General features: G+C 58.9%; 48 protein-coding genes and 1 tRNA gene. 30 read left to right on the top strand and 19 right to left on the bottom strand.

From position 1 onward, the window contains the following. Positions 1–353 precede the first annotated feature (353 nt). Positions 354–1,700 (bottom strand): aldehyde dehydrogenase, encoded by a 1,347-nt coding sequence (locus O3A94_12125; GenBank protein ID MDA1356999.1) that lies wholly within the window; start codon positions 1,698–1,700, stop codon positions 354–356. Positions 1,701–2,270: 570 nt separating this feature from the next. Between O3A94_12125 and O3A94_12120 the strand changes: the two genes are divergently transcribed. The 8 genes from O3A94_12120 (at position 2,271) to O3A94_12085 (ending at position 10,056) form a co-directional block, all read left to right on the top strand. Continuing rightward, positions 2,271–3,284 carry an asparaginase gene (locus O3A94_12120; protein ID MDA1356998.1) on the top strand — a complete coding sequence of 338 codons (1,014 nt, stop codon included), beginning with the start codon at positions 2,271–2,273 and terminating at the stop codon, positions 3,282–3,284. A 115-nt stretch (positions 3,285–3,399) separates the two neighbouring features. Then, positions 3,400–4,428, top strand: coding sequence for an LLM class F420-dependent oxidoreductase (locus O3A94_12115; GenBank protein ID MDA1356997.1), 1,029 nt, complete (start codon positions 3,400–3,402; stop codon positions 4,426–4,428). A gap of 74 nt (positions 4,429–4,502) precedes the next feature. Next, positions 4,503–5,324: a glutaredoxin domain-containing protein gene (locus tag O3A94_12110; GenBank protein ID MDA1356996.1), complete on the top strand. Its 822-nt coding sequence runs from the start codon at positions 4,503–4,505 to the stop codon at positions 5,322–5,324. After that, positions 5,321–5,995 carry an MBL fold metallo-hydrolase gene (locus tag O3A94_12105; GenBank protein MDA1356995.1) on the top strand — a complete coding sequence of 225 codons (675 nt, stop codon included), beginning with the start codon at positions 5,321–5,323 and terminating at the stop codon, positions 5,993–5,995. Before O3A94_12110 ends, O3A94_12105 begins: the two co-directional genes overlap by 4 nt. Before the next feature lie 172 nt (positions 5,996–6,167). Then, positions 6,168–7,025, top strand: a complete 858-nt coding sequence (locus O3A94_12100; GenBank protein ID MDA1356994.1) for a xanthine dehydrogenase family protein subunit M — start codon at positions 6,168–6,170, stop codon at positions 7,023–7,025. A 3-nt stretch (positions 7,026–7,028) separates the two neighbouring features. Next, the gene (locus tag O3A94_12095) at positions 7,029–7,511 is read left to right on the top strand and encodes a (2Fe-2S)-binding protein (GenBank protein ID MDA1356993.1); all 483 of its coding nucleotides are present in this window, start codon (positions 7,029–7,031) and stop codon (positions 7,509–7,511) included. Then, complete coding sequence (locus O3A94_12090) at positions 7,508–9,787, top strand: xanthine dehydrogenase family protein molybdopterin-binding subunit (protein ID MDA1356992.1); 2,280 nt, start codon at positions 7,508–7,510, stop codon at positions 9,785–9,787. Before O3A94_12095 ends, O3A94_12090 begins: the two co-directional genes overlap by 4 nt. Positions 9,788–9,807: 20 nt before the next feature. After that, positions 9,808–10,056, top strand: coding sequence for a MoaD/ThiS family protein (locus tag O3A94_12085; GenBank protein MDA1356991.1), 249 nt, complete (start codon positions 9,808–9,810; stop codon positions 10,054–10,056). 151 nt (positions 10,057–10,207) lie between these two features. Here O3A94_12085 and O3A94_12080 read toward each other — a convergent pair whose 3' ends face one another. The 9 genes from O3A94_12080 to selA form a co-directional block, all read right to left on the bottom strand. Then, the gene (locus O3A94_12080; protein ID MDA1356990.1) at positions 10,208–10,780 is read right to left on the bottom strand and encodes a 2OG-Fe(II) oxygenase; all 573 of its coding nucleotides are present in this window, start codon (positions 10,778–10,780) and stop codon (positions 10,208–10,210) included. A 61-nt stretch (positions 10,781–10,841) separates the two neighbouring features. Beyond that, complete coding sequence (locus tag O3A94_12075; GenBank protein MDA1356989.1) at positions 10,842–11,417, bottom strand: hypothetical protein; 576 nt, start codon at positions 11,415–11,417, stop codon at positions 10,842–10,844. Between the two features lie 189 nt (positions 11,418–11,606). Next, positions 11,607–12,068, bottom strand: a complete 462-nt coding sequence (locus tag O3A94_12070; protein MDA1356988.1) for a glycine/sarcosine/betaine reductase selenoprotein B family protein — start codon at positions 12,066–12,068, stop codon at positions 11,607–11,609. Positions 12,069–12,084: 16 nt separating this feature from the next. Next, positions 12,085–13,149 carry a selenide, water dikinase SelD gene (gene selD / locus O3A94_12065; GenBank protein MDA1356987.1) on the bottom strand — a complete coding sequence of 355 codons (1,065 nt, stop codon included), beginning with the start codon at positions 13,147–13,149 and terminating at the stop codon, positions 12,085–12,087. Positions 13,150–13,176: 27 nt separating this feature from the next. Beyond that, on the bottom strand, positions 13,177–13,311 hold the full coding sequence (locus O3A94_12060) for a hypothetical protein (protein MDA1356986.1): 135 nt from the start codon (positions 13,309–13,311) through the stop codon (positions 13,177–13,179). Positions 13,312–13,347: 36 nt separating this feature from the next. After that, on the bottom strand, positions 13,348–13,953 hold the full coding sequence (locus O3A94_12055; GenBank protein MDA1356985.1) for a methyltransferase domain-containing protein: 606 nt from the start codon (positions 13,951–13,953) through the stop codon (positions 13,348–13,350). Between the two features lie 99 nt (positions 13,954–14,052). Continuing rightward, a tRNA-Sec gene (locus O3A94_12050) sits at positions 14,053–14,148 on the bottom strand. 43 nt (positions 14,149–14,191) lie between these two features. After that, positions 14,192–16,123, bottom strand: coding sequence for a selenocysteine-specific translation elongation factor (selB, locus tag O3A94_12045; protein ID MDA1356984.1), 1,932 nt, complete (start codon positions 16,121–16,123; stop codon positions 14,192–14,194). 13 nt (positions 16,124–16,136) lie between these two features. Continuing rightward, on the bottom strand, positions 16,137–17,540 hold the full coding sequence (gene selA / locus O3A94_12040) for an L-seryl-tRNA(Sec) selenium transferase (protein ID MDA1356983.1): 1,404 nt from the start codon (positions 17,538–17,540) through the stop codon (positions 16,137–16,139). A gap of 150 nt (positions 17,541–17,690) precedes the next feature. Here selA and O3A94_12035 point away from each other — a divergent pair, with 150 nt between their 5' ends. Both O3A94_12035 and O3A94_12030 read left to right on the top strand, forming a co-directional pair. Beyond that, complete coding sequence (locus tag O3A94_12035; GenBank protein MDA1356982.1) at positions 17,691–18,479, top strand: PhzF family phenazine biosynthesis protein; 789 nt, start codon at positions 17,691–17,693, stop codon at positions 18,477–18,479. A gap of 121 nt (positions 18,480–18,600) precedes the next feature. Continuing rightward, positions 18,601–19,284 (top strand): aquaporin, encoded by a 684-nt coding sequence (locus O3A94_12030; protein MDA1356981.1) that lies wholly within the window; start codon positions 18,601–18,603, stop codon positions 19,282–19,284. A 35-nt stretch (positions 19,285–19,319) separates the two neighbouring features. On the opposite strand, the gene O3A94_12025 is transcribed toward O3A94_12030, so the two are convergent. The 3 genes from O3A94_12025 to O3A94_12015 form a co-directional block, all read right to left on the bottom strand. Next, positions 19,320–20,561, bottom strand: a complete 1,242-nt coding sequence (locus tag O3A94_12025) for an ATP-binding protein (GenBank protein ID MDA1356980.1) — start codon at positions 20,559–20,561, stop codon at positions 19,320–19,322. 13 nt (positions 20,562–20,574) lie between these two features. Next, positions 20,575–20,835 (bottom strand): hypothetical protein, encoded by a 261-nt coding sequence (locus tag O3A94_12020; protein MDA1356979.1) that lies wholly within the window; start codon positions 20,833–20,835, stop codon positions 20,575–20,577. 80 nt (positions 20,836–20,915) lie between these two features. Further along, positions 20,916–21,932, bottom strand: a complete 1,017-nt coding sequence (locus tag O3A94_12015; GenBank protein ID MDA1356978.1) for an aliphatic amidase — start codon at positions 21,930–21,932, stop codon at positions 20,916–20,918. Between the two features lie 184 nt (positions 21,933–22,116). Here O3A94_12015 and O3A94_12010 point away from each other — a divergent pair, with 184 nt between their 5' ends. Genes O3A94_12010 through O3A94_11995 form a run of 4 tightly spaced genes read left to right on the top strand, consistent with a single transcriptional unit; the run spans position 22,117 to position 26,214 of the window. Continuing rightward, positions 22,117–22,881: an N-formylglutamate amidohydrolase gene (locus tag O3A94_12010; protein MDA1356977.1), complete on the top strand. Its 765-nt coding sequence runs from the start codon at positions 22,117–22,119 to the stop codon at positions 22,879–22,881. Continuing rightward, a complete protein-coding gene (locus O3A94_12005; GenBank protein MDA1356976.1) occupies positions 22,878–23,429 on the top strand; it encodes a protease complex subunit PrcB family protein in 552 nt (183 codons plus the stop codon). Before O3A94_12010 ends, O3A94_12005 begins: the two co-directional genes overlap by 4 nt. Beyond that, positions 23,430–24,959: a 4-hydroxyphenylacetate 3-hydroxylase gene (locus O3A94_12000; GenBank protein MDA1356975.1), complete on the top strand. Its 1,530-nt coding sequence runs from the start codon at positions 23,430–23,432 to the stop codon at positions 24,957–24,959. A 34-nt stretch (positions 24,960–24,993) separates the two neighbouring features. Next, positions 24,994–26,214, top strand: a complete 1,221-nt coding sequence (locus O3A94_11995; GenBank protein ID MDA1356974.1) for an amino acid permease — start codon at positions 24,994–24,996, stop codon at positions 26,212–26,214. A gap of 100 nt (positions 26,215–26,314) precedes the next feature. Here the strand turns inward: O3A94_11995 and O3A94_11990 are convergent, their stop codons facing one another. After that, a complete protein-coding gene (locus tag O3A94_11990) occupies positions 26,315–26,965 on the bottom strand; it encodes a carbonic anhydrase (GenBank protein MDA1356973.1) in 651 nt (216 codons plus the stop codon). A gap of 146 nt (positions 26,966–27,111) precedes the next feature. Beyond that, a complete protein-coding gene (locus O3A94_11985; GenBank protein MDA1356972.1) occupies positions 27,112–27,858 on the bottom strand; it encodes an MBL fold metallo-hydrolase in 747 nt (248 codons plus the stop codon). Between the two features lie 36 nt (positions 27,859–27,894). Here O3A94_11985 and O3A94_11980 point away from each other — a divergent pair, with 36 nt between their 5' ends. Both O3A94_11980 and O3A94_11975 read left to right on the top strand, forming a co-directional pair. After that, positions 27,895–28,671: a glucose 1-dehydrogenase gene (locus O3A94_11980; GenBank protein MDA1356971.1), complete on the top strand. Its 777-nt coding sequence runs from the start codon at positions 27,895–27,897 to the stop codon at positions 28,669–28,671. A gap of 11 nt (positions 28,672–28,682) precedes the next feature. Continuing rightward, complete coding sequence (locus tag O3A94_11975; protein ID MDA1356970.1) at positions 28,683–28,940, top strand: hypothetical protein; 258 nt, start codon at positions 28,683–28,685, stop codon at positions 28,938–28,940. 34 nt (positions 28,941–28,974) lie between these two features. On the opposite strand, the gene O3A94_11970 is transcribed toward O3A94_11975, so the two are convergent. Beyond that, positions 28,975–29,103, bottom strand: coding sequence for a hypothetical protein (locus O3A94_11970; protein MDA1356969.1), 129 nt, complete (start codon positions 29,101–29,103; stop codon positions 28,975–28,977). 216 nt (positions 29,104–29,319) lie between these two features. Here O3A94_11970 and O3A94_11965 point away from each other — a divergent pair, with 216 nt between their 5' ends. Genes O3A94_11965 through O3A94_11955 form a run of 3 tightly spaced genes read left to right on the top strand, consistent with a single transcriptional unit; the run spans position 29,320 to position 35,340 of the window. Further along, positions 29,320–30,231 carry a hypothetical protein gene (locus O3A94_11965; GenBank protein ID MDA1356968.1) on the top strand — a complete coding sequence of 304 codons (912 nt, stop codon included), beginning with the start codon at positions 29,320–29,322 and terminating at the stop codon, positions 30,229–30,231. Continuing rightward, the gene (locus O3A94_11960) at positions 30,152–32,038 is read left to right on the top strand and encodes a DNA polymerase Y family protein (protein ID MDA1356967.1); all 1,887 of its coding nucleotides are present in this window, start codon (positions 30,152–30,154) and stop codon (positions 32,036–32,038) included. Before O3A94_11965 ends, O3A94_11960 begins: the two co-directional genes overlap by 80 nt. A 5-nt stretch (positions 32,039–32,043) precedes the next feature. After that, complete coding sequence (locus O3A94_11955) at positions 32,044–35,340, top strand: error-prone DNA polymerase (GenBank protein MDA1356966.1); 3,297 nt, start codon at positions 32,044–32,046, stop codon at positions 35,338–35,340. A gap of 198 nt (positions 35,341–35,538) precedes the next feature. Here the strand turns inward: O3A94_11955 and O3A94_11950 are convergent, their stop codons facing one another. Next, a complete protein-coding gene (locus tag O3A94_11950; GenBank protein MDA1356965.1) occupies positions 35,539–36,837 on the bottom strand; it encodes an amidohydrolase family protein in 1,299 nt (432 codons plus the stop codon). A gap of 174 nt (positions 36,838–37,011) precedes the next feature. Between O3A94_11950 and O3A94_11945 the strand changes: the two genes are divergently transcribed. Both O3A94_11945 and O3A94_11940 read left to right on the top strand, forming a co-directional pair. Then, on the top strand, positions 37,012–37,977 hold the full coding sequence (locus O3A94_11945) for a C-terminal binding protein (protein ID MDA1356964.1): 966 nt from the start codon (positions 37,012–37,014) through the stop codon (positions 37,975–37,977). 266 nt (positions 37,978–38,243) lie between these two features. Further along, on the top strand, positions 38,244–38,957 hold the full coding sequence (locus O3A94_11940) for a Crp/Fnr family transcriptional regulator (protein ID MDA1356963.1): 714 nt from the start codon (positions 38,244–38,246) through the stop codon (positions 38,955–38,957). Between the two features lie 71 nt (positions 38,958–39,028). Here the strand turns inward: O3A94_11940 and O3A94_11935 are convergent, their stop codons facing one another. Continuing rightward, positions 39,029–39,877 (bottom strand): alpha/beta hydrolase, encoded by an 849-nt coding sequence (locus O3A94_11935; protein ID MDA1356962.1) that lies wholly within the window; start codon positions 39,875–39,877, stop codon positions 39,029–39,031. 277 nt (positions 39,878–40,154) lie between these two features. Here O3A94_11935 and O3A94_11930 point away from each other — a divergent pair, with 277 nt between their 5' ends. From O3A94_11930 to O3A94_11895, 8 genes are all read left to right on the top strand, one after another. Then, the gene (locus O3A94_11930) at positions 40,155–40,793 is read left to right on the top strand and encodes a hypothetical protein (protein ID MDA1356961.1); all 639 of its coding nucleotides are present in this window, start codon (positions 40,155–40,157) and stop codon (positions 40,791–40,793) included. Between the two features lie 10 nt (positions 40,794–40,803). After that, positions 40,804–41,859, top strand: coding sequence for an MtaA/CmuA family methyltransferase (locus O3A94_11925; protein MDA1356960.1), 1,056 nt, complete (start codon positions 40,804–40,806; stop codon positions 41,857–41,859). A 47-nt stretch (positions 41,860–41,906) separates the two neighbouring features. Further along, positions 41,907–42,656, top strand: coding sequence for a corrinoid protein (locus tag O3A94_11920; GenBank protein ID MDA1356959.1), 750 nt, complete (start codon positions 41,907–41,909; stop codon positions 42,654–42,656). 348 nt (positions 42,657–43,004) lie between these two features. Continuing rightward, positions 43,005–44,648, top strand: a complete 1,644-nt coding sequence (locus O3A94_11915; protein ID MDA1356958.1) for an ASKHA domain-containing protein — start codon at positions 43,005–43,007, stop codon at positions 44,646–44,648. Between the two features lie 16 nt (positions 44,649–44,664). Further along, positions 44,665–45,717: a dihydropteroate synthase gene (locus O3A94_11910; GenBank protein ID MDA1356957.1), complete on the top strand. Its 1,053-nt coding sequence runs from the start codon at positions 44,665–44,667 to the stop codon at positions 45,715–45,717. After that, the gene (locus tag O3A94_11905) at positions 45,714–46,595 is read left to right on the top strand and encodes an alpha/beta hydrolase (GenBank protein MDA1356956.1); all 882 of its coding nucleotides are present in this window, start codon (positions 45,714–45,716) and stop codon (positions 46,593–46,595) included. The genes O3A94_11910 and O3A94_11905 overlap by 4 nt, the downstream gene beginning before the upstream one ends. Position 46,596: 1 nt before the next feature. Continuing rightward, positions 46,597–47,553, top strand: coding sequence for a fumarylacetoacetate hydrolase family protein (locus O3A94_11900; protein ID MDA1356955.1), 957 nt, complete (start codon positions 46,597–46,599; stop codon positions 47,551–47,553). Positions 47,554–48,102: 549 nt separating this feature from the next. Beyond that, a complete protein-coding gene (locus tag O3A94_11895) occupies positions 48,103–49,017 on the top strand; it encodes an extracellular solute-binding protein (protein ID MDA1356954.1) in 915 nt (304 codons plus the stop codon). Between the two features lie 9 nt (positions 49,018–49,026). Here O3A94_11895 and O3A94_11890 read toward each other — a convergent pair whose 3' ends face one another. Beyond that, positions 49,027–49,872 (bottom strand): alpha/beta hydrolase, encoded by an 846-nt coding sequence (locus O3A94_11890; GenBank protein ID MDA1356953.1) that lies wholly within the window; start codon positions 49,870–49,872, stop codon positions 49,027–49,029. 122 nt (positions 49,873–49,994) lie between these two features. Between O3A94_11890 and O3A94_11885 the strand changes: the two genes are divergently transcribed. Further along, a complete protein-coding gene (locus O3A94_11885; protein MDA1356952.1) occupies positions 49,995–50,921 on the top strand; it encodes a hypothetical protein in 927 nt (308 codons plus the stop codon). Positions 50,922–50,981: the final 60 nt, after the last annotated feature.

The raw sequence follows: 50,981 nt of genomic DNA, 5'->3' as shown, positions 1-50,981 counted from the left end.
ATACGAATATATGTCAAGTATGATTATGCGTATATGTAATAATTACTCGCGGCACCGCCCCGAAAACCGGCAAAAAAATGTCTGGAAACGTATAACCACGGCCGACCTCAGCAGCGCTTGAGTTATATCAGGGCAAATCATCGCCCGCGCAGACCTTCAGTGGTTTGCCTACGGGCGGGCTAATAAATCGAAAAATTGAATCGGGAGATGGGCATTAAAACGATAGCAATGCCCAGGAGGCATCTCGGCGGCGGCATCAGGAGGCACCACATAAGTCATGTATCCAGCCCCAACCGCCATCAAGACCCTTCTGCTATTTCCCGATGATAACAACCGGGCTTTGGAGTTCGCGCCTACAGAGCCGTGTAGATGGATTTCGACTGCTGATAAAGGCTGAGGCCCTGGCGGCCTTTTTCGCGGCCGATGCCGCTTTCTTTTACCCCGCCGAAGGGCGTTGCGACCGATAGCGATTTATAGCTATTGATCCAGGTGGTGCCACATTCGATCCGCCGGGCCATGCGCCAGGCCCGTTTAAAATCCGCGCTCCAGATTCCGCAAGCGAGTCCATAGGCCGTGTCGTTCGCCTGCGCGACTAAGTCGTCTTCGCCATTGAAAGGCATTGCCACCAGCACGGGGCCGAAAACTTCCTCCTGACAGATTTGCGCATTGTTGCCCAGCCCATCAATCACGGTCGGCCGGTAGTATGCGCCCTCTGAGAAACCCTCGGGCCGCTCGCCGCCGCATAAGATGCGCCCGCCATCGTCCCGCGCGGATTGGACGAGCGCCTCGACCCGGTCGCGATGCGGGAACGAGGCGAGGGGGCCGAGTTCGCTGGCCTCCTTGTCTGGCGCACCGATACGATAGGCATTTGCCCGCGCGACAACCCGCTCGACAAACGCTTCATAAATGCGCTGTTCGACGAAAAGGCGTGAACCCGCGACGCATGATTGGCCCATTGAGCCGAAGATCCCGCCGGCGACAGCCTGCGCCGCGGCCTCGATGTCAGCATCTGCAAACACGATATGGGGGGATTTACCACCAAGCTCGAGCGCCACCGGCATCAGTTTGGCGGCCGCCGCCGCTGCGATCGCGCGCCCGGTTTTCGTGCCGCCGGTGAAGGACACCATGCGCACATCCGGATGCCGGACGATGGCATTGCCGACAAGACTGCCGGTGCCGGAGAGCACGTTGACCACACCGGGCGGCACGCCCGCGTCCTGACAAAGCCGACCAAGCGCGAGGCCGATGCCCGGCGTGATTTCAGACGGTTTCAGCAGCACGGCATTGCCGGCCGCAATCGCCGGCGCCAGTTTTTGCGCATCCATCGTCAGGGGGGAATTCCACGGCGTGATCAAGCCGACGGCCCCATAGGGTTCTTGAACCGTAAGCGAGAGATAGGGGCCGCGCGGTGTGGTGACGTCGCTCTCCTGCGTTTCGCACACAGCGGCGTAGTAGCGGAAGATGCCAGCGCAGGCCGCAGCCTGCCCGCGGCATTCGGAAATCGTTTTGCCGTTCTGACGCATCTGAAGCGTCGCGAGCCTGTCGCGCTTGTCGTCAATCTGTGCCGCAATCGCGTGAAGAATACGCGCGCGGTTATGGGGCAGGAGATCGTGCCATTCGGGCGCGCTGGCAGCGGCATTTGCTACGCGAACGGCATCCGCCACGTCATCTAGCGTGGCAGTGGAGTAGCGCCCGGCCACACTTCCATCAGCCGGATTGATCGCCTCGAGAATGGGCGCCCCCGACCTGGCGCCGCCACGCCGCCGATCAGCAGAGGTTCCGGCTCGCCTTGTGCGGTCATAACGTCTGCCAGATCGCGGGACGTTGGGCCATAAACAAGCCGAGTTGTTTGGCGGTGCCGGCAATAATGAACCGTCCGAAAGTCAATGTTTGGCTCCTCCGACACCGATCCGATCGCCGGTACAAGGTGGCGCAACGAGAGCCAGGATTCAGCCCGGTCTATCCCGATGCTGGACAGATCATTGGGCCCAGGAAAGTTGACGTAGGTCGCGACCAGTTTCGCGTCGAACCGTTCCATTTGAGTGGCCGATGCGCCACCGCGCATGGTGAGCGATTCCGAGTTGGAAACGCTGGCGCCGTTCGGCATCGAGATCCACCTATTGCGGCTGAGCTTCACATTACCTGGCGCTTCCTGCAGCGGTCGAAGGTCAAAGACACTGCCGTTCGAGGCGCGCCAGCGCAATTATGCGCCCGCCAGCGCCGCATTTGCTTTAATCTGAGCGCCATAACAACAATTGGCGAGGTGACTCGTGAGCGCCAAACATCATGATTGCTTGGTGATCGAATGCAGCCGCGGCCCGGCCGTCGAAAGCGTGCATTTGGTCGATGCTGCGATTGTCGATGCGTCGGGCAAGCTGGTCGAGGCGTGGGGCGATGTCGAGCGTTTCGTTTATCCGCGCTCTGCCGTGAAATCGATCCAGGCATTGCCTTTTTTGGAAAGCGGCGCCGCAGATGAAATTGCGGCGACAAACGCTGAAATCGCCCTCGCCTGCGCCTCGCATAATGGCCAAATTACACATGTTGCGGCCGTTCGACAGTGGCTGGCACGGACTGGTCTTGGCGAGGCGCATCTCGAATGCGGCGGCCACTTGCCGTATCACACCGCGAGTGCCGAGGCGTGCATTCGCCAGGGTGAACCGGGCCAGCCGGTTTTCAACATGTGCTCAGGCAAACATTCGGCCTTCCTGGTGACCGCGAAACTGTTGGGTGAGGAGACAAATAATTACATCGCGCGCGATCATCCTGTGCAACAGCGGGTGGCCGCCGCCATCCGCGAAATGACCGGTTGGGATATCGCGCGCTCGCCCTGGGCGATCGACGGCTGCTCCATTCCGACCATCGGCCTGCCGCTTCATGCGCTGGCGCGGGGCGCCGCCAATATCGCCGATGCCAGCGCCCAGCCGGCGGCGCGCCAGGCGGCGATTTCCCGCATCCGCGCCGCCATCACCGCCGAGCCCTTCATGATCGCCGGCGACGGGCGCGCCTGCACGGACATCATCTCCGCCATCGGCGCCAACGCCTACGTCAAATTCGGCGCAGAAGGCGTATTCTTCGCGCCGCTGTTCTCGCTCGGTTTCGGCCTCGCGCTTAAGGTCCGCGACGGCGCCACCCGCGCCGCCGACACGGCGATTGTGTCTCTACTCAACCATCTCGGATTGTTAAGCGGCGCAGCCGAAGAGAAACTGGCCGCCTATATGGAGACTCCGTTGACGAATTGGCGCGGCACTCCCGTTGGCACCGTGCGCGCTAAACTCGACGGTTAGGGCGCGACCAACCTCCGACCCTTTAGAGTCTGCCGCAATTCCAGGTTTTGCGATTTGCCTTTGGCCGATGTCTTGCTAAACATAAGTCTGATTAGAAATTTGAGGGGATCAAAAAATGGAAATCGGTATTTACGCCAATACCCACGGCCAGGGCTACCGCGACGACAGGGACATGTATCTGGGCCACACGCCCTTCGAGGAAATGCGTCCCGTCCGCACCGCACAACTGGCGGAGAAAAACGGCTTCCATTCGGTCTGGTATCCCGACCATGTCTGCATGCCGATTCAGTCCGGCAGCGCGCACACCGCCAACGTGTCGGGCAAGCGCGCCTATCAACCGCACCACAATATGCTCGATATGGCGGTGGTGATGGGCGCTGTGGCTGCGTGCACCAACCGCATCAAGCTCGGCACGTCGGTGTTGATCGCGCCTTACCGCCATCCGCTCTCCGATGCGCGCCAGTTCGCCACCGTCGACCTTCTCTCGCAAGGCCGTCTGATGCTTGGCGTCGGCTCGGGCTGGATGCAGGAAGAATTTGCCGCCGTCGGCCAGGATCACGCCGTGCGCAACGCACAAACAGACGAATGCTTACAAATTTATAAGCGCGCTTGGACCGATGAAAAAGTCGAATTCGACGGCGAATTTTATAAATTCGAAGACGTCTCGATGGACCCCAAACCGATACAAAAGCCGCACCCACCGATCGTTTTCGGCGGCAATACGCCGGTTGGCGCGCGGCGCGCCATCCGTCATTGTGATGGCCTCTATCCGCTCTTTTTGGATACCCATTGCGAGCCAAACCGCTTCGACCCGCTGCAAGAGCTGATCCGCCGCGAAGCTGACACTCTAGGCCGCGACCTCACGCAGTTCCGCATGTTGGCCGCCGCCTCGGCGCGTATTACCAATGCTGATGACCCACAGTCTCTGGAAGTACCGCGCGCCACCTGCACCGGCACCAGCGAACAGATCCTCGAGCATCTGCAAGCTATGGCCGACGCTGGGTTCTCCATGATCGTCTGTATGATGATGTGCCCGTCGGGCAGTCTTGCCGAGCAAGAAGAGCAAATCCAACGCTTCGGTGAAGAGGTCATCCCCCAGGCGAAGGGCATCAAGCCGGCGGGAGAGTGGAAACTAGTGGATTAGCTAAAGTTGGCAATTTGACCGGTTTAGGTCGGTGTCCTAACTTGCGTGCATAGATCAAACAGCGGAGCCACATCATGGCGCACGCCTACAAGGTTTATTGGCAGCCGGGCTGCACTTCTTGTCTGAGGGCCAAGGAATTCCTCAAGCAGCATGGGATTCCGTTTGAATCGATCAATGTGCGCGTGGATAACGCTGCGATGGCGGATTTGGCCCGCCTCGGGGCGATGTCGATTCCGGTCATCACCCGCGGCGATGACTTCGCCTTTGCCCAGGAAATCCGGGACTTGGCCGATTTCGTCGGGGTCAAGCTCACCCGCGCACAATTGCCGCCAGCCAAATTGAACAAGAAAATCGATCTTATCCTGGCGGCGGCGCAGCGTTTCGCGAAACAGATTCCGGCCGATACCTTGCTGGTCAATTTGCCGGGGCGCGATCGCAACTGCCTCGATCTCGCATATCATATATTTGTCATCCCTACGGCATTCCTCGATGCGGTGCGCGGCGGGGCGGTCACCTTTGAACATTTTGAGCGGATGCCGCCGCCTGAGTTGGATACGGTGGCGAAGGTCTCTGCCTTCGGCCAGGAAGTGCGCAAAGATTTCGCCGCCTGGTGGCGCGAAGGCATCGTGCCAGGCACGGTGAACACCTATTACGGCGTGCAACCTACTCAAGGCGTGATGGAGCGCACCGCGTGGCACGCCGCCCAGCATTGTCGCCAACTCATGGCCGTGGTGGCGGATGCCGGGCTGGAGCCTGACGGACCATTGGGGGAAGCCGAGCTTGGAGGCCTGCCACTTCCCGACGAAGTCTATGATGATGAAGTTCCGATGAAGGCCACAAAGGTGGAGCACGCGGCACCGGCGGCACCAGCGGCAACGGCGACTGCGGACGGGTGAGCGCCACGCCCGCCATCCAGGCCGTCATCGTTCCCGTGACGCCGTTTCAGCAGAACTGTTCGGTCCTCTGGTGCTCCGAGACGATGAAGGGCGCGGTAGTTGATCCCGGCGGCGATCTTGACCGGATCCTGGCTGCGGCCGCTGAACGTCATGTCGAGATCGAAAAAATCCTCGTCACCCATGGTCATATTGACCATTCCGGCAACGCTGCGGAATTGGCCGCGCAGTTGGACGTGCCGATCGAGGGACCGCATCCGGACGATTCATTTTGGATCGACATGATGACAGAGCAGGGCGAACAATGGGGTGTTGCGGGCGCCCGTCCGTTTCAACCGACACGCTGGCTCGATCAAGGCGATAGTGTTTCTTTCGGCAAAGTAACGCTCGCTGTGCTGCATTGCCCGGGCCACACCCCGGGCCATGTTGTCTTTCATCATGCGGAAGCCAAGCTCGCCATTGTCGGCGACGTGCTGTTCCAGGGCTCCATCGGACGAACGGATTTTCCGCGCGGCAATCACGCGGCGCTGATCCACTCGATCACGACGCGATTGTGGCCGCTTGGCGGCGATACTGCCTTCGTGCCCGGTCATGGCCAGATGTCCAATTTTGCCGCCGAACGCCAGAGCAACCCGTTCGTTTCCGACGCTGTTTTGGAAGCTTCCGCGCCCTGACAAAAATGTGCGCGTTCCGCGCTTGAGGCGAAGGGGTTATTCAGCGTATGTTGACCGCCGCGCGCACTACCTAGAGTCATTACCCATGCGCGTTTAAGCAATTTTAGCTGGACGTTTCCGTTCAGCTTTGCGACCAAGGATTAGCACAAATTAAAGGATCGAAATGAACGCCCTGACATATGAATCTCCCGGCTCGGTGGATGAGGCAGTGAAGCTTCTGGCCGCGGCTGGCGGCAACGCCAAATTGCTGGCGGGCGGCACCGATCTGCTCGTGCAATTGCGCATGGGAATGATCAAGCCGGCACTGATAATTGATGTGAAGAACATTTCCGAAACTACTGTCATAAAAGAAGAAAGTGGCGGTATTCGAGTTGGTGCCGCGGTTTCGGGCGCTGTAGTGGGCGAGCATGAAGGCATGAAAAGCGCGTGGCCCGGTGTGGTCGAGGCGCTTGAATTGATCGGCTCCACCCAGATTCAAGGGCGCGCGTCGATGGGCGGCAATTTATGCAACGGATCGCCCGCAGCCGATGCCGTTCCCGCGATGATCGCGGCTGAAGCCGTGTGCACGATCGCCGGACCCGATGGGCGGCGTGAGGCACGGGTCGAAGATATCGTCATCGGCCCCGGCGTTACCTCTCTCAAAACCGGTGAAATGATCGTTGATTTCTTATTTCCGGCGCGGCCGGCGCGTTCGGGCGATGCCTATTTGCGCTTCATTCCGCGCACGGAGATGGATATCGCCGTGGTCGGCGTCGGAGTGAGCTTGACGCTCGACGGTGCCGGTGTCTGTACGGCGGCGCGCGTTGCGCTCGGCGCTGTCGCGGCGACTCAGCTTGTCGTCGAGGACGCCGCCGCGGCACTGATCGGCAGCACTCTCGACGATGCTGCGATGGCAAAGCTCGATGCCGCAGCACAGGCCGCATGCCGCCCTATCGATGATAAGCGCGGCACTATCGTATATCGCACCAAGGTGGCCGGGGTATTAGCACGCCGCGCCGCCAAAATTGCGCAACAGCGCGCAGAGGGCTGAGCAATGGCTAAAATACATGTCACAACCACGATTAACGGCGAGCCCACCGAGTTCTTGTGCGAGCCCCAGCAAACTCTTCTCGACGTGCTGCGCGATGAATTGCGCCTCACCGGTAGCAAAGAAGGCTGTGGCACGGGCGATTGCGGCGCCTGTAGTGTCACCCTTGACGGCCGGCTGGTTTGTTCTTGTTTGGCACTCGGCGCTGAAGCCGAGGGCCATGAAATCGAGACCATCGAAGGCATGGCCGACGGTGACAACTTCCATCCGCTGCAGCAGAAGTTTCTTGAAGGCGCGGCACTGCAATGCGGCATTTGCACGCCGGGCTTTTTGATTGCCGCCAAATCGCTATTGGAAAGAAACCCCGATCCCAGCGAAACCGAAGTGCGTTATTGGCTGGCCGGAAATCTTTGCCGGTGCACCGGGTATGATAAAATTATTCGCGCTGTGCTCGAATGCGCCGCCGATATGAGAGGAAATCAAGCATGACAAGCGTAACCACGGAACTGAAAACGGAACTGAAATGGGTCGGCAAAAGCCCGATCCGTCCTGACGGTGCCGACAAGGTAACCGGACGCGCCAAGTTCGGCGCCGATCTCATGCTCCCGGGTATGCTGGTTGCTAAGGTTTTGCGCAGCCCGCACGCGCACGCGAACATCAAGTCCATCGATACATCTAAAGCCGAAGCACTGCCCGGCGTCAAAGCGGTGATGACCGCCGCCGATATCGATCCCATGTCCTCAGACTGGGTGCCTGCGGGAGAGCTGCAGCTGAATTATCGCGATCTTTCGAACAACATCATGGCGGGCAGCAAAGTGCTCTATGACGGTCATGCCGTCGCGGCAGTGGCCGCAACAAGCGCCGCCATTGCCGACGCCGCGCTAGAACTGATCGTGGTTGATTATGAGGTGCTGCCTCACGTCATTGATGTGGAAGAGGCGATGGCGCCGGACGCACCGATCTTGCATGACGACATGTTCACGCAAGGTGTGACGCCGACGCCGGACAAGCCTTCCAATGTTTTCAAAGAGATCGATATCGCCGTCGGCGACGTGGAGGCGGGCTTTGCCAAAGCCGATCTCATCGTTGAGCGCAGCTTCAAGACGGCGCCGGTGCACCAGGGATATCTCGAGCCGCACGCGGCTGTTGCCAGTTTCGCTGAAGACGGCCAGGCCGAACTTTGGTGCTGCACCCAGGGCCATTTCTCAGTGCGTGCCTATTGCGCCAAATTGCTCGGCATGGACATTTCAGATCTGCGCGTTACCGCATCTGAAATCGGCGGTGGGTTTGGCGGCAAGACGACGGTCTATTTGGAACCCGTAGCGCTGCTGCTGTCCCGCAAGGCGGGCCGTCCAGTCCGCGCCGTGATGACTCGCGAGGATGTGTTCCGCGCATCCGGCCCCACTTCGGGCGCGGCGACCTGGGTCAAGGTCGGCGTGACCAAAGACGGCAAGATAGTTGCCGGCCAGGCGATCCTCAAATATCAGGCCGGCGCCTTCGCCGGCTCGCCCATTCAGCCCGGTTGCATGTGTGCGTTTGCGCCGTATGACATCGAGAATGTTAAAGTGAAGGGCTATGACGTCGTGACAAACCGGCCCAAAGTGGCCGCCTACCGTGCTCCCGGCGCGCCGATATCCGAACATGCGGTAGAGTCCGTGCTGGACGAGATTTCTAAGAAACTCGGCATTGATCCGCTGGAACTGCGCGAGAAAAATGCCGCCAGAGAGGGCACCAACGCGGCCTATGGCCCGAAGTTCGGCGTCATCGGCTTTGTTGATACTTTAGCGGCGGCCAAGGCTCACCCGCACTATTCAGCGCCACTCGGCCCGAATCAGGGCAGGGGCGTCGCGTCGGGCTTCTGGTTCAACATTGGTGGCGAGAGTTGCGCCACCCTCAATGTCGCCGAAGACGGAACAATAGTGCTCGCCACGGGCAGCCCCGATATTGGCGGCTCGCGTGCCTCGATGGCCATCATGGCGGCGGAAACTCTCGGCATCGACGTGGCCGATGTGCGGGCTATCGTCGCCGATACGGCTTCTATCGGTTACACATTCCTCACCGGCGGCAGCCGTGTCACTTTCGCCACCGGCATGGCAGTGATCGAAGCTTCCAAACAGGTCACTGCGACTTTGCGTGAACGCGCCGCCAAGATCTGGGATATCAGCGTTGACGCGGTCGTCTGGGAAGACGGCCATGCCAAACCCGCCGGCGCCAATGCGGGTGAGTTCGAGCCGCTGTCGTTGGGTGAGATCGCTGCGCAGGCCGGTAAGACAGGCGGCCCGATTTCCGCCAATGTGGCGCTTAATGCTGAGGGTGCGGGGCCCGGTTTCGGCACCCATATTTGCGATGTTGAGGTGGACCGTGAGACCGGCGCCGTCAAGGTGCTGCGCTATACGGCCGTGCAGGATTGCGGCAAGGCGATCCACAAGGCCTATGTGGAAGGCCAGATTCAAGGCGGCGCGGCGCAGGGCATCGGCTGGGCGCTGAACGAGGAATATATTTATAACAAGGATGGCCGGCTCGATAACGCAGGTTTCCTCGACTATCGTATTCCCGTCGCCTCGGACCTGCCGATGATCGACACGGTGATCGTCGAAGTAGCCAATCCCAATCATCCCTACGGTGTGCGCGGTGTGGGCGAAGTGCCCATCATTCCGCCCATGGCGGCCGTGGCCAATGCGATCGACAGCGCCATCGGGGTTCGTATGACGGTCTTACCGATGTCGCCGCCCAAGATCTTGGCGGCGCTCGACAACGGTTCATAGAAGCAAAGGGGCCTGTGAGGATGGCACGCATCATCCTCACTTCTGGCCTCGGCAACCAATATGCCGGGGGCCAAACAGAGTTCGCGATCGAGGCGGCGAACGTGCGCCGCCTCATCGCCGCTTTGGAAGAACGCTTTCCTGGCATCGGCCCTGAATTGGAGCGCGAAATGGCTGTCGCAATAGACGGCCAAATTTACCAGGACCCCTTCCTGGAAGCCATTTCGCCTGACAGTGAAGTCTATTTCCTGCCGCGTATCGGCGGAGGATGAACGCTGCGGATTTGTTGCCGCGAATCATTGAAAATGCTGCCCGGCTCTGCGTTAAACCTTGCTCAAACGATCCGCCTGTCCCATTCAAAAGCCAGCGACTCAGGCCAAGAAGCGGCGTATTCCGCTCTTCTGAAATCCCCCGGCGTCCGCTTCATATTCCCATATAACTAAGCCAGCCGGTGATGATGTATTTATGCTCTTTCGGAGCGGGAATGCCGCGATGGGTGTGGGTGAAGCCGGCAGGCCAGATGTTGGTGACGCCCTTTTTGGCTGGACTGATGTAATCCTGATAAACGAATTCCGTGCCGCCGCCTTGTTTGACCGTATTGAGGTTAGTCATGAAAGCGAGCACCCGATGGGCGATATCGAGCCCGCTCGATTCATAATGTTCACCGAAAAAAGCCCCGCCCGGTTCGTAATGCTGGATTTGCGGCGGCTCAAGAAAGCCGACTTTGGCGCCGCTTGCGGCGAGCACTGGAAACTCTTTCATATAAAGCCTTATGCTTGCCATCACATGTTCGCGGTAGGCGCGCACGGTCTCCGTGTAGATTTCGATCGGCAGGCAGTTAAGGCTGACGTCTTCCGAATCTTTCCACGCCTTGTCGACTCCCTTGGCGCTCACTCCGGCATGGGCAAAGCCTAATTCCTTGGCAATCTCGAAGCCCTTGATCAACCGCTCGCAAATAGCCGGTTGCTCCATTTTATAGCCTTTGATCCACTGCATATTTACTTCTCGTAATATATTAATAACTTAGTTTAACTATATGATATGTAACATATAACATCTATTTGTAGTAACTTTCTTCCAGCCAATGTGAGGATGGAACGAGAAACCATTCCCCGATCAGCGCTAGGTCCTCATCCGAGCTTGCCATCAATCTTTTCCGCAATCCTTGAAGCTGGTTCGCGAACACTGTCTCGCGCCAAAACCAGTCTTGGACATTGCGGCCTGAAGCGTTGCCCGGCTGGGCGGTGGCCGCGTCGATATAGAACGCCTTGAGGTCGTCGACCGCCAGGCGCAACCCTTCAGATGTGGAGACGCCGGGCACCGGAATCTCTGCGTGTTCACCATGAACGAAGGACAGCACCACATCGCGCGCCTTTTCAAGAGTTAAACCACTGGCGCCGATGTTGGAACGGCCGCGGCTTTCCATCGCGAGTTCGTACCACGGCCATAGATTCTTCATTTCGCTTTCGAATTCGTGGCGAGGTGTGTCTCCGTCTTGGCTTGGCGGAGCAGGAGAGAGGTTAATAGGGCAAACCCAGCCTTCCATCTCCGCTTCCGTCGTTTTCGGCGCCTCTTCCGGATAATCGACTAGCACTGGGCCTTCATCAGCTTGCAGTAATTCGAGCGCAGCCAACAGTACGCGGCGCTGAAACGGCGCGTCATTAGGCGGGCCGAAAGGACGTCCAAGCTCGAATGGCACCCATAACGCGCGCGGCGGGCGGGTCTTCTCACTATGCAGGCGTATCAAACTGATCTGCGTTGTCGCCAGCCCGTCTTGTTCCAAATAATGTGCCAACCCGCCCACGGCGCGCGTGCAAAAGGGTCAGACAGGGACAAGCACAACCGCGTTGACGTCGTCCGCTTTCAACAGTCCAGCCAGTTGCCGCGTCGGCGCCTCCATCTCCTCCGGTGCCGTCGAACCCAAGAACGCGTAGTGGTATTTCGCCACCGAGGCGATTACGCCTTCATCGGCCAACTCATTGAGCCGGTCAATCGGGAAGCAGACATTCATATCTTGCTGATATCCAGCGCGGTCGAAATTTGTTGAAACATGGCTCATGACCAAATCTTCCGCCGCCGTCTCGCCGAGGATAACCCGGTAATCGGCCGCTCCAAACTCAAAGGGCCGGTCGCCGCGCCGTTGCAGCCCCGCCGTGGAGATCACTGCCACCCGGCATTTTGACAGCTCTGGCGCCGCCACCCACGGGTCACGGTCAAATTTTGGGCATTCCAGTTCGATTAATTCCGCGCGCATGAACGCGTCAACGTCTTCCAAGCGGGTCATACGAACTCCTTCTTTGTTATGTCTCGTCGCCGGCTAATACCCTGACTTCCGCCTTGCCGGCCAACATACCACCGACCCTCGTGGCGGCCGCAAATCCGCTCTCATGAAACATGTCGAGCACGGAATCCGCCGCATGAGGTGCACAGGCAATCAACAGCCCGCCGCTGGTTTGCGGATCGCACAGAATGCTTTGCTGCCACGCGGCGATATCTGCCGGCAGCCGCACCTCATCGCCATAGCTTTGCCAGTTGCGGGTTGCTGCGCCGGTACTCGCACCGGCCATGGCTAGGGCGCGTGCGGTGGGCAGAATCGGCAACGCTTCTAGCGCCACCTCTGCGCCAAGGCTTGCGCCCCGGCACATTTCCAGAAGATGCCCCAAAAGGCCAAAGCCGGTGACATCGGTCATCGCATGCACGGCTGATTGCTCGGCCAAAGCCATGCCTACCTTGTTAAGCTGGGTCGTGGTCTCTAGCATTTCGCGGTAGCCCGATTGCTCGAGTTCGCCGCGCTGGAGCGCACCGCTCAAGATGCCAATTCCGAGCGGCTTGCCGAGGATCAGCACGTCGCCTGCTTCTGCCGTATCGTTGCGCTTGATGCGCTCGGGCGCGACCAGGCCGATGGCGGCCAAACCGTAGATCGGCTCCGGTGAATCGATTGAATGGCCGCCGGCGATGGCGACGCCGGCCTCTTCGCAGGCGGCAGCCCCGCCCGCAAGGATTTTCCGGATCACCGCTACCGGCAGTTTGTCGATAGGCATGCCGACGATAGCGAGTGCCAAAATCGGTCTTGCCCCTGTAGCGTATAAATCGGAGAGCGCGTTGGTTGCCGCGATGCGGCCAAAGTCGAAGGGATCGTCGACGATGGGCATGAAAAAATCGGTGGTCGCCACCACCGCCTGTTCATCGTTAATACGATAGACGGCCGCATCGTCACTCGAATCATTGCCTACCAGCAGAGCCGGGTCGGCGAAAGGTCGCGGCAGTCCCTTGAGAATTTCGCTGAGCACCGCCGGCGCAATTTTGCAGCCGCAGCCACCGCCATGGGAAAGTGTTGTTAGGCGAAAACTGTTTTCATCCGCCATAACCGGCTCCTGATATTGAAAGTGTGCCTAAGCCGGCTTCACCGCGCGAAACGCGTAGCCGAAGACCTCGAAAGCGCGCGCGTTGTTCTCGCCGCGGGCATCGCAAAAAGTATCGACCGGCAGGCCGATTTCTACATCTGCGAAGCCGATATCTTTCATCATCTTGCGCCAGCCTGCGCACGGCAGGCCCCCAGCTATTCAAGATGTCCACAGGTCGATGTTGGCCATGGCCGACGCAGGCACGGACTTGCCATTGGCGATATCGGCGAATTGTAGTGTGCCGCCAGGGCGCAACACCCGCATGATCTCTTCGAAAATTCGCTTTTTATCTGCGCAGAGGTTGATCACGCCATTGGAGATGACAACATCTGCCCAGCCATCTTCGACCGGCATGCTCTCGGCCAACCCTTCGCGGAACTCGACATTGGCGGCACCCATCGCCTTTGCCGTGGCGCGTGATTTGGCCAGCATCTCTTCGGTCATATCGATGCCGACCACCTGACCGCTGGGTCCCACCTGGGAAGCGGCAATGAAGGAATCGAAACCGGCACCCGAGCCGACATCGACAACGTTCTCGCCTGTCTCCAGGGTCCTCAGTTCGAAGGGGTTGCCGACACCGGCGAACGATTCGACTGCCGCATCAGGCAGGGGATCGACCACCGCATTGTCATAACCGAGCCGCTTGGCGAGCGGCCGTCCGGTATGGAAATGATAGGTTCCTCCGGGCTCGATAGCCACCACCCGGTACTTATCCTTGACCTCTTCGCGCAAGGCCACGGCATCGACGGTTGGAATTTCGCTCATATAACTGTTCCTTCGAACTTCACCGCGCAATCCTATACATTTTGCGTGCACGCGCCAAACATCAAGGCGCGCCGCTGGTTTCTTCGTCTCGGGCGGAAATGGCGGAAGAGGGTGGGAGTCGAACCCACCAGGCACGTCGCACGCGCCTCACCGGATTTGAAGTCCGAGCGCCCCACCGGGGTGCGATCCTCCTCCAGGATTCGCATTGCGCAAATGCTAAGGAGGCTGCCAAGCGCAATCAAGTGGGCCCCGCACTAAACAAAGCGGACGCCGGGCAGAGAGTGCGCCGAGCGGCGCCGGTGCGCCGGGTAAAACCAGCGCGGTCAAAATATTCCAAGAGCTCAATCGTTAAGTTTCGCCCGATGCCAGATCGGTCGCGATATTGGGCGGCGAGAAAGAGGCCTTCTTCACTTTCGCCGGCCAATTCCTCGGCGAATTCGGCGAGCCGCCGCACTGCAGCGGGCAACAAGAATCGATTCTTTGCCACCTGAATACTGAACCCCAGCGCGGCGGCGCGTTTCAGAACGCGTTCGGTCTCATCCGCTGGCAAATCAAGCTCAGAGGCTATTTGCCACACCACCGGCGGGCGCAATCCGCCAGATTCTAAGAGCGGTAAAATTTGCAGCCAGACAGTTTGTTCACCCGCCGCCAGTTTGGCCTTGTGGTCAGGCAGATGCAGGATGGTGCCGGCACGCTTCACCTCGCCAGCTTCGATCAATTGGATGATGGCGGCATTGAAAAGCTGCATCAGCGGCCGTTCAGTGAAAAGACGGCGCAATTCGAATTCGTTGAGGCCGAGCGTTTCAGCCGACTGTTGGTGCCAGCTTTTCAATTCCGTGATGATGTGGCGGTTTAGGCTCTGCCAATGTTCTAGCGACATGCCCACCAGTGCGGTGGTGCCGCCCGCCGTGACCATTTCTGCCGCCGCGAACAAGGTCGTGCTTTCGTCGGCATCAAGATTGCGCGCCACGGCGAAACGGTTGAGGTCGAGACCGCCAGGCGAAAGCGGTAGCAACGCCGCCAGCGCCGTCGCCGGATTGTTTTCAGCCATCGCAACGAGTTGCGCCAAGCGGGGCGCGCGGGCGCGGCCACGCTCAGGCCCATTCGGGTCGACAATCCGCCCGCCCGCCAGCGTGCGGCGCGCCGATTGGTCGCGCAGGATCAACCGATCCCGCGTATGCGCCGTGATCAAGCGCTCAGTGACGATTTGTACCAGGCCGCTCTCTCCCGGCGCGATCTCGCGGCCATTCAGGACGGCGACGCGGCACGGTGTCTCCAGGGCGCCCAGATGCAAATGCGCCGGCGTTTCATGCTTAAACGGTTTGGCTTCGCTGGGGAGGACGTGAAGTTCGGCGTCGATGCGCCGGGTCGGCGCATGAGCTGCCGGATGCAACAACCAATCGCCGCGCCTAATATCACTGCGGCGCGCACCCGGCCCGGCCAGATTTAGTGCCGCCCGCTCGCCCTGGCGCGCTTCCTCCGCAGGGCGATCATGAACGTGCAGCGCCCGCACCCGCACTTCGGCACCGGACGGAGAGAGCAGCAATTTTTCGCCCACTGCCACGCGCCCGGAATAGACGCTACCCGTGACCACCAGGCCGGCGCCGGTCAGGTTAAACATACGATCGATGGCGAGGCGAAAGCGGCCCTGGGGCGGCGCCGCGGAAAATGCCCGCGCCGCATTTTCGAGATGTGACTTGAGCGCTGGCACGCCTTCGCCCGAGAGAGCAGAGAGGGGAAATATCTCCGCCTGTTCAAGCCCGCTTCCACGCATGATCTTGCGCACCGCCTGCTTTACTTCATCGACCCGGCCATCCGCGACTGCGTCCGTCTTGGTAATTGCCACCGCCCCTGCGGTGACGCCGAGCAGGTCCAATATCGCCAAATGCTCAACGGTTTGCGGCATCGGTGCGTCATCTGCGGCGATCACCAGCAGCGCGTAGTCGATGGCGCTGACACCAGCCACCATGTTGCGGATAAATTTTTCGTGCCCGGGTACGTCGACAAAGCCCAATATCCCGCCACCGGCGACCGGTACATAGGCGAAACCGAGGTCGATGGTGAGGCCGCGCAGTTTTTCCTCCGGTAAGCGGTCGGTATTGACGCCGCTCAGCGCTTCGACCAGCTTGGTCTTGCCGTGATCGACATGGCCTGCGGTGGCAATAATCACGCGGTGACGGCCATCACGCGTCGGAAATGTCCAGCAGCTCAAGTTGGGCGCGAAAGCCGTCTTCGTTTTCTAGACAACGCAAGTCAAGAACGAAGACGCCACTTTGCACCCGCCCAATTACTGGCACGGGCAGCGCCCGAAAAGCTGAGGCTATGCGCTCCAACGTGCCGCCGCGCTTACGTTTGGCGGCAATCGGATTGATTGCGAGAGCAGCACTCGGCAGGGTTTCGACGGGTAGCGCGCCTGAACCGATTTGGCTCATACAATCCGCCACCTCAACGTCCGCCACGCCCTTCAAGCGCCGGGCTAGGACCGGCAGCAGCCGCTCTGCCAGCGCGCGGATGTCGTCTTTGTCACGCGTCAACAGGCGAAGCGTCGGCAGCTGCGATGGTAATTTCTCTGGATTGGCATAAAGCCGGAGCACCGCGCCGAGCGCCGCCAGCGTGATCTTGTCGAGGCGTAGCGCGCGCTTCATTGGATTGCGCCGCAGACGCGCGATAAGTTCCGTTTTGCCGACGATGATCCCGGCCTGCGGCCCACCCAACAGCTTGTCGCCTGAGAAAGTAACCAGATCGGCTCCGGCGTTCAGGGTCTCGGCCACCGTCGGTTCAGGCGGCAGTCCATAGCGGCTCAGGTCGACAAGCGAACCCGAGCCGAGATCGACGGCAAGCGGTTTTCCAGCGGCATGCGCCAGTTGGGCCAGCTCCGCCGTTTGAACTTCCGCAGTGAAGCCGCGCACTTCGTAATTGCTCGGATGAACCTTCAAAATTAATGCCGCGCCATCGTCCAGAGCGGCGACATAGTCGCGCCCATGTGTGCGATTGGTTGTACCAACTTCAATCAGCTTGCAGCCGGCGCGCGCCATGATATCAGGCAGCCGGAATGCACCGCCGATCTCAATCAATTCGCCGCGCGATACGGCCACCCTCTTACGGTTCGCCAAACTGTTCAGAAGCAGGAGCACGGCCGCGGCGTTGTTGTTTACCACCAGAGCCGCTTCCGCTCCGGTTAGGCGGCAGAGCCAGTCAGCCACATGATCGTCCCGTTCGCCGCGCTTCCCCGTGGCAACGTCATATTCGAGATTGCTGGCCTGGGTCGCAACCGCCGCCATCGCGGCCACGGCTTCTGGCGGCAAGGGCGCGCGCCCCAAATTTGTGTGCAGCACCGTACCGGTAAGATTAAACACAGGTGTCAGCGAGGCCGCGGTCATCTCTTCGATTCGTGTGATTGTCAGGCCGGCCAGAGCCTTGACCTCCACACTCGGACTGTTTCCTGCCAGAAGCTGCGCCCGCGCATTCGCTAAGGTTTCGCGTGCGGCAGCGGTGACAAAAGGCCGGCCATAGGATTCACGAACGCAGATCATCGCGGTATCCGCCACCAGCCGTTCGACCGAAGGCAGCCGCTCGAGCAAGGGCATTGTGGAAGCGGGCGTCGTCGCTGATTTTCGCATGGCGCTAGGGTAGTCGCTTGCCGACCCGCGGGAAATGTTATTTTGGCCTAAGCGCCTATCCCGAATAGCTGTCGGCCGCTATGATCGGCGGAACGATCCAGCCAGAGGAGCCAGATTTTGAAACTGCGAATGATTCAGATCGATACGTTTACCGACAAGGTGTTGAGCGGCAACCCGGCAGCCGTCTGTCCGCTGAAGGAGTGGCTGGACGTTGGTCTGATGCAAGCGATTGCGGCGGAGAACAATTTGTCGGAAACGGCATTTTTTGTCGCTTCGGATGGGGGCGGATATGAGCTGCGCTGGTTCACACCCAATGTGGAGGTCGGTCTGTGCGGGCATGCCACACTGGCTGCGGGCGAAGTTGTGCTCACTGATATAGAGCCCAGTGCTACAGCGGTCTCGTTTGAGACAAAAAGCGGCACCCTTATCGTATCGCGTGACGGCAATAGCCTTATGATGGATTTTCCCTCACGTCCGGCTGCGGTGCATGCAGCTCCCGAAAATCTGCTGGCGGGTCTTGGCGCGACGCCAGCAGAAGTGTTAGCGGGGGACGATTACATCGCGGTCTATGAAAGTGCGGCCGAAGTCGCCGCGCTTGCGCCCAATCTTGATCATTTTAACCGGCTCGACCGCCGCGGCGTGGTGGCGACGGCACCGGGCGGCGATGCTGGGACCGACTACGTACTTCGCTTTTTCGCACCCAAAAATGCCGTGCCTGAGGACCCAGTTACCGGCAATGTGCAAACCGAGCTTGTTCCCTATTGGGCGGCGCGATTGGGTAAGAAGCGCCTCAATGTGCGGCAATTGTCGGCGCGCGGTGGTGTCATGGTCTGCGAGGATCGCGGCGCGCGCGTCACCATTTCAGGGCAATGTGTGCGTTTCCTTGAAGGTGAGCTGACGCTATGATTCGGCACGTTTGAAAACTTTTACCCACAGGCAAACGAGACTTATTCATGGCGTCGCGTAAGATCATTCTCACTTGCGCAGCAATTGGCTCGTCCAACAAAACACGGCAAATTTTCTGACTATGACGCGGGATGATTGGCGAAAATACTGCTGTGAGTTCATCGGCACCTTCAGCCTAGTCTTCTTCGCGGCTGGCGCGCTGGTAGTCGACGGCTTGGTGGGCGGGGGTCTCGGTATGATTGGCTCTGGGCTCATCTCCGGCCTGGTTATCACCGTCGTGATCTACGCTTTTGGCCACATTTCAGGCGCCCATGTAAATCCGGCGCTCTCGCTTACCGCGGTTCTGATCGGCCATTTGGATCGCCGCTTGTTGGCTGGCTATGTCATTGCTCAAATGGCCGGCTCGCTGGTAGCCGGCATGTGTCTGCTCTGGGCCATCGGCGACTACAACGGCATGGGCGCCAATTCGCCGAATATCGAACTCGGAATATCTCCGGTTACGGCGCTCCTGATAGAGTTGTTTTTGTCCTTCCTGCTGATGTGGGTTGTTGCCGGCGTTGGATTGGACAAGCGGGCACACGGCCCCTTCGCCGGAGTCGCCGTGGGCGCCGTGGTCGGAATCGAGGTCATGCTATTTGGCGCCGTGGCCGGCGCCGCGATGAACCCGGCCCGCGCCTTCGGCCCCTATGCCGCCATGGGTGATTTCAGCCATTACTGGATTTATGTGGTCGGGCCGTTTGTCGGAATGGCGCTCGGCGGATTCACTTACCGCTTTACCCATGCCCTTGGTGGGCGTGATGTCTGAATTAAGTTCTCGGCCGGCAAGGAAATTCGGAGCATTCAGGAATGCTTGTCCCTGCCTAAGCTCTTGCCCCATTCAGCAAAATGAATTTCGTCAGCCTCACTCGTGTCGGCCACCAAGCGTTCCAACGGCGTGGTGAAATCTCCCTGCTTGAGGGCGCGCACTTTGATTTCATAGTCCTGAATGCGCTTCAGGCCGGCATCAACCAGGGCTGGAATGTCAGGGTTCATTTCTCCGAGCATGCTCGCCGTCACCTCCTTGCACAAACGTGCAATCTCACGTCCGGTAAGGCGCCCGGTGTCGGCAGCGAGGCGCGCGTAAGAGAGCGAGCGATGATCGACCGGAATGCCCTTACCCTCCAGATGAATGCGGAATATGTCAGCGCGGGCTTCTGCGTTCGGCAGGTCGATGAGAATGCGACGTTCGAAGCGTGAGAGCACGGCGGAGTCTAAATCCCAGGGGCGGTTGGTTGCGCCGATGGTCATCACCAAATCACGTTTTCCCTTTTGCGCGAAACCGTCGATTTCCGAGAGAATAGCGGCCAGCATCTGCTGGTGATAGAGTTGGCCTTCGCCGCCGCGGCTCCTGCACAGCGCGTCGAACTCGTCGATGAAGATGATTGATGGTCGCCCGTCTCGCGTGAATTTACGCGCGACGCGATAAAGAGTGCTGATCAATCTTCCCGATTCACCGACCCATTTGCTGACGATCTGGCTCGCCTTGACGTTGAAGAAAGTGGCGCTCAGTTTGTTGGCAACGGCGCATGCAAGCAGCGTCTTGCCGGTGCCAGGGGGGCCGTAAAACATGATGTTATTCCAGCCTTCGACCTTAATCCCTTCCGGCACCTTCGCCATGGCCAGGCCATAGTGGAACTTCAGCTCTTTCTTTAATGCGTCCAGACCGCCGATGGTTTCCCAATCGACATGATTTGGGCTGTCGTCGATGAGCAGCAAGATTTGCTGCTCGAGTGCATCGGCCTCTTCGTCGGAATAGGCGACCTCGTCCGCTTCGTGGTTTTCGACCGGCCTGATCCGTCCCGCATCCATGCCGCGATTGGACGTAAGCGCGCGGGCACGTTGCTTGTATTCCACCGCGCGCAGGCTCATGGAACTGCGGGCGCCGGCATCTTCCAATATTTCGATCATCTGTTCGGCAAATTGCGCCGCCTTGTGGTAGGAGCGCGAGGCTTCCTCGCTCTTGCCTACGGCCATGCGCGTATTGGCCTCTGTCAACATGCGGTCGATGGCGCGTTGCAGGGCGTCTGGACCTTGGCGATTCATGCCGGATAATCGATCAGTTCGGACGGACGTCGATGAGCCGTTCGCCCACCTGAACTTCGTCACTCAATTGACAATGAATTGCCACAACAATTCCCGGGCTAGGCGACGTTACTTCCGTGACGACTTTGTAATATTCGAGAATCATCAAGATCTGTTCCGCCTCGACGACTTCGCCTACCGCCACCATGATATCGGTTACGACAAGGTCATAGGCATTCACGGAGGAACAAGTGGCGTCGATACCGATGATTTCGTTATCCGCTGCCGCTCTCACCTGCATCGCTCCGTCCAAGAAGGGGAGAGGGGCCGTCCGCGGTTTGATCGCGGGCGGTCTCATTTCCCCCTGCCTATGTTTTAGTTGGCCAACTTTGCGCGTGAGGGCGGCGCTTTTAGTTTTGGCGTTGTCGCTTTGTCCGGGTTGTCATGGTCGCGCGTCATATACTCGACCTCGTCGCGCAGCCCCTCTGGGTCGTTCACCCATTTATCGTAAAAGCTGAAGGGGTTGGTGGCGTGGCCGCCTGGCTCTGACGTGAAACCTCGGTGGACGATGTTGTAGAGGTGATTTTCGGCCGTCCAGTTGCGCCGCGCATCGCGGATTGTCGTGAGCGAAAGCGTTGCGTAGGTCGCTTCGTCGGGGCCGGTGCCGCATTCGGCCAGCACGCTGCCGTCAAAGTCGACAATGTTGGAGTGGCCAAAATAGGAATAGACCAGATCGCGTCCGGCCATGTTGGCGACCGCGACATAGGCTAAGTTTTCCCACGCTCGCACCTGCGCGATCATGCGCTGCTGCTCCTTAGAGGGATACATATAGCCCTGGATACGCACCACAAGTTCGGCGCCTTTCATAACCGTGTCGCGCACGATTTCGGGCATGTTGCAGTCATAACAGATCGTGCCGCCAATCATCAGACCTTTGGGGCCCTCAGCCACGGAGGTCTCGTGACCGGCCGTCCACGGCTCTTGCGGGCACCACGGGAAAATCTTGCGGTAGGTCATGCAGACTTCGCCCTGATCGTTGATCATGATCAGCGTGTTGTAGGGGTTGAGGCCGTCCGGATGTTCCTCACCGGTCAGCGAAAAAATGCCAAACACGCCGGCCTTCTTGCAGGCCTCGGAGAATATCTGTACCTCGTCACCGCCGATCGTGGTGGTCAGGTCGGACCATTTGACCGGATGGAAGCCCTGCGTCGAATATTCCGGAAAGACAATCAGATCGAGGCCGGGATAGCCGCGTTTCATGCCTTCGACAAAGCCAGCGATACGCTTGCAATTATCGAGCACCTCCGCCTTGGTCTCGACCACCGGAACTTGATAATTGACGACGCCGACGCCAACCGCGTCGTCGCTGGAGGAAATCGACCCTTGAGGCATTATTATTCTCCCTAACCCGTGTGAAGATGCCAGGCGCGGCACCTTTGGAATATTCTGAGCAAGAGGTTAAAGGGGGCCGGGCTTCGCTTCAAGCGGCGGAATTTCTCAAACCGCCTATCGCTTTTGCTTGCCAGTCTTGGGGTGGTGGACAATCCTTCTTATTCGAACGCAACGAGGGTCGAAAATGCATGATGCAACGGCGCCAAAGCCGCAAGAAACTGCGTTTGAAGCCATAGAAGGTTCGCACAATTCCAATCTTCTGTTGCTGTGCGATCATGCGAGCAACGCATTGCCCGCTGGCTGGGATGGGCTCGGCCTTTCGCCGGAACGGATTGAGCAACACATCGCTTGGGACATCGGCGCCGCCGCGGTTACCCGGCGCCTCGCCTGGCTGTTGGGCGCGCCGGCGCTTCTGACCCGGTATTCGCGCCTCTTTATTGATTGTAATCGCGCGCTCGGCACACCCAACTCGATCCCGGAGGAGAGTGACGGGGTCGTCGTGCCAGCCAATCGCGCGGTGCTGGCGGCGGAGGCGGCGCGTCGTGCCGATATCGCCTATCACCCCTATCATCGCGAGCTGTCGCGCCGGTTGGCCATGCTGAACGATCCCTTTGTCATCGCTATGCATAGCTGCACGCCGGTATTTGCCGGAGTAGCGAGGCCTTGGCATATTGGCGTGCTATGGCGCCAAGACGCGGCCAATGCGGAGCGTTTGATCGCAGCGCTGGCGCGAGACAAATCCTTGTGCGTGGGCGATAACCAGCCCTATTCGGCACTTGAGACGCCAGGATATACGGTGGCGGACGTGTTGGAGCCGCGCAAATTGCGTCATCTCATTATCGAGATTCGCCAGGACCTAATTGCCGGAAGCGCCGGGGCAGAGGCCTGGGCGGAGCGCTTGGCGGAATTGTTTACCCGCGAATTCGACGTTGTCAGGCCGCAATTATGAAAGTTGCTGCGGTTCTAGTTTGCGTTCTTTTATTATTGCCGGTGCGGGCTGCGGTTTCGGGTGGAAATCCCGAGCAATCGGAATGGTCGGGCGCTTTTTCCCCATATCAAAATTTTTCAGCGCAAGTAATTCGCGACGCAAATTCCTGGTCGCAAATTTGGGCCCAATTGGGCCAACCGCCGCCGCAATCCTTTGACGCGGCGCTCCACTTGGCCATTGCTGTATTTCTCGGCTCGCGTAGAACCGGTGGCTATGATCTTGCCATCGATCCCGCAGGCCAAACGGACATGGCGCAGCTTTTCAGGGTGCGCGAATTGGCGCCCGCGCCGGATGCCTTCGTGCCGCAAGTCCTGACCACTCCGTACCGCATCTTTCTGCTTCCGATGAACGCCCAGCCTGTCTTGTTTCTCACAGGATTCAATGGCGCCGCATCCGGCGAATGCTTATATATACCGTCTGGCGAGCGCCGGCGTGCTGAGAGCATCACGCAGTTTCTTAACAAACCGATCTGCCCGGAGGCGCCCGGGCAGAGTAGCGAGGGGTCCTAAATGTTGATGAGCGGCGACGAATATCGGGAGTCTTTGCGCCGCTATAGCCCGACGGTCTATCTCGACGGCGCGCGGGTTGATGCGGTCGCCGATGAGCCACGCCTCGCGCCGGGAGTCGCGGCTGTTGGCGTTACTTATGATTTCGCCAAGCTCGACCGCCATCGGCCGTTGATGGTGGCGGAAGAGCAATCAAGCGGCGCCACCGTAAACCGCTTTCTTCACATCAACCGCTCGTCGCGCGATCTTTTGGATAAGCTCGAAGCAGTGCGCCTGGTATGCCAGCGGGTGGGCTGCGCCCAACGCTATCTCAGCCAGGATGCGCTCAACGCCATTCACCAAGTGACGCACCTCATGGATGCGGAGATGGGGGGCGATCTGCACCAGCGCTTTGGCGCCTATCTGCACCGCGTTCAAGCCGAAGATCTAACTCTCGGCGTCGCCATGACCGATGCCAAGGGCGACCGTTCCAAACGTCCGCACGAGCAAACCAACAGCAATGCTTATGTGCATATCCGTGAACGCCGCGCCGACGGCATCGTCATCTCGGGCACCAAAGCAATCGTCACTGGCGCTCCCTATATGCACGAACTGCTGGTCATGCCTGGGCGCAATATGGTTGAGGAAGACGCCGAGTTTGCCGTCTGCTGCGCCGTGCCCATCGATGCCGCCGGTCTAACCGTGATCACCCGGCCGGCCGGCCGGCCTGGTGAAGACACCGCTATCTTTAGCGGGCGCTACGGCCAAGCGACCGGCGTCTGCGTGTTTGAGGACGTATTCGTGCCTTGGCAAAACGTGTTTATGGCTGGCGAATGGCAACAGGCACAGTTTCTAACGCGTGCTTATGCTTGTCATCATCGCCATAGCTGCATTGGCGCGCGCGCCGGCTTCGGCGATCTCCTGATTGGTGCGGCGTCGATGATGGCCGAAGCCAACGGGCTCGATGCAGGGGGCAACAACTATCTCCGTGAGCGCATGGTCGAGTTGATTAAGATTGTCGAGGGCTTCTTCGCCTGTGGCGTCGCCAGTTCCACCTATGGGGTTCCTGACGCTTCAGGTTGCGCCGAGCCTGAGCGCATCTTTGCCAATGTCGGCAAGCTGCTCTTGTCGACGCAAATTTACGATATGCAGCGCATTGCCCATGACCTTTCAGGCGGCCTGATCGTCGCTCTGCCGGGGCCGGACGAGGACCACAACCCGGCGACTGCGGCACATCTGGAAGAACTATGGCAGGGCAGGGATGACATCCCACCCGAACGTCGGCGCGAAGTGGCGCGCTTTCTCGGCGACATCACTGCGTCCGACACGGCGGGCTGGTATTCGCTGATCAGCCTGCATGGCGGTGGCTCGCCGGCGGCGACAAGTATGGAGATTTACCGCAGTTATCCGTTGGAAGATAAGGTCGCGCTGGTCGAAGGCTTGTTGGATCGTGGCCTGCTTGCTGAAAAGGTAACGGGCGAGCAAACAGACGACCAGCCCGGTCGCTGCTGCGTCGACGGCTGCCAGCCGCCGGAAGCGGAGCCGTCCGAGTAAAACGAAAAGTGATAGAGATGAGAATTCCGGAATCGTGGCAAATAGCCAATCCCCTGTCACCCTGAAGCGCAGCCTGTCGCTTCCTTTGTTGGTGCTCTACGGCCTGGGCACCACGATCGGAGCAGGGATCTATGCGCTGATCGGCGAGGTTGCCGGCGTGGCGGGCATGGCTTCTCCGTTTTCCTTCCTAATTGCCGCGGTCATCGCCGGCTTCACGGCATTCAGTTTCGCCGAGCTTTCGGCGCGCTTTCCGAAGAGCGCGGGCGAGGCCTATTACGTACAGGAGGCCGCCGGCATTCAAACGCTTTCCGCTGCTATAGGCCTGATGGTGGTGTTTGCCGGCGTCGTGTCCTCGGCCGCCATATCCAATGCGTTCGTCGGCTATTTGCACGAATTTATCTCGCTACCACGCGTCGCCGCCATCGCCGTGATCGTTCTTTTGATCGGGCTGCTCGCCGCCTGGGGCATTGCGCAATCGGTCATCGTGGCCGGAATATTGACAGTGGTCGAGGTCGGCGGTCTGGCGCTCGTAGTCTGGGTTGGCGGCGACAATCTCGTGCATCTCCCAGCTGCATTGCCCGACATGTTACCTGGCGCGGGCGGTGTGGCCTGGAGCGCCACCCTGGCCGGCGCAGTACTCGCCTTCTACGCCTTCATCGGCTTCGAGGATATGGTCAATGTGGCGGAGGAAACCCGCAACGCATCACGCATCTTGCCACTCGCCATTATCGTCACTCTTGTCGTCACCACGCTCTTGTACATGACCATCAGCATCGTATCGATATTAACCGTACCGGCGCAGGAACTGGCCGCCCACGAGGCGCCACTGGTACTGGTCTATGAGCGTGGCAGCGGTGGCTCGGGCCAATTTCTCGGCCTGATTGGCATCGTCGCCATTTTGAACGGCGCGCTGGTGCAGGTCATCATGGCTTCTCGGGTGCTCTACGGTTTGAGCGATCAAGGGCTGCTTCCCGCCATTTTGGGGCGCGTGAATCCGCTCACCCGCACACCGCTTGTCGCCACCGCGCTGGTGGTCGGCTTGGTACTGATCCTGGCGCTGTGGTTCCGCTTGGCGGGGCTGGCCGAGGCCACTGCGTCAATTACCCTCGCCATTTTTACCATCGTCAATGCCGCGCTCATCCGCATCCGCTTGCGTGACGGCAAACCGGCACACAGCGTTTATTACCCGCTAATCATTCCGATACTGGGCTTTGTGCTCAGCCTGGCATTTTTGGTCTTCGGTTTGATCGGGTAGGTGGCGTGCGCGGCGATTAAGTCGCCTCTGAGCGGCGCAATTTCCCGGACGGGTGTCAGCCGTCGGACGAGAGTTAAGTATTGCCCTGAGGTCGGTGGCCCTAGTCGACCTGGTTGAAGCGTTCGCTGTCTGGATCCCAAATTTCCAAGGCGCCATCAAAGATGTTGAGATACCAGCCTTGCAGGCTTAATTCGCCGGCGTCCACCGCTTCTCGGATAAATGGAAATGTTGACAGATTGTCGAGGGAGAGGCGCACCGCCTGACGTTCCGCGGCGCTTAACAGGGCATCGCCTTTCAATTCCGGGTTGCTTGTGAGGGCGCGTTCATAAGCACCGCGCAGCAAGTCAGTCCACGCACCGATGAATGTTCCACCGTCATAGACCAATTCTTCGCCACCCTGTTGCTTGCGAATCATGGAGGCGACGCCGCCGCAATGGGCATGACCGATTATGATTATATGCTCGACATGCAGTCCTCTGACCGCAAATTCCAACGCCGCACTGGTGCTGTGGTAGAGCCCATCTTCTTCGTACGGTGGTACTAACGCAGCAACATTGCGCACGGCGAAGATGTCGCCCGGTTTCGTCTGAAGAACGATCGCTGGGTCGACCCTTGAATCCGAACATGCCAACACCGCGAAGCGCGGCTTCTGCCCGTGACGAATCAGGTCGCGATAGAGGCTTGGTGACTTCCCGTAATACAGCTCGCGAAATTTTCTAAAGCCGTTCAGAAGAATATTTATTTCAGTCATGTCACAGTTTCTGGCGCATGGTTAACATCTTCAAATCATCTTCCTAAGAATCGCCCGGGAAATATTTCCAAGATCATATTCTGGCCCCTTGCTTCTGGCGAGTAGGGTTGGCGTAAGCCGCAGTAATGAGCTTCAAAACATCACCATCATTCAGTCGGGCAGCCGGGTTTCCGTGCCCCTTGTAAATATTCATCAATCAATTCGCCGAAGCGCCGGCGCCCGAAGCTTTCCCAATGGCCGCCATGCACAGTCTCTACTTTGTATGCGCTGAGGCGTTCCATGCTGGCAACATAATCCTCCGTCACTGAATGATAGAGCGTGTCGTAGAGCAGCCCGTCATAGATCACGTCTCCCGAAAGAAGCGTCCCTGTTGCGGTTTCCCACAAGGCGATGCATCCCGGCGAATGGCCAGGAAGATGCAGCACTTCGAAGTACCGGTCGCCGAGATCGAGGACATCGCCGTCGGCCACGAGGCGGGTCGGCGGCGCGGCGCGGATGGTGTATGCGTCGGCGTCAAATCCAGCAAACGGCGCCGCGGTAAAAGTTTCTGCTGTGACATAATCCTCGATCACTGTATTGCGCCGGTCGGGAGTGGTTAGAGTATCCGCTTCCGCCGCATGTATGAGCCGGGTGTCGAATTCGTAATGGCCACCGACATGATCAAAATGGCTGTGGCTGGCGACGCAGAGAATTGGCTTTTCCGTCACCAGGGCTACGTGGCACTTTAGGCTGACGACACCCATTCCTGAATCAAACAGCAGATCTCGGTCGCGGCCGCGCACATGCCACATATTGCAGCGGATATCTGGTATGACATGGGGTTCGAAGATCAGTGTAATATCATCATCATAGGAACGTGTTTCGAACCAGCTATCGGCGACGGGCATTTTCATGACGGAAACCTAACATGATTGTGGGAGGACGATAAATTGGCAGGACGAGTGGCCGGAAAAATGGCCTTGGTGAGCGGGGCCGCGACGGGCATCGGTCGATCGATCGCTGAACGGCTGTCGGCCGAAGGCGCGCGTGTCGCGGTAGCTGATGTCGACGAAGAACGCGGTGGCGCCGTTGTCGCCGGGATTCAGGACGCGGGCGGCGACGCGTTGTTTGTCAATCTCGATGTGACCGAAGAGGCTTCCTGGCAGGCCGCCATCGGCGCTATTGAAACCGAATTCGGCCGCCTCGATATTCTCGTCAACAATGCTGGTATAGCCATTATTGAAAGCGTCGACGAAATGTCTTTCGCTGATTGGCGCGCCGTGATGGCGGTTAATATCGACGGTGTCTTTCTCGGCACCAAGCACGCCGTGGCGGCAATGCGCCGCACTGGCGGCGGCTCGATCGTTAACATTTCCTCGATTCTCGGCCTGACCGGGCAGGAGAAGCTTTCCGCCTATTGCGCGTCGAAGGGCGCGGTGCGGTTGTTTACCAAAGCTGTGGCGCTCGAATGCGGACGCAACGGCAGCGGCATCCGCGTCAATTCCATTCACCCCGGCTATATTCGTACGGCGATGGTCGAGGATACGTGCCGGCGCGATTATGGCGATATTTCGACCGGTCTTGCGGAGCTTGGAAAATTGCACCCCATAGGGCGCATCGGCGAGCCCGAGGAAATTGCCGCCGGCGTGCTTTACCTGGCTTCCGACGAGAGCAGTTTCGTCACCGGTAGCGAGCTTGCCATCGACGGCGGCTATACCGCAGCGTAGGAGTAATAGATATGGTCAAGCTAGCAGCCTATGCCGAGTTCAAGGCGATGCTGGGTCGCGCGGCGGAGATCGAGGACGAACTTCTGCCAAACGAGTTGGAAATGCTGCACAGCCTCAACACCAAATATTCTGAAGCGCTAAATCTCGATCCTTTTGACGTCACCGCTATCGAAGTCATCCTGCGTAATGTCGGGGTCCGTAAGGGCTTTAGATTCGATGTAAAAAAAGATACGGCCCGGGTTATCGATCTACCGCGCGTCAAAGAGTAAAGCGCCGTCGCCGGCCGGCTACGCATTGCATTTCCTATTTCGGACTTTCAGTCCCGCGCTGTTTTTCCGGTGGCGCTGCGTCGGGTAGGGCATAGAATTTTTTTGCCGCGCGGATTTCCTCTATTTCCTCGAGAACGCGTTCCGCCAATTCCTGCAAATGCATGCCGACATCCGTGCCTTAGCACCATGCGTCGCGCATGACGCTGACACCGTGCGGATGGCATAGAACGTAGGCGTTCCTGATGGAGGTTTTGCAACCCGATCCGGTTCTGCATTCTTGACAGGGCGTTCCGTTCTGATAGAACAAAAAGAGAACACAAGTGAATAAGTAAAACTCTGTGCCCACCGGCTTCGTCCGGCCAAGAAAAGGCTGTCTTTTATGCTTCGCGCCGTTCCCTCCAGCGCCGTTTCCGGGTCTGCTGCGCCGCAAGCTTCCGTCAGGGTGGCGGAATTGCGCCGTCGCATTGATGCCCTGGAGCGGGCGGGTTGCGAGCAGGTAGCGGGACAGCGCGCCGGTTTGGGCGCGCTGCCGTTCGGCGCGCCGGAGATCGACGATGCTTTGCCCTGGCGCGGCTTGGCGCCGGGTGCGCTGCATGAAATTTCGGGCCCGCCACGCGATGCTGCGGCGCTCGGCTTTGTCAGCGCCTTATTGGCCCGTCTTGCCGCTCGCGCGCCGGGCGTGGTGCTGTGGTGCCGGCGCCGCGGCGCATCATATGAGAGCGGCGATATTTATGCGCCGGGTCTTGCGGCGTTCGGCCTCGATCCGTCGCGCCTGATTTTGCTCGGCGCGAAGCAAGGCCGAGACGTGCTCTGGGCCATGCGCGAGGGGCTTTCTTGCCCGCGCCTTTTGGCTGTGGTGGGTGAGGTAGAAGATGCGGCGGTCGGGCTAACCGCCAGCCGGCGCCTGCAACTCGCGGCGGAGAAAAGCGGTGTCGGGTGTTTTCTGTTGCGCCGAGTCCCGCCGGAAGGCGGGCAACTTAGTAACGCCCCGCCGGAGGGCGGGCACTCTAATACCACGCCAGGGAATGCCGAGGAGCCGAGCGCGGCACTTTCCCGGTGGCACGTGCGCGCGGCGCCGAGCGGCCCGGTTCCGGGCCTGGAGACGGTACCGGCAGCGCAGCGTTGGCTTGGTCCGGGACGGTTGCGTTGGCATGCCGAGTTACGCCGCTGCCGCGCTGCCGCATCCCGGGAATGGCTTGTGGAATGGCATCATGAGACGGGTAATTTTACTGTGGCTGCCCCGCTTTGCGACCGATCGGTTGAGCAGGCGGCAACCAGCCTGGCGATCTGAGCCGCTGGTCACGGTTTGTGACGGCGGTCTTGGGGGCGGCAGTTTTGGCGCCGCGCGCGGCCCGCTGGGTGCGCGCGATGGCGGCGGCTCGGTCATGCGTGTGGCGGCGGCGAACCGGGCGGCGGAAGCGGCGGCGGGCATCGTTCCGGGCTTGCCCCTGACTGACGCCCGGGCGCGCCTGCCGGATTTGCGCGCCGTGCCGGCCGAGGGCGGCGCGGATATGGAAGCGCTCGCGGCGCTGGGTGATTGGTGCGGCCGCTGGACACCGTGGGTGGCATTGGATGCGGCCGGCCCGGATGCCGTGCTCGGTGCCAGTCACGGTTTGTGGCTCGACATCACCGGCTGCGCCCATCTGTTCGGCGGCGAGGTAGCCTTGTTGAACGATGTGGCGCGCCGTCTGGCGCGTTTCGGCTTCGCCGCGCGCGCGGCGTTGGCTGATACCCCCGGCGCGGCCTGGGCCATCGCGCACCATGGCGCCATGCGCCATGTCGGTGCGCGTCACTCAGATATGCACCATGGCGCCATGCGCCATGTCGGTGCGCGTCAATCAAATACGCACCATGGCGCCATGCGCCACATCAGTGCGCGCCAAAAAGATGAGCGCCTTGGAGAGGCGAAGCAGGAGGAGCTTGCAAAGCATATGTGTGTGGTTGCGCCGGGTAGAACGCGTGCCGCTCTGGCCAAGTTGCCGCTCAAAAGCCTCAGGCTTGCCCAGGCTGAAGTGGAGGGTCTGGAGCGTCTCGGCTTCCGCGCTATTGGTGACCTGTACGGCATTCCGCGCGGTGCCCTGGCGCGGCGCTCCGGTGAGGGCGTGATGCACCGGTTGGATCAGGCGTTGGGGCGCGAGGACGAGCCGCTGTCGCCACGCCGCCCGGTCGTGCCGCACCGCGTACGGCAGGATTTCGCCGAGCCGATCTCCAGCCGCGAGGCCATCGCCGCCACAGTGCGCCGCCTGCTGGATGAATTGGCGGATGTATTGGAAGCGGACGCGTTGGGCGCGCGGCGGCTGGAGCTCGCCCTCTATCGCGGCGACGGCAAGGTGGAGCGCATCGAGGTCGCTACCAGCGCCCCGGTGCGCGAGCCGTCTCATCTGATACGTCTGCTGGCCGAGCCGCTGGATGCGCTGGATGCCGGCTTTGGTTTTGACAGCATGGCCCTTGCGGCAAGCCTGTGCCAAGCGCTTGCCCCGGCTCAGCTCGCGCTCGACCCGCAATTTCCCGCCACGCCTTCTCCCGCCACGCCTTCTCCCGTGACTGGCGCCGAAGCGCAGAGTCTCTTCGCGCAGGAAGACGGCGATAACGAAGTGGCACGCCTGATCGACCGCCTGGGCGGGCGGTTAGGGCTGGACAATGTACGCCGCCTGGCGCTTTTCCCTAGCCATATGCCTGAGCGCGCGGTGGTGTCCGGCGTCGCGGCGGCGCCCACGCTGGAGCAGCGGGCCAAACCGTCCACATCGCATGAGCTGCTCGCGCAAGCGTCGCATTGGCCGGCCGGCCGGCAGCGTCCGCTCTGTCTCCTGCCGCGGCCCGAGGCGGTTGAGGCGGTGGCCATGCTGCCCGACGCGCCGCCGGTGATATTCCGCTGGCGGCGCATGGTTCACCATGTGGTCAAGGCCGAGGGGCCGGAGCGTATCGCCTCCGAATGGTGGCACGCGGAAGGCGCTGCGCCACTCGGCGGCGAGGCGGATTCAATTCGCGATTATTACCGCGTCGAGGATGACCAGGGGCGGCGCTTCTGGCTCTACCGCGACGCTCCCTACCGCGCCGGTATGGCTCCTGGCTGGTGGCTGCATGGCCTGTTCGGGTGACGCGTATGAGTGCTTATGCCGAATTGCAGGTGACGAGTAATTACAGTTTTTTACGTGGCGCTTCGCACCCTTCGGAGCTTGTCGCTCGAGCGGCGGAACTCGGCCATACGGCCATCGCGCTGACCGACCGCAACACGCTGGCCGGCGTGGTGCGCGCGCATGTGGCTGCGCGCGAGATCGCCACCACGCGGGAAAAGGATGCTGTGCGGGAGAATGGCGTCCGCCTCATTCCGGGTGCGCGCCTCGACCTCACGGCGGAGCTGACGATGGAGGACGAGCATTCAGGGGCGAGTTTCCTCTGCCTCCCCACCGACCGCGCCGCTTATGGCCGTCTTTCCGGCCTTCTTACTCTCGGCAAGCGGCGCGCTCCGAAAGGCCAATGCTGGATCACTCAGGAGGATGTCTTACACCATGCGCGCGGGCAAATTTTGATCGCTCTGCCGCCGCCTGTGGCGAACGAGGCGGCGCATATGACGGGGGCTGATGAAGCTCAGGCGGAAGCGGCCTTTGCTGCCATGCTTGAAGAATTTGCCGCCGCCGCCGGTGCAGCATCTGCCACCTGTTATCTTGCCGCGCACCATCTCTACCGGGGCGATGATGCGCGCCGTCTGCTGCGTCTTGAGGCCATTGCCGGGCGCTGCGGTACGCCGCTCGTCGCCACCAACGATGTCTATGCGCATACGCCTTCCCGCCGCGCGCTGCAGGATGTGCTCACCTGCATCCGGGCGCATTGCAGCATCGACAATGCGGGCTGGCGCCTGCACGCCAATGCCGAGCGCCATCTGAAAGGCGGTGCCGAGATGGCGCGTCTATTTTCGCGCCATACACACGCCATCGCACGCAGTGTAGAGATCGCCGACGCCTGTCGCTTTAATCTGGACGAACTGCGCTATGAATATCCGGCCGAGCCGGTGCCCGACGGGCGCACGGCGCAGGAGGAATTGGCACATCTCTCATGGCTTGGCGCCGCGGCGCGTTGGCCGGATGGCGTGCCGGCCAAGGTGCGGGCGCAGATCACCCATGAACTGACGTTGATCGGCTCGCTCGGCTACGCACCCTATTTTCTTACCGTTCACGATATCGTCCGTTTCGCGCGCGCGCGCGGCATTCTCTGCCAGGGACGCGGTTCGGCGGCCAATTCCGCGGTGTGTTATTGCCTTAACATCACGGCGGTCGATCCCAACCGCATGGATTTGCTGTTCGAGCGCTTCGTCAGCGCCGCGCGTGATGAGCCGCCAGATATCGATGTCGATTTCGAGCATGAACGGCGCGAAGAGGTGATTCAATATATCTACAAAAAATATGGCCGCGCGCGCGCCGGCATCGCGGCGACGGTGATTAGTTATCGCGGGCGCAGCGCCATACGTGAAGTCGGTAAGGCGCTCGGCCTTTCGGGTGATGTTGTAGGCGCGCTCTCCAGCGCGCTGTGGCGTTGGGGGCGGGCCAGCAACACAAAGGACGACAATACGGAAGCCCAGGTGCGCGAGGCTGGCCTCGACCCGGCGGACCATCGCCTTGCTCTCGCCTTGCATCTGACCCGCGAGCTGATCGGCTTCCCGCGCCATTTATCGCAGCATGTCGGCGGCTTCGTCATCACCCGTGGACCGCTGTCGGAAATCGTACCGGTGATGAATGCGGCCATGGCGGAGCGCACCAATATCGAATGGGATAAAGACGATCTCGATGCGCTCGGCATTCTCAAAATAGATGTGCTCGGCCTTGGTATGTTGAGCTGCATCCGCAAGGGCCTCGATCTGCTGGCGCGGGAACATGATCTTGCGCTCGACCTTGCCGAGGTGCCGGCCGAGGATCCAGCGGTCTACGACATGCTGTGCAAGGCCGATACCGTCGGCGTTTTTCAGGTTGAGAGCCGGGCTCAGATGTCCATGCTGCCGCGCCTCAAGCCACGCGTCTTTTACGACCTCGTCATTGAGGTCGCCATCGTGCGCCCAGGACCGATCCAGGGTGACATGGTGCATCCTTATTTGCGCCGCAGAAGCGGTGAGGAACAGGCGATCTTTCCTTCGATCGAGCTGGAGCAGGTCCTCGGCAAGACGCTCGGCGTGCCGCTCTTTCAAGAACAGGCCATGAAGATCGCCATTGTCGCTGCCGGCTTTACGCCGGAGGAGGCGGACAAGCTGCGCCGCGCCATGGCGACCTTCCGCCGCACCGGCTTGGTGCATACCTTCCGCGACAAGATGATCAACGGCATGGTGGCGCGAGGCTATGAAGAAGAATTTTCCAAGCGTTGCTTCAGCCAAATTGAGGGCTTCGGAGATTATGGCTTCCCAGAATCGCACGCCGCCTCCTTCGCTCTCCTGGTCTATGTCTCGGCTTGGTTGAAATGCCATTATCCGGCGGTCTTCGCCGCCCCCATCCTCAATAGCCAGCCGATGGGCTTCTACGCCCCGGCACAATTGGTGCGTGACGCGCGCGCGCATGGCGTCGAGGTGCGGGATGTCGATGTCAATGCAAGCACATGGGATTGCACTCTGGAGCCGGCATCCAAGAGCCACAAGGGCCGCGCCCTGCGCCTCGGCTTTCGCGAGATCAAGGGCTTTCCCGAGACGGCCGCAGCCTGCATCGTTGCAGCGCGCGACGGTGGCTACCGAAGTATCGCTGAATTGCGCCGCCGCGCGGGCCTCTCCAAAGCGGTTCTAGAAAGGCTCGCTCGCGCTGACGCTTACCGCTCCATGGGCCTTTCGCGGCGCCAGGCCGCTTGGGACATTCGCGCCCTTGACGATACGCCGCTGCCGCTCTTTGCCGCGCTGGACGAAGATGGCGAGAGCGTGCATCCGGAAAGGCGCGAATCCATCATCCGGTTGCCAGCCATGAGCATGGGCGAACAGGTGGTGGAGGATTACGCCACGCTGCGCATGTCGCTACGCTGCCATCCCTTGCACTTATTGCGCCCGGAATTGGAAGCGCGTGGCGTCGCGCCGTGCACCCGGCTTGCCAGCCTGAAGCCCGAGCGCCAGGTCACGGTTGCCGGGCTGGTGCTATCGCGTCAGCGCCCGGGCACCGCTAAGGGTGTGATCTTCATGACTCTGGAAGACGAGACCGGCATCGCTAATTTGATCATCTGGGCAGATGTTTTTGAGCGCTTCCGTCGCACAGCAGTGGGTGCGCGGCTGCTGATTTGCACGGGCCGTCTACAGCGCGAAGGGCTGGTCATTCACATCATCGCCAGACATTTGGAGGATTATTCCCAGCATCTCGATGGATTAGTGGATTTGGGCCGGGAGACTGAGCCGCCGGGCCCCACCGCGAAGGTCACCATCGCGTCCCGCAATTTCCATTGAGTGGCGTCGCGCCGAGAAATTGGCCCAAGCTTCGTGCGCGGCGTGACGCAATGCTCCATGCAATGCTTGCAGCCATGTTCGGCATTGTGCAGACAAACCGCGAACAGTTCGCGTCAAGAAAAAGCCCTCCCTCCAATGCGGAGGAAGGGCTGTTAACGCCAACTACATGAAGGCGTGCATCAATAGAGCAGTCTTACTTTATTCAGCTGCCGCCGGTGCCGAGATTTGGCGACGCGCCGCGAGGACATCGGCGTCAGGTGCCTTATGGAAGCTGCCGTCTTTCATGATCGCGATTAGATTATCGCGATCTTGCAAGATCGAAACATCTTGGGTCGGATCGCCGTTGACCAACAGTAGGTCGGCTAAAAACCCTTCCTTGATCTGGCCCAAATTCATTCCCATCAATTCGCCGCCCCATTTAGTCGCGGCAGTCAGGGCCTCGGCAGGCGAATAACCGAACAGATTGACGAAATGCTCCAGATCGCGCGCGTTGGCGCCGATTGGCGTCCAGGCAAAGCCGTAATCGCCGCCCGGCAAGGCACGAATGCCACGTTTACGCACTTCTTGATAAACCCGCGCCGTATTCTCCATCTTACGATAGAGGTTCATCGACTCGGCCACTTCCTTGGTAATGCCCCAGTCGCTTGCTTCATAGGCGGTGGCGTAGATCGCGCCAGCCGCTGGGGCGAGGAAGATGTCTTTTTTCTTCGCTTCCAGCAGGTCGATGGTCTTATTGGTCGCGAAGTCGGCATGATAAATGACGTTGATGCCGTGCTTGAGCGCCATGCGCACGGCCCGATCAGCGCGCGCGTGGCAGGCGATATCAACACCGGCTTCACGCCCAACCTCAACCGCTGCGGCCACTTCCGCGTCATTATAGGTCAATTTCTCGGACTGTCCCTGATGGGCGAATTCGTCGCCCGAAATATTGATTTTGAGGACATCGACGCCCTCGCGTACGCAGACGCGGCAAGCGCGCCGCACTTCATCCGCGCCGTCGGCGATATATCCGACGGATTCGTGATACATGTGAAACTGCCGCTCGTCACCAAGGCCGCCGGTCGATGTGATCTCGGGCGAGGCCGCCTTAATGCGCGGGCCAGGAAAACGTCCGGCATTGATGACATTCCGTAAAACAGGCTCAAGACGAAGCTTGGACGAGCCCACGCCGGCGGCGGAAAACAGGCTGGTGAAACCATGCTCCAGCATGAGCCGCGCATTCTCGAGGGCGATCACCATATGCTCTTCCACCGGCACACGGCCGATATCCGACAGAGAGCTGGAGTTGGTGTAGCAAACATGCGAATGCGATTCCACCAGGCCCGGCATAAGAGTGGCACCGGCGGCGTCTATGACTTCGGCACCATTGGCCTTAATTTTGCGGGGTCCCTTAGCAACTTCTTTGACCAAATTTCCCTGCAACAGTACTTCGCCGGCATAGCTGCGCTTGCTGTTGCCGTCAAAAATTTTCACATTGGTGAATAATGTCTGACCCATTGTTTCTCTCCTGTTGAACTACCCAATTTCACGCCCGCCCGGACGGGCGCCGAGGTCTCCGAATTTAGACACAGAATAGGTCCTTTTTCCCGCTAATGCACGAAGCTTCGAGCTCTAATCCGCTAGCCGGTGTTAAAGTGCGGGATCACGTCCTAAAAGCGGGAGAAAATACCGATGGCCATCGTTCTTCAAACCGATTTTGCCTGGCCTGATGTGGAGATCGAGCGCGCCGTGATTGAGGGCGCCGGCCATGTCCTGGTAGCCGGCCCTTCGGAAGCCCTGCCGCCCGATCGCGTCGAGGCGTTAGTGGCGGAGCATGATCCCGAAGCGATAATGACGTGCTGGGCGGAGGTTTCAGCGGCCACCATCGCATCGCCCACCAAACTTGCCATCGTACAGCGCATCGGTGTTGGGCTCGACAATATTGCGGTCGCGGCGGCAACGGAGAGAGCAGCCTGGGTCGCAAATGTGCCTGACTATTGCGTCGAGGAAGTTTCAGACCATGCCGTAGCCTTGATCATGGGGTGGCTCAGGGGCGTGGTACCGTTGGACCGGGAAATAAAGGCAGGGCGCTGGAATCCGGCCGCTGCGCAGTTGCGCCGTGCCGCCAATTTGACGGCGGGCATCTTGGGTTATGGCCGCATTGGACAGGCGAGCGCACGCAAATTGACAGGAATTGGCCTGACGGTTCTCGCCACTGATATCGCGCCGCCGCCGAATATCAAAAATGCGCGATTGGTGGATGTGGACGAACTGTTGGCACAGTCTGATGTCATCCTGGTGCATTTGCCGTTAACGCCCGATACCGAGCATTTGGTAAATGCAGCTTTTCTCGCCCGCATGCGCCCAGGTTCGTTGTTGGTGAACGTGAGCAGGGGGCCCGTAGTCGATTCCGCCGCGCTGATCGAAGCGCTGGATCACGGGCCGCTTGCCGCCGCGGCGTTAGACGTCGTGGAAGGCGAACCCGATCCGCCAGCCGAGTTGGTCGCGCGCGCCGATGTTGTGGCGACGCCCCATGTGGCGTTTTCGTCCGACGCGTCTCTAGCTGAGCTGCGCCGCCGCGCCGCCGAGGAAGTGGTTCGCGTTCTGGCCGGTGAGCCGCCTGAGAACCCCTGCAACGCACCGTTGCGCTCCGGCTAGAGTGCGTCTTGCTGTGTGCCTTGCGGATCATGCCGTCGAAGCATCAGAAAGCGGACACAACGGCCGATTTCCGTTCCATCATTGACATCGATATGAAACCAGGTTGTTAGCGTGGCTTTCGCACCGGTTCTGCCGATTGTGGTAGTCTTGCGTGCAATAGGGTGTAGCGCCGGTGGAGATAGCCTGCATGCCGCGATGATTCAGAATGTATCATGCCGGTCGCAGGAGAAGCGCTGGCGCTTCGCGAAAATTGAAAGGCAATTGGCGTGAGCCCAGAGCCAACCGGCAACTTGTCAAATGTGCGACTGCTGCACAATTTGAGCGAAGAGGCGATTGCGGCGCTTGAGAAGCGCGGCAGATGGCGGCGCTTTGCCAGCGGCCAACAAATTCTTGACCGCGACAGCACGTCGCGGGAAGTTTTTCTCGTCGTTGAAGGCCGTGTTGAAGTTATCAATTTTGCCATGTCCGGACAGGAAGTCGCCTTCGGACATGTCTCGCAGGGCGGCTATTTCGGCGAGATGTCGGCGATAGACGGTATGCACCGTTCGGCCAATATCGTCGCCGTCGAAGACAGCCTGGTTTTGGTCGTGCCGCCTGATTTGTTCTTGGATATTCTAATTCGCAACCCCTCTGCGGCGATGCAGGTATTGCGCCGCATGTCGCACATTGTCCGTACTGTTGACGATCGCATCATGGATTTGAGTACGCTCCGTGCTGTGCAGCGGGTCTATGTGGAATTGCTGCGCCTGTCCGAGGAAGACGAGAAAACCGGGCGATGTCTAGTTCGCCCAATGCCGGTACAGCGCGATTTAGCACGCCGTGCCGGCACCACCCGAGAGACAGTGTCGCGCGTGATCGGTGACCTGAAACTGGAAAATATCGCCGAACGCAAAGGGCATACGCTTCATATCTATGACAAAGATCGTCTGTCAGAGATGACAGACGCGCTGTCGACCGGCGACGAGGAAACTTTGCGCTAGTGCGAATCTAGATTCCTGTTCCCCAATGCCGCGAGGTTTTAGCAAGGCACGCACAAGGCACGCAAAGGGACTTAGGTACCCTCGCTGAAAAATGCCAAAAGTTCACGCGCCACCGTTTCGGGCTGTTCTTCCGGTAGCCAATGACCGCACTCGGCGATTTCACCGCCGCGCACGTCGCTTGCCAGCTCGCGCATATTTTCGAGCACTTGCAGGCCGCGGCCCTTGCCGCCGCTGCCGCCAAGCGCCAGAACCGGCATGGCAAGCGGTGTTTTTTTGTTTTCGTTGTTGTGCGCAAGGTCGGTTGGTGTGGCGCGGTAAAATTCGAAGCCGGCGCGCAATACGCCGGGCTGCGAATAGGCGCGAACATATTCGTCGATATCCTGCGGCGTGATCGCAGCAGGATTGTAGGCGAGATTGCTGTAAAACCACGAGAGATACATCCGCTCGCGTCCTGCCACCAACGCCTCGGGAAGGTCTTGAACCCAATGAAATCCGTGATGCCAACGCTTGCCGCCCCAGGTTAACGCGTCGGCGCTACCAAACGGCACCACCACATCGAGTATGGCAAGGCGCGTCACCGCTTCGCCATGGGCGTGCGCTAGAGCATAAGCCACCGGCCCGCCCCAATCATGGCCAGCTAAAAAGAAACTTTGATGGCCGAGGGTCTCATGCATGAGCCGCCAAATATCGTTGGCGACGTTGCGCTTATCATAGCCGCCCACGGGGCAAGATGAATCGCCAAGCCCGCGCATGTCGGGCGCGACGACGGTAAAATGCTCGGCTAGCGCAGGCATAACCCGGCGCCACTCCCACCAGGTCTGCGGCCAGCCATGAAGAAGGCAAATCGCCTGAGGGCCATTCCCAGCCGTTACATAATGTAGCCGGACATCGCCGATCTCCGCGGTGTGATGTGTGAACATGAAATACCCCCGGGCTGCCTAGCAGCCCCAATGACGCGCCGCGAATTTTTCGCGGCGCGCAGTTTTCAAAATTTTCCGGATCGCCGGCGCCGTGCCTTTTTCATTCGCCATATTACTGTATGTGCGGAGCCAATGATGCCCGAAAAGATCACCGCAACTCAACCGCGACCTGACACTGTTGAACCCGGCACGCCGGACCGGGAGGAATTTTACCGTGCGCAAGATGTGATGAGATGATAATTAGTAAGTGCATTTTCGAGCTTGGGAAACTAACGACATGGCGGACATCGCCGAACTTGGCAACCGTATCGAGCTGGTGTCGATGGACAAACATTTCCATGACATCACGCTAGGGCTGTACGAGCAACCAGCGGCGGACGGGGTGCCGGAATATCTGGTGCACAGCTACGCCCGCAAGGATGGAACGGCGGAGCGTATTCAATTCGTCATGCGGGCCATGGAAGTGTTGGGTGGCGTCACGTCGACGCCCGGAGGACGCCTGCGTTTCGCGTGCGGAGATCCTCACCGCGTGGCTTGCAAGCGGCTCTTCATCGAAGCCAGCAAACTTCCCGGCGAGGCTCTGCCTGAACTGCGACCGCTGGCGGTTTACGATAAGAAAGCGGCATGCGAAATGACTGTGCAATCCCTCGGCGGCGGTGTCTATCGCGTCTCGGCTGAGAGCGGCGCCGATAATATCCGGCGGCGCGTGCTGGCGATTGTTGGAGGCTTGTGCAAGTTGGGAGAAATGGCTGAGTCTAGTGCTGACGATGAAGCTAGCTTTGGCTGTGGCGTGGCCCATGATGCGCTGGTCGGTATGTTGCTTGTTCGCGCGCCCAACGTTCGCGCTGTGCTGCGCGAAGAAGATGCTGCGGCAGCTGTGGGCATTCTTGCGGCGCCCAGCGCGCATACAGTTTAGCGAGGAAATCATGGTAAATCAGTCCGCGCCTGTTAAGGAGATGACCAGCCGTCAACGCGTGCTGGCGGCGCTCCGCCGTGAGCCGGTCGACCGGACCCCGGTGTGCAATCCCACTTCCGTTGCGACGGTGGAATTAATGGATTTAGTGGACGCGCCTTTTCCGCACGCCAATCGCGACCCTGCGGCCATGGCGCGCCTCGCGGCGACAAGTTACACCGAGCTCGGCTTTGACAGCGTCATGCCGGTATTCTCAATTGTACAGGAATCCTCCGCACTAGGCTGCTCCATGCAATGGGAGCAAAAAGACAATTGGCCGACCGTGCGCATGAATGAGCCAATCTGGAAAGACCTCGATGATATCCGCATTCCCAATGATTTTCTGACTCACCCAGACATGGTGTGCGTGCTTGATGCCATCCGTCTCCTCCGCAAGGATTTGGGCGATGATGTGGCAATCATCGGCAAGACCATGGGGCCGTGGACTCTGGGATATCACTGTTTTGGCGTCGAGCCGTTCTTGTTGATGTCGCTCGACGATCCGGGCCGGACGATGGAGTGCCTGGAGCGCATGAAAGAAGCGACCGTGCAGTTCGGTTTGGCGCAAATCGAAGCCGGTGCCGATGCGTTAACCGTGCCTGACCATGCCACCGGTGATCTGGTGAGTGGCGAATATTACAAACGCTTTCTTATGGACATGCACGCCGAGTTCGTCGAAACGATACCGGTGCCGCTGATCCTTCATATCTGCGGCCGAACTGTGGACCGCATGGATTATATCGCCCGCACCGGCATGGCGGCTTTTCACTTCGATTCAAAAAATGAACCTGCCGAGTCTATGGAGATCGTCGGCGACCGCATTTCCCTGGTCGGCAACATCAACAATCCCGAAACCCTATTCTCCAAAAATCCGGAGGATGTTCGTAAGGAAGTCATCGCCAACCTCGAAGCTGGTGTGCAACTGATTGGGCCGGAATGTGCTATCCCGCTGCAGACGCGCATCGAAAATCTGATGGAAATTCCAAAGACCGTTCGTCAGTGGCATGATGAACGTGCTCACGTGCATTAAGTCGGGCGAGCTCCCCTAAAAACTTAATTCGAACGGACAGGAAGACGATGGCAGAGCTTTCCGATATCGAAAATGAATTCATCCGCCAGGAGATCGAGGAGTATCTCGAACGGCCGGAGGAGATTGAGCGCAATATCGAATTGTTTGCCCGTGTTCGGCCGGCCATGCAAGCCATCGCCGCAGCGCTGATTGAGGGGGAAGACGGTGAAGTCGACCGTCTCACTCAGCAGGCGCTCGAAGACGGTGTTGAGGCGTTGGAGGTCATGGATGATGGCCTGATCGCCGGCATGGGAATCGTCGGTATCAAATTTCGCGAAGCCATGATTTTTGTACCGGAGGTTTTGGCCTGCGCGCGCGCCATGAAGGCCGGCATGAAGTATATCGAGCCCATCCTTTCTGAATCCGGTGTGAAACCGATCGCTAAAGTACTTATGGGTACGGTCAAAGGAGATTTACATGATATCGGAAAAAATCTCTGTATCATGATGTTGCGCGGTTCGGGCTTCGAAGTTGTGGATTTGGGCGTAGATACTTCCGAGGATGAATTTATCGACGCCATTGAAGAGCATAAAGCTACCATTCTCGGGATGTCGGCCTTGTTGACGACCACCATGCCCAACATGGGCAAGACAATCGAAGCGCTGATCGATGCGGATGTGCGTGACGATGTGTGGGTCATGGTGGGCGGCGCGCCCGTCACCCAAGAATTCGCGGACGATATGGGCGCCGACGGTTACGGCAAGGATGCGCTTTCCTGCGTCAGCCTGGCAAAGAAATTGGCCGCGCAAGCACTCTAGAGAGACGCAGGGCCACATGTCTAAGATTGATCCCAAAGAAATTCAAAAGCGCATGGCGCGGATATCAGAAATGTTTTCGGAGATGGTATCGCACGCGGAAACCGTTTCGCAGACCCGCTGTCCCTACCGTGATCGCCATGACCTCTGTACAGCGGAGTTTCGCTGCCGCAACCAAAAACCACCGGCGGCTGAGGGCGAACGGCACCCATGCGGTCATGACGGAGTTTTCGATTATCGTAGTGCCTGGGAATCCCAACCCTTGGCGCACGGAAGAGCGAAGAAGAAAGTCAGAGAAATTCGTGAGGGCGCGGCCCAGCGGAGAAGTGAGTCCCGGCGAAAGAAGGCGGATTGAGCACCGTCACCCACGATCGCGCTGTGCGCAAAATCGTCACCGGCAAGACGATATTCGAATATGCGGATGAGCTTTCCGTCGAAGTGCCAACCTCCTGCCAGCGCAATGGCCGCTGCCACGAATGCGTAGTCGAAATCCGCCGCGGCATGGCGGCACTCTCAAGTCCGAGTGAAGCAGAATCCTTCCTGCGGGGCGATTTTCGCCTTGCCTGTCAGGCCACAGTGATCTCGGACGAGTGCGATATCGAGTTCGCCGCGCTGCGCCGCCGCCCTCGCATTCTTACTTCCAATCCGCCCAAGAGCGGGTTGGTTCTTGATACCCCCGTGCGGGTCGATAGTGGCAAGGTATATTACGACGACGAAGAACTGGGCACCGATCGCGGCCATCAATTTGGCCTCGCGATTGACCTCGGTACTACAACGGTTGCCATGGAACTGGTCGATTTACGGACTGGGGAAGGGGTGCGCAGCTGCAGCTTTGAGAATCCGCAGCGCTTTGGCGGCAGCGATGTGATGAACCGCATTTCCTATGACGGTGCCGCCGGAAATGGCGAACTGCAACAATCCGTCGTCGCCGCAATTAATCGCGAAATCATGGATTTCTGCAGCGCACTCAAATTCTCGCGTCACGAGATTTACGAGGTCGTCGTTGCTGCCAACACGACAATGCGCGATATTTTGTTTAAACTCGATGTCCAATCGATTGGACAAAGACCTTATAAATCTCTTGTCGAGCATGAGTTTTCGGCCGGCAGGAGATCCGGCACGGCGTTGACAGAGCGTGCGCGCAAGCTTGGCTTGTTGGCCAATCCGCGCGCGCCTGTATACGGCATGCCGCTTGTGTCTTGCCATGTCGGCGGTGATCTCGCTGCGGGTCTCGCGGCGCTGGATATCACCGCCGAGGGCGCTGAATCCATCATGCTTGTGGATATGGGCACCAACACGGAAGTATTCGTCCGCCACCGCGGCCGCATGATGGTGGCATCATGCCCTGCCGGTCCGGCTTTTGAGGGCGGGCTGGTGAAATACGGCATGCCGGCTTATGACGGCGCTATCGAAAAATTTCGCATAGATGCGAATGGCGGCGGAATGAACTACGAAACCATCGGTGACATTGCGCCGGTCGGTCTCTGTGGTTCCGGCTTGATAGATCTTTTGGCGGAGCTTCGGCGCCATGACATGCTAACTGCCAAGGGTGTTTTCACTGCCGATAAACGGCAATTCGAGCTTGTGCTATTTCCGGAATACGGCATCAGCTTTTCGAAGGAAGACGCAAGCAATTTGGGCCAAGCCAAGGCGGCGAATTACTGCGGCCAATTGATTGTTTTGCGAACGCTCGGTATCAATCCGGAGGACATAGACAAGCTTTATCTCGCCGGCGGTTTTGCTCACCATGTCGACGTTGCCAGCGCCGTTGAGATTGGATTGTTGGCGCCGGTTTCCGAAACGCGGGTTGTACGTGCCGGCAATACATCTCTCAGCGGGGCGCGTGACGTTCTTGTATCGCGCAAGAAAAGGCAGGCACTCGAACAACTGGTTCTACAAATCGAGCATGTCGAACTAGAAACAAGCGACGATTTCTTTGAGCTTTTTGTCGATGGCTGCCAGTTTAAGCCGATGCCGAAGCGGCTGAACCAATAACAATAGGGAAAACAGCGTGGATTCTATCCAAAACAATCCCGGAAATTATATAGCCGTTGGCGAGAATATCCACACCACGCGGGTATTGCTGCGCAAGGGCAAACGAATTGCCATGGAGGACGGTCAGGTAGCCATTCTTTATGAGGCCGCGGATGGTACGTCTCGGCAATTATCTATTCCCGATTCAGTCAAAAGCACTCAGGATTATGACGAGGGCCGGGTTAAGCATGTGAAAATCGCTCTCGCCGCCGCGATGTCGGACAAGGGTGAGGAAGCGGAGAGCGGCCTCGCCTATTTGCGCGCATTGGCGCATCACCAGGAGCAGGCCGGCGCTGCATTCCTTGACATCAACGTCGATGAATATTCGCTCAAACCGAACGAACAGAAGGCCGCAATGCAATGGCTCGTCGGCACTGTGCAGACAATGAGCAATCTGCCTTTGTCTATTGATTCATCAAACGCAGATACAATTCGGGTTGGCTTAGAGGCGTGTCAAAATATTGGTGGTCGCCCCATGCTCAATTCCGCCTCCCTGGAGCGACTTGAGGCGCTTGATTTAGCCGTCACCCATAATGCCCAAGTTGTCGTCACAGCAGCCGGCGAGAGAGGCATGCCCTCGAACACTGCGGAGCGCGTCGCCAATGCGTCTCGCATGGTTGACGCAGCGCTGGACAAGGGCATCGCACGTGGTGACATTCATATCGACCCACTAGTCTTTCCGATTTCTGTTGATAAGGAGTTCGGCCTGCATTGTCTCGATGCCATTCGTGAACTGCGGGCCAAATATGGTCCTGAAATTCATATTACAGGCGGCATGAGCAATGTGTCGTTCGGCATTCCGGGTCGCAAGGTGGTCAATGATACGTTCGTAATTTTGGCAGTGGCCGCCGGCGCCGATGGCGGCATCATCGACCCTGTACTTTCCTCGCCGAACGAAATCTTCGCCATGGATCGGGAATCGCTGGGTTATCGCCTGGCCGAAGACATGCTGCTCGGCAAGGACGAACATTGTAAAAAATACATTCGCGCCTGGCGGAAAGGCGAAATGAAAGCGGGAGCAGCAAGTTGAGCAAGAAAATTATCTACCGCGATTACAGCCAGGAGGAATTGGACGCACAATATAACAATCGGGTGCGGTATCCAGAGTTCGCCGGCTATTTCGACGATTGGGCCGCATGGAGCGAGACCACGCGACAAAACTTGCCAGCACATTTAGATGTTTCGTATGGCGATTTGCCCTGTGAGACGCTCGATATATTTCCGGCCGCGGAAGACAACGCGCCGGTCCAGGTCATGGTGCATGGTGGCTATTGGTATTCGCTCGACAAAGATCACGATAGCTTCGTTGCCGAAGGATTGCGCCCCAACGGCGTAACCACTGTAGTCATTAATTACGGCCTCGCGCCGGACTACGGCATGGACGAGATTGTGCGCCAGAACCGCGCAGCCGTTGCATGGTTATGGCGCAACGCCGGCGAGTTCGGGGTTGACCGGGATCGCATCTACACCGTCGGTCAGTCGGCCGGAGGGCATCTTTCGCTGATGCTTATGGCTACTGATTGGCCGGCATTCGGGGACGGACTGCCTGCCGGGCTGGTGAAAGGCGGCGCTTCTATTTCTGGAATTTATGATATGGAGCCCATCCGCCTTTGCTATCTCAACGATAAAGTCGGAATGGATGAAGATGTTGCTCTGCGCAACGCTCCGCTTCATCAGATTTATCCGGTCTCTCTGCCGCTCATGGTGGTATCCGGCGATATCGAATCAGACGAATATGCGCGCCAGGCAAAGGCGATGGAAAAAGCTTGGCGGGCGCTCAGTTATCCCTACGAACATGTGAGATTGCCGGGTCACAATCACTTCACCATGGCCCATCAATTGAAAGATCCGCACAGCACCTTGACTCATGCGTTGCTACGGCAAATGAAATTGGAAGACGGACAGTAAGATGAGATTGGCACGTTACGAACGGGCAGGGGAGGCCCGCCTCGCCATGGTGGCGGGCGAGGACCTGATCGATATTCTCGATGCGGCTGAAGTTATGGGCAATATGCCGGCGGATGCCTACAAGTGGTTTTCCGATATGACCGGTTTGATCGAAGCCGGGCCGGCCGCCGGAAAGTTATTACAGAAGATCGCGCAGACGACTGGTGATCGTATGCCGCTCGGCAAAACCCGGCTTCTGGCGCCAATACTTCCCGGCATCATTCTGTGCAGCGGTGAGAATTATTGGGACCACCGCGAAGAAAAACCGGAGGTTACCGCGAAGGAACCCGAATTTTTTATCAAGATTCCTGCTACCGGCGTGATCGGACCAGGTGACAATATTGTGTGGGATACTGCGGTGACGCAAAAACTCGATTACGAAACCGAGCTCGCAATCGTGATTGGCAAGGCCGGCCGGCATATCGCCGAGGCGAAAGCGGCGGAGCATATTTTTGGCTACACGATTATGAACGACGTCACAGCCCGCGACCGCCAGGTGAAGATGCGTCCCGATGGAAGCTGTCATTACGCCCTCGGGCCGGGCAAGAATTTTGACACCTGTGCGCCGCTTGGTCCGGTGATTGTCACAGCCGATGAGATTTCAGATCCGCAAAATTTGGCGCTCTCTACTTTGGTGAACGGCGAGCTAAGACAAAATAACTCGACCGCGAAAATGATATGGGGCGTGGCCGAACTGATCCATTTTTTCTCGACATTCTTGACCTTGCAGCCCGGATGGGTGATTTCGACCGGCACGCCGGGCGGTACGGCCTGGGCAGCGGACCCGGAGCTTGGTGGGCGGCCTTACGAGCGGCCCGATCTGGTGCGCGCTTCTGGATATTTGCAGGCCGGTGATCAAGTTGTGTGCCGCGTCGAGAGCATCGGAGAACTGCACAATCAGATCGTGCGTTCGGATTAATCCGGGAACCCTTTGTCGGCGCCATATTTCATTTAGGCATCATATTTCATTTGAGTGAACGTGCCGGGTTGGGCGATCCATAGTGGCTTGCGTCCTCGGTCCTGTATGAATTTCTACGGGCGGCGCGGAATTAATTGATCAAGCCGTTTCATCAGATATAGCCGTGTCATCGCCGGAAACGGGTTCCAAATTGGTGGCCCCACCAGAATGGCGACACCCCAACTGATTTGCGTTTTGTTGAGAATAATTATCATTATCACTTGAACTCGTATTTTGAGTGAGTTAAATGAAAGGCAGTTGGGCGGCTGATCGTCGTCAGTGTCAGAGCAAAATTGAGAAAGTGAAGATCACGAGATGAATTACTTAATTGTGTGTAGTCTCAAATACTTACCCGGTGGGAACAAGCCAATCAAAAGAGGCGGCATATTGTCCGGACCGTCGATTTTCGCTGGTATTGCCGCCTTGATAGCGCTGTTGGTATGCCTAAGCCCGCCACTGCGGGCGGCCGACCAAAACGTTGTAAATATATATTCGTACCGGCAGGAAGTTTTGATACGTCCGTTATTGGACAGGTTTACCGAGGCGACCGGGATTGAGGTCAGGCTGGTCAGCGGCAAAGAGGATGTGCTCCTGGAACGCTTGAAGAGCGAAGGCCAAAACAGCCCAGCCGATGTGCTGCTCACGGCCGATGCCGGTCGGCTGTACCGTGCTCTCGAGGCTGATGTGCTGCAGTCCGTACACTCGGATATATTGGATACGCTCATTCCTGCCCAATACCGAGAGCCCAACGGATATTGGTATGCCCTGTCGCTCCGCGCTCGGCCGATTATTTACGCAATTGGTCGTGTGGATCCGCAGGAGTTGAAAGATTATGAGGGGCTCACCAACGAAAAATGGCGCGACCGAATTTGCGTCCGCTCCTCGAGCAGCATCTACAATCAATCTCATATTGCTTCGATGATCGCCCATCATGGTATTGCCGCGGCGGAAAGTTGGGCCGAGGCCCTGGTGTCAAATTTTGCACGAAAACCGGGCGGCGGAGATCGCGATCAAATTCGCGCAGTGGCTTCGGGCGAATGTGACATCGCTTTAGCCAACACATATTATCTGGCGCAATTGGCAAGTTCAGAGAATGCGGAGGACCAGGCTGTCGCGGCGGCCGTCGCCATCATTTGGCCAAACCAGGACGGCGTCGGCACGCATGTCAATGTGAGCGGGGCGGCGGTTACGGCCAGTGCCAAGAACCTGACGAACGCCGTAAAATTAATCGAATTTCTGGTCGGTGATGAGGCGCAAGAACTATATGCCAAGTCGGTCTATGAGTACCCGATTCGCGATGGTCTCGCCGCGGCTCCGCTGGTTGCTTCCTGGGGTGCCTTCAAAGCCGATGATTTGGATTTGTCCTTGCTCGGAAAATACAACGCCGAGGCCGTTCGTATCGCGGACCGTGTCGGCTGGCCATAGCAATATAGGCTAGGCGCCGATTTGTGCCAGAACAGCGTCGTTCAGTTCGCTGCCCGCCCTGCCCAGTTCGCACACCACGTCGAAATGATGAAACCCTGCCAGCGGCAAATACTGTCCATCGCCACTATGTTCATTCCACGCTGCGGCATAATCGCGGGACTGGCGTAGGAATTCATCCGTTTCATTCGCCCCGACAGCGGCGATAAAGGGCGCTCCGTTCGACGGCAGGAACTCCGACGGGCTATTGCGCTGCGCTGAGGTCGTATCGAGCTGGACCTCGTCATTGATGCTCGTATCTAGGATCGGGACGAGGTCGAACAGGCCGCTAATGGCAATTCCACCGGCCAGCTTGATTTCCGCTTCACCTCGTTGTGCCCAATCCGTCGACAGCATCATCGCCGTCAGATGCCCGCCGGCGGAGTGACCACTGATATGGATGCGGTTGGGGTCGCCGCCAAAGGTCTCGGCGTTTCGGTGCACCCAGGTAACCGCCTGGCGGCATTGCTCAGTGATCTCATCGAGTGTGACGGTCGGCGCCAGCGCGTAATTGATCGATATATAGACGACGCCCGCTTCGCTGAGACCGATCGCCGGGTAGGCAAATGATTCTTTGTCCAGGGAGCGCCAATATCCGCCGTGAATGAACAGCAATATCGGATGGGATGCACCGGGCTGTGGAAATACGTCGAGCGACATATTGGGCCCGTCACCATATCGTTGATCGAGATTGCAGGGCAAAGTGCTGCAGGCGTGCTCGCTTTCGCTCTGCCAGCGCTTAAGATATGTCTCGAAATCGGGGTGGCGCGCTCGTAGATTATACTCAGATTCAAAATGGTCGTCATAGATCTTCATCATTTAAGTTCCTGTCCCGATTGACATATTCGCGCCGCGCTCACCAGGTTAGTTTCACGGTACGAAATTGGCTAAGATGATTTAACATTATTCTATAGAGAAAAGTCTGGTCGAGACGGATTTAGATGAACGCCGCCAATCAAAACTCTCTTCGCGAGGACAGCAGGTTCGCCCTTGCAGAACAGGCGGATCAGGATCTGTCGTTGCGCTGTAACGCGGAGCTTTATCGCACATTTTACAAGCAAATTTATGCGGCGCTCCTTGTAAGCGCGCTTAATGCGGCCCTTGTTGCTGGCGTCGTATGGAGTTCCGTCCCCCATGTGCCGCTTCTCGCCTGGAGCGGTTTCCTGGTTTGCTTTTCGGTTTTGCGGCTTTCGTTATTAGCGCTTCGCCCGCGTAACAAAGATTTAACGGATAAAGAGGCGGCAAGGCTGAGGCGTACGGCGACAGCTGTCATCACACTGGCGGGCGTGGCCTGGGGATCGGGCGAGGTATTTATCATCCTCGCATCGGATTCAATTATTCATCAGGTATTTATGGCCTTCGTCATAGGCGGCATGAGCGCTGGTGCAATGGCGGGGCTGACGTTTTGTCTGCCCGCATTTTATGGGTTTTGCGTGCCGGCGATCATGATGAGCGCGGCGGCATTTTTCGTGATCGGAGAGCAGCCCTATATTGTTATGGGCGGCATGGTCCTGCTGTTTGCGGCGATGCTGATGTATTTCGGGCGCAATGTGTATTTGTCGATGTTTAACTCGGTGCGGCTCAGGTTTGAGAATGCCGATCTATTTCATCGCGTGGCGATGGCACGGGAGACTTCTGATGCGCTCGTTGTTGAGCGTACTGCCGAGTTACGCGAAGCCAACCAAGCGCTCGAGCGCCGGATGGGTGAGCAGGCGCTCGCCGAAAAGGTGGCCCGAGACAGTGAGCGTCAGCTCCGTCTGATCACGGAGAATTTGCCGGTTCTGATTGCCCTCATCGGCAAGGACTTGAGATTCCGGTTCGGCAACAAATCCAGCGAGACTTGGTTTGGCAGCCCGCGCACTGTCTGACGTCAGCGCCTATGGAACAAACTAGTCGGATTGCATAAGGGAGGGTTTCTGTCTCATCGT

Source organism: Pseudomonadota bacterium, from assembly GCA_027624955.1.
Taxonomy (GTDB): domain Bacteria; phylum Pseudomonadota; class Alphaproteobacteria; order UBA828; family UBA828; genus PTKB01.
The sequence above is the reverse complement of the archived record's forward strand: the minus strand, read 5'-3'. Positions and strand labels throughout refer to the sequence as shown.

Bases quoted from the DNA above. Each gene is read 5' to 3' on its own strand.
- O3A94_12005 (MDA1356976.1), top strand. From the start codon at position 22,878: ATGAAAGTTGCTGCGGTTCTAGTTTGCGTTCTTTTATTATTGCCGGTG.
- O3A94_11955 (MDA1356966.1), top strand. From the start codon at position 32,044: ATGAGTGCTTATGCCGAATTGCAGGTGACGAGTAATTACAGTTTTTTA.
- O3A94_11885 (MDA1356952.1), top strand. From the start codon at position 49,995: ATGAACGCCGCCAATCAAAACTCTCTTCGCGAGGACAGCAGGTTCGCC.
- O3A94_12110 (MDA1356996.1), top strand. From the start codon at position 4,503: ATGGCGCACGCCTACAAGGTTTATTGGCAGCCGGGCTGCACTTCTTGT.
- O3A94_12025 (MDA1356980.1), bottom strand. From the start codon at position 20,561: ATGAATCGCCAAGGTCCAGACGCCCTGCAACGCGCCATCGACCGCATG.
- O3A94_12070 (MDA1356988.1), bottom strand. From the start codon at position 12,068: ATGACCCGCTTGGAAGACGTTGACGCGTTCATGCGCGCGGAATTAATC.
- O3A94_11985 (MDA1356972.1), bottom strand. From the start codon at position 27,858: ATGAAAATGCCCGTCGCCGATAGCTGGTTCGAAACACGTTCCTATGAT.
- O3A94_12015 (MDA1356978.1), bottom strand. From the start codon at position 21,932: ATGCCTCAAGGGTCGATTTCCTCCAGCGACGACGCGGTTGGCGTCGGC.
- O3A94_12090 (MDA1356992.1), top strand. From the start codon at position 7,508: ATGACAAGCGTAACCACGGAACTGAAAACGGAACTGAAATGGGTCGGC.
- O3A94_11970 (MDA1356969.1), bottom strand. From the start codon at position 29,103: ATGCATTTGCAGGAATTGGCGGAACGCGTTCTCGAGGAAATAGAGGAA.
- O3A94_11950 (MDA1356965.1), bottom strand. From the start codon at position 36,837: ATGGGTCAGACATTATTCACCAATGTGAAAATTTTTGACGGCAACAGC.
- O3A94_12010 (MDA1356977.1), top strand. From the start codon at position 22,117: ATGCATGATGCAACGGCGCCAAAGCCGCAAGAAACTGCGTTTGAAGCC.
- O3A94_11925 (MDA1356960.1), top strand. From the start codon at position 40,804: ATGGTAAATCAGTCCGCGCCTGTTAAGGAGATGACCAGCCGTCAACGC.
- selD (MDA1356987.1), bottom strand. From the start codon at position 13,149: ATGGCGGATGAAAACAGTTTTCGCCTAACAACACTTTCCCATGGCGGT.
- selA (MDA1356983.1), bottom strand. From the start codon at position 17,540: ATGCCCTTGCTCGAGCGGCTGCCTTCGGTCGAACGGCTGGTGGCGGAT.
- O3A94_12030 (MDA1356981.1), top strand. From the start codon at position 18,601: ATGACGCGGGATGATTGGCGAAAATACTGCTGTGAGTTCATCGGCACC.
- O3A94_12055 (MDA1356985.1), bottom strand. From the start codon at position 13,953: ATGAGCGAAATTCCAACCGTCGATGCCGTGGCCTTGCGCGAAGAGGTC.
- O3A94_12060 (MDA1356986.1), bottom strand. From the start codon at position 13,311: ATGATGAAAGATATCGGCTTCGCAGATGTAGAAATCGGCCTGCCGGTC.
- O3A94_12115 (MDA1356997.1), top strand. From the start codon at position 3,400: ATGGAAATCGGTATTTACGCCAATACCCACGGCCAGGGCTACCGCGAC.
- O3A94_11960 (MDA1356967.1), top strand. From the start codon at position 30,152: ATGAGACGGGTAATTTTACTGTGGCTGCCCCGCTTTGCGACCGATCGG.
- O3A94_11990 (MDA1356973.1), bottom strand. From the start codon at position 26,965: ATGACTGAAATAAATATTCTTCTGAACGGCTTTAGAAAATTTCGCGAG.
- O3A94_12000 (MDA1356975.1), top strand. From the start codon at position 23,430: ATGTTGATGAGCGGCGACGAATATCGGGAGTCTTTGCGCCGCTATAGC.
- O3A94_12080 (MDA1356990.1), bottom strand. From the start codon at position 10,780: ATGCAGTGGATCAAAGGCTATAAAATGGAGCAACCGGCTATTTGCGAG.
- O3A94_11975 (MDA1356970.1), top strand. From the start codon at position 28,683: ATGGTCAAGCTAGCAGCCTATGCCGAGTTCAAGGCGATGCTGGGTCGC.
- O3A94_11945 (MDA1356964.1), top strand. From the start codon at position 37,012: ATGGCCATCGTTCTTCAAACCGATTTTGCCTGGCCTGATGTGGAGATC.
- O3A94_11920 (MDA1356959.1), top strand. From the start codon at position 41,907: ATGGCAGAGCTTTCCGATATCGAAAATGAATTCATCCGCCAGGAGATC.
- O3A94_11930 (MDA1356961.1), top strand. From the start codon at position 40,155: ATGGCGGACATCGCCGAACTTGGCAACCGTATCGAGCTGGTGTCGATG.
- O3A94_12095 (MDA1356993.1), top strand. From the start codon at position 7,029: ATGGCTAAAATACATGTCACAACCACGATTAACGGCGAGCCCACCGAG.
- O3A94_11935 (MDA1356962.1), bottom strand. From the start codon at position 39,877: ATGTTCACACATCACACCGCGGAGATCGGCGATGTCCGGCTACATTAT.
- O3A94_11965 (MDA1356968.1), top strand. From the start codon at position 29,320: ATGCTTCGCGCCGTTCCCTCCAGCGCCGTTTCCGGGTCTGCTGCGCCG.
- O3A94_12085 (MDA1356991.1), top strand. From the start codon at position 9,808: ATGGCACGCATCATCCTCACTTCTGGCCTCGGCAACCAATATGCCGGG.
- O3A94_11890 (MDA1356953.1), bottom strand. From the start codon at position 49,872: ATGATGAAGATCTATGACGACCATTTTGAATCTGAGTATAATCTACGA.
- O3A94_11900 (MDA1356955.1), top strand. From the start codon at position 46,597: ATGAGATTGGCACGTTACGAACGGGCAGGGGAGGCCCGCCTCGCCATG.